Raw genomic sequence first — 56696 nt, forward strand, 5'->3', positions numbered from 1 at the left:
AAAAAAAAAACCTATTGGGAACTTTTGGATTCTAATAATCGGCCCCCCCCCACGGCGTATAGTTTCGCTCCCCACCTCTCCCCCGATCGACGGGGGAGAGGAAAGGCGCGAATTCGCCCCTTCCTCTTCTCATTCCCGAAGGGAACAGAGAAGCCTACACGTCAGCCTTGAACGTCTGCTTCTGCTGGCCGAGCCCTTCAATACCAAGCTCCACCACATCACCAGCCTTCAAAAACACCGGTGGCTTCATGCCGAGGCCAACGCCGGGCGGCGTGCCGGTCGAGATGATGTCGCCGGGGTGCAGCGACATGAACTGGCTGAGATAGGACACCAGATACTTGACGCCGTAGACCATGGTCCTGGTCGAGCCGTTCTGCATCGTCTTGCCGTTGACCGTCAGCCACATCTTCAGGTTCTGCGGGTCGGCGATCTCGTCCTTGGTCACCAGCCATGGGCCGGTGGGGCCGAAGGTGTCGCAGGACTTTCCCTTGGTCCACTGGCCCTGCCGCTCGGCCTGGAAGGCGCGTTCCGACACATCGTGAGCAACGCTATAGCCGGCAACATAGTCCAGGGCGTCGGCTTCGCTGACATATTTGGCTTTTCTGCCAATGACCACGGCCAGTTCGACTTCCCAATCGGTCTTGTCTGAGCCGCGCGGGATCAGCACGTCGTCATCCGGCCCGACAATGGCCGAGCTTGCCTTCATGAAGATGATCGGTTCCGGCGGCACGGTGGCGCCGGTTTCGGCGGCATGGTCGGAATAGTTGAGGCCGATGCAAATGAACTTGCCGGTGCCGGCGACGCAGGCGCCGAGGCGCGGGCTGCCGGAAACCGCCGGCAGCGACTTCGGATCGAGCTTTGCCAGATCAGCCAGCAATGCCGGGTCCAGCGCCTTGCCACTGATGTCGGCGACATGAGCGGAGAGATCGCGGATGATGCCATCCGTATCGAGCAGACCTGGGCGCTCGCTTCCCACCTCGCCATAGCGCAGCAGTTTCATCTAAATCCTTCTCCTGATTGCGGCCATCGGCCGATTACAATTCGCTCCGTCGCCGCGACGACGTGGTTCCAGGGCCGCCGGAACCTAGCCAGTGGATGGTGGCCGGGCAAGCGGAAGCAACCTGCTTTTCCGCTAGGGAGAGCACCCTAGATCGACCAGCCGCCGTCGATATTGTAGGCCTGTCCGGACGTATAGGTGGCGCCCGCCAGATAAACGGCGAGATCGGCGATTTCCTCCGGCGTGCCGAGCCGGCCCATCGGCTGGCGGGCGATGAAGGCGGCGCGGGCGGCATCGTAATCGCCTTGCGCGTGCATGCGGTCCTGCAGCGAGGGGCTCTCGACCGTGCCGGGGCAAATGGCGTTGCAGCGTATGCCCTTGCCGACATAGTCAGCGGCGATCGCCTTGGTCAGGCCGATGACGGCGGCCTTGGTGACACCATAGGCGAAGCGGTTGGGCACGCCTTTGCCGGCGCCGGCGACCGACGACATGTTGATGATCGATCCGTCGCCGCGCTCCAGCATGCCGGGCAGCACGGCCCGCACGGTGCGGATCATGGCGCGGACATTGAGGTTGAAGGCGAAATCGAGATCGGCATCCTTCATCTCCAGGATCGAGCCGGAATGGACGAAGCCGGCGCAATTGAAGAGGACGTCGACGATGCCGATCTCGGCAAAGGCCGCGTTGACGGCCTCGTCATTGAGCACGTCCAGCTTGCGGGTCTTGATGCCGGTGGTCTTGGCGAGCTCAGCCAGCAGCGCTTCGTTGATGTCTGTGGCGTGGACCACGGCGCCTGCCTTGGCGAACGCCAGCGCGCTCGCCTTGCCGATGCCTTGCGCCGCTGCCGTGATGACAACGACCTTGCCTGCCAGATCCGCCATGCTGTTCTCCTCGTCCGCTTGGCATCGTTAGGGTCTATCGGCAGCCGGCCGGGGCGTCATGTGCCAGTCAGCCATCATCATGCGGCCTGCGCGTCATCAACTCACAGATAAAGATGTTTTTTCTCGTTAAAGAACATGCATCCGAGCGTCAAGTCCGAATACGATCACCATCGCGGACAGCCACATGGCTCAATCCCCGTAAGGCACCCAGACATTCTTGACCTCGACGGCGCGGCGCAGGAAAGCATCGCCGGCGGCCTCGTCGGACGCCCAGTCGAGGCCGCGGCCATTGCCGCTCCAGACCCGCTTGAGGTTGCCGATGGAGTCGGCCTCCGCCTTGGCGCAGGTCTCGGCATCGGCGAACACCCAGAGCCCGTCGACGTCGTCGTGCTTGGCCAGCACGCCGGCAAGTTCCGCCGTGCGGCCGGTGACGATGTTGATGGCGCCGGCCGGAACGTCGGAATATTCGATGACCTGATAGAGGTCCGTGGCCAGCAGCGGGTATCTTTCCGAAGGCACCGCGACCACGGTGTTGCCCATGGCCAGCGCCGGTGCGACCAGCGAGATCAGGCCGAGCAGCGGCGAGGTGTCAGGCGCGACGATGCCGACGACGCCGACCGGCTCGTGCAGGGCCAGTGTCACGGCACGCGCCGGCGGCTGGTGCACGCGGCCCTCGAACTTGTCGGCAAGGCCGGCATAGAGGAACAGCCGCTCGATCGACCGGTCGACCTCCTCGCGCGCGGCCTTGGCGGTGACGCCCGTGAGCTGAACGAGGCGCGCCGAGAACTCGTCGGCACGGCCGGAAAGATTTTCAGCCAGATAATAAAGCACCTGGGACCTGTTATAGGCGGTCGCCTCAGGCCAGCCCTTGCAGGCCCGTGCCGCTGAAACGGCATCGCGTATATCCTTGCGGCTGCCGAGCCCGACCTCGCCTGCAAGCTTGCCCTTGGCGGTGGCGACCGCCAGCGAGTAATTGCCGTCCGGCCGAATTTGCTTGCCGCCGATGAACAGCTTTGCCGTGCGGTCGATGGTCGAACCGTCCGCCTGCTCGACAGGCTGCGCCGAGATCGCCGCCGGCTTGATGACCGGGCCAAGCGGCAGTTTCGCCGCGAGATACTCGAACATGCCTTCCCGCCCGCCCTCGCGGCCGAAACCGCTCTCGCGGTAGCCGCCAAAACCACAGGCGGCGTCGAACATATTGGTGCCGTTGACCCAGACGACGCCGGCCTTCAGTTGCGGCGCGACATGCAAAGCGAGGTTGACGTTCTCGCTCCATACCGAGGCGGCGAGCCCGTAGCGCGTGTTGTTGGCGAGCTCGATTGCTTCCTCGGTGTTGCGGAAGGTCATGGTGGCCAGCACCGGGCCGAACACTTCCTCTTGAGCAAGAATATTAGCCGGCGAAACACCGGTGGCGAGTGTCGGCAGGTGATAATGGCCGGAGGACGGCAGCGCCGCATCCGGCTGCCAGCAGACGGCGCCTTGTCTGGCGCCTTCGGCGACCAGACCCTTGACCCGGTCGAGCTGGGTCAAATCGACCAGCGGGCCGATATCGGTGTTCTTGTCGAGCGGGCTGCCGACGCGCAGTCGGCTCATTCGCGTCTTGACCTTGGCGATCAGGGCGTCGGCGATGCCTTCCTGGACCAGCAGGCGCGAGCCGGCGCAGCAGACCTGGCCCTGGTTGAACCAGATGCCGTCGACCAGGCCTTCGACGGCGCTGTCGAGATCGGCGTCCTCGAAGACGATGAAGGCCGACTTGCCGCCGAGTTCCAGCGACAGTTTCTTGCCCGAGCCGGCGGTTGCCTTGCGGATGATCTTGCCGACCTCGGATGAGCCGGTGAAGGCGATCTTCTGGACGCCGGGATGGTTGACGATGGCGGCGCCCGCTTCCGGGCCGCCCTGAACGATGTTGACGACGCCTTTCGGCACGCCGGCGCGCTCGCAGATCTCGGCGAACAGGATTGATGTCAGCGGCGTAAACTCGGCCGGCTTCAGCACCACCGTACAACCCGCGGCGAGCGCCGGCGCGATCTTCCAGGCCAGCATCAGCAGCGGAAAGTTCCACGGGATGATCTGGCCGACGACGCCGACACCCTTGTGACCGGGGAAATCCCTGTCCAGCGCCTGCGCCCAGCCGGCATGGTGGATGAAATGACGGATCGCCAGCGGCACGTCGATGTCGCGGCTTTCGCGGATCGGCTTGCCGTTGTCGATTGTCTCAAGCACCGCGAACAGGCGCTGATGGCGCTGCATGGCACGGCCGATGGCATAAAGCACTTTCGCCCTGACATAGCCTGAACTGGCGCTCCACTTGGGCAACGCCTTGGCGGCCGCCGCAACCGCCGCGTCGATATCGGCGGCACTGGCGTCGGAGACTTTGGCCAGCAGCTTGCCGGAGGATGGCTCGCTTGTCTCGAAAGTCTTGCCGCCGGATGCGGCCTTCCAGGTACCATCGATGAACAACGCCTTGGAAAAGTCGCGGACGGCAAGCCAGGCATCGGCCTCGTTGCGGGCTTCCGGCGCCGGGCCGTAATCCATGGCGTGATAGCGGTCGAGAATGTTCATGGATCGCTCCAGATAATTGTCTTGGAAGGCGTTCTTTCGCGCCCCCCTCTGTCCTGCCGGACATCTCCCCCACGAGGGGGGAGATCGGCCTTCCCGCCTGTCGGTTCGCCTCCTGCAACCTCGGCAATTGGCGAAATCGTCGATGACGGCCAATCTCCCCACAAGTGGGGGAGATGTCCGGTAGGACAGAGGGGGGCGCGAGGGAACTCCACGTTCAAAGCTTTAGCCCGATCCCTATGCCATTGCGTGGCGATGATTGGCCGAATAGTGACCGGTCAAGTGATGTTCGAGCTGACGCTCGATGTCGGTCAAGAGGCTGGACGCACCGAAGCGGAACAGGTCCGGTTCCAGCCACGGCCGGCCGAGCTCTTCCTTCATCAGCACCAGCCAGTCGAGCGAAGCCTTGGCGATGGAAATGCCGCCGGCCGGCTTGAAGCCGATGAGATAGCCGGTTTCCTCGAAATAGGCCCTGATGGCGCGCACCATGGCGAGGCCGACGGGCAGCGTCGCGTTGACGCTTTCCTTGCCGGTCGAGGTCTTGATGAAATCGGCGCCGGCCATCATCGCCACCATCGAGGCCAGCATGACATTGCGCAGCGTCGCGAGGTCGCCCGTGCCGAGGATGACCTTCAGATGCGCATCGCCGCAGGCGGCGCGCATCGAGACGATCTCATTGTAGAGCTCCCGCCACTTGGCACCGAACACCAGGCCGCGCGGAATGACGACATCGATCTCGTCGGCGCCGTCGCGCACCGAAGCCTCGATCTCCTGCAGACGGGTGGTGAGCGGTGCAAGGCCATGCGGAAAGGCAGTGGAAACGGCGGCGACATGGATGCCGGTGCCGCGCACGGCCTCGACGGCGGTGGCGACGAAGGGATGGTAGACGCAGACGGCGGCCGGGTGGATCTTTTCATCGGCTATGCCGAGGCCTTCGACGATGTCGCGGCGGAACGGATTGATCGCCTTGGCGCAGAGCCGGCGCACGCGCTCCTCGGTGTCGTTGGAATTCAGCGTCGTCAGATCCATGCAGGCAACCGCGCGCAGCAGCCAGGCCGCCTGGTTGTCGGCCTTGATCGAGCGCCGCTTGGTCAGGCTGGCGACGCGCCGTTCCAGCGCCGAACGGTTGACGCTGCGCACCGATTCCATGAAGCCGAGGTCGAGCTTCATGCCGGGATTGCGCGCGATGCGATGGTCCGGCGGAACGGCTGTGTTGGCGGCGGCACGCGCGGGCAACGGTGTCACCTTGGTGCCGAGATCGGCTTCGCGGATTGTGCTGCTCATCTCCTGCCCTTTCATTCAGCGGCGTGCGCTTATGCCTTGGCGCGTATCGCTTTCCCAAGACCGCTCGACTCTTTTGGACGATACGCACGAAGATAGCTCGCGAAGTTATACTTCACGAGTCCTTTGGGCCGTCATAGCTGAAAAAGGCTACCGGAGCAGCTGATTTTTGACCGCATGGTCAAAATGTAAAATTAAGATGTCGCCGGCCCAGGCCTAGCCGACGAAGGCGCGCTCGACGACGAAGGTCGCCGGATGGCTCAGCGAGCCTTCGACGAAGCCGAGGCTTTCGGCCAGTTCCTTGACATCCTTCAGCATGTGCATCGAGCCGCAGATCATGATGCGGTCGGTTTCCGGATTGAGCTTGTCGATGCCGAGATCGCTGTAGAACTTGCCGGAGCCGATCAGCGCCGTGATGCGGCCCATACACGGCGATTCTTCGCGGGTCGTGGAATTGTAGAGCGTGACGCGGCCGGCGGTCAGCTCGCCGATCAACGGGTCGCTCTCCAGTGCAGCCACCAGCTCCTGCCCATAAGTCAGTTCGGCATTGTCGCGGCAAGTGTGGGTCAGGATCAGCTGATCGAACTTCTCGTAGGTATCGGGATCGCGCAGCAGGCTGGCGAAGGGCGCGATGCCAGTGCCGGTCGAGATCATGAACAGCCGCTTGGCGGGCGTCAGCGCGTCGATCACCAGCGTGCCGGTCGACTTCGGGCGCATGATGACCGTGTCGCCGACCTGGATCTTCTGCAATTCCGAGGTCAGCGGGCCGTCCGGCACCTTGATCGAGAAGAATTCCAGCTCTTCGTCCCAGGCCGGGCTTGCCACCGAATAGGCGCGGTATACCGGTTTCTCAGCATTGGGCAGGCCGATCATGACGAACTCGCCGGAGCGGAAGCGCAGCGACTGCGGACGGGTGATGCGGAACGAGAACAGCCGGTCGGTGTAGTGCTTCACCGAGACGACGGTTTCGGCGTAGACATTGGCCGGAATCGGGAATTGCAGCGGGCGGGCGCCGGCGATGTTGAGAGCGGATGTGGTGTTCATCAAATCCAACCTTCTGGCCCAACTGTGGATGCGGGCGCCAAACCTTCTCCTGCGCGCCCGAACCATTCAGGTCCCGGCGTGCTGTTCGCACAACCAAAGCGGCAAGCTCTTGTGTCCCGAATTTATTAGTATACAAACGATATTTGCGTCAAGATGCTACCTTAAAACAGCTTTCCAAACTGACGCATATCCGTAGTCCGCGCATTTCGGGTTTCGATGATGGAAGAGAATTTTTCGGCGCAAGCGCATGAATCCCTGGGAAATGTCGTTGCCGGTATCGATGTCGGCGGAACCTTCACCGATCTGCTCCTGATCGACGGACGCGATGGTGGCAGGGTGTATCTAGCCAAGACCCCGACCACGGTCGACAACCAGGCGTTCGGCGTCGTTTCGGCGCTCGGCGCCACCGGATTTGCGATCAACGGCATCGACCTGATCGTGCACGGCACGACCACTACCACCAATGCAGTGCTCGAACGCCGGCTGGCGAAGACCGGCATGATCACGACGCGGGGCTTTCGCGACGTGATCGAGCTTGGCCGGCGGACACGGCCGCAGGCCTATGGCATGACCGGCAGCTTCGTGCCGATCATTCCGCGCAATCTGAGGCTCGAAGTCTCGGAGCGCGTCGAAGCGTCGGGCGCGATCCGCACGCCGCTCGACGAAGCCGAAATGCGCGACGCCGTGCAGACGTTGATCGCGGCCGGCTGCGAATCCCTCGTCATCCATTTTCTGCATTCCTACGCCAACCCGACGCATGAGCGCCGCGCCGCCGAAATCGCCGCCGAACTCTGGCCGAACGGCTACATCACAGCAGGCCATGCGCTGCTGTCGGAAGCGCGCGAATTCGAGCGGGGCGTCACCGCCTCGGTCAACGCCTCCGTACAGCCGATCCTCGAGCGCTACGTCGAGCGGCTGCGCAAGGAATTGGGCGCAAAAGGTTATGCCCGCGACTTCCTGATCATGAACGGCAATGGCGGCATGATCTCGGCCCGTTTCGTCACACGTGAATCAGCCAAGACGGTGATGTCCGGTCCGGCCTCGGGTGTCATCGCCGCTGCCTATACGGGCAAGCGCGCCGGCTTCGAAAACCTCGTCACCTATGACATGGGCGGCACCTCCACCGACGTGGCGCTGATTCGCAATGCCGAGCCGGCTGTGTCGAACGAGATCGAGATCGAATACGCGATGCCGATCCACGTGCCGATGGTGGCGGTGCACACGGTCGGCGCCGGCGGCGGCTCGATCGCGCGCGTCGATGCGGCCGGCCTGATCCAGATCGGCCCGGAAAGTGCCGGCGCCAATCCGGGCCCGATCTGCTATGGACGCGGCGGCTTGGAGCCGACCATCACCGACGCCAATCTGGTGCTCGGCCGATTGGCGCCGAAGAAATTGCTGGCGGTCGAAAACCCGGTCACATCAGAGCGCGTCACCGGCATATTCGAGGACAAGATAGGCAAGGCGACCGGCCTGTCCGGGGTCGAGGCGGCTGGTGCGGTGCTGCGGCTCGGCAACATGAAGATGGCCGGCGCCATCCGCATGGTCTCCGTGTCGCGCGGCCACGATCCGCGCGATTTCGCGCTGTTCGCTTTCGGCGGCGCCGGTCCACTGCATGCCTCCGCCCTGGCGCGCGAACTCGGCCTGCCCAAGGTGCTGGTGCCGGCACGGCCCGGCATCACCAACGCGCTCGGCTGCGTCGTTGCCGATCTGCGCCATGACTTCGTCAACACGATCAATCAGCCTGTCGCGGTGCTCGACGAAGTTCAGCTTCACAACCTATTGGAACGGCACCGAAACGAAGGCGAAGAGCTGATCGGCAAGGAAGCGGTGAAGCCGGAGACGATCCGCGTCACCCATTCGGCCGACATGCAGTTCGTCGGCCAGACCCATATCATCAACGTGGCGCTGCCGTCGTCATCGGTGACGCGTGCAACGCTGCAGCAGCTTTTCGAAAAGGCCTATTTTGCCCGCTTCAAGGTCGAGCTGCCGGAAATCCGCGCCAATCTCGTCAATCTCAACACCTCGGTGACCGGCGTCAGGCCGGCGATCGATCTGTCGCGGTTGATCGATCCGGCGGGGCGCGCCAAGACGCTCGACGAGGCGCGGCGCGAGATCCGGCCGGTCTGGTACGCCGGCCAATGGCACGACACACCGGTGTATGCGCGTGAAAAGCTGCCGCTTGACGCGGTCATCGAAGGCCCGGCGATCCTCGAACAGATGGACGCCACCACCGTGCTCGAACCCGGCGACCGCGCCCGCTGCGACGCCGACGGCAACATCATCATCGACATTGGCGAGGCCTGATATGGCAAAACTCGACGCCATCACCCTTTCGGTCCTCCAGGCAGCGTTGCAGCAGGTCTGCGACGAGATGGACCTGACCTTTTCGCGCGCCGCCTTCTCGCCTGTGATCGCCGAGGCCAACGACCGCTCCGATGGCATCTATTCGGCCGTCGACGGTTCGCTGATCGCGCAAGGCAGCCAGGGCCTGCCAGTGTTCGTGGGCGTCATGCAGTATTCGACCAGGACGGTGATCGAGATGATCGCCGACGGCCGCTGCTTAGCCCCGGACCCGGGCGACATCTACATCGTCAACGATCCCTATCTCGGCGGCACCCATTTGATGGACGTGCGCTTCGCCATGCCGGTCTACCGGGACGGCAAGATTTTCTGCTGGCTGTCCAACACCGGCCACTGGCCCGACATTGGCGGCTCCGTGCCGGGCGGCTTTTCCGCGTCGGCGACCGCAGTCGAGCAGGAAGGGCTGCGGCTGCCGCCGGTCAAGCTGTTCAAGAAGGGCGTGCTCGATCCGGAAATCTACGCCATTATCTGCAACAACATCCGCGTCGCCGACCAGCGCATCGGCGACATCAGGGCCCAGGCCGCGGCGCTGCTGGTCGGCCAGGACCGGCTCAACGGAATCCTGGATCGTTACGGCGACGAAACTGTTGTCGAGGCGATCGCCGAATTGCGTCGCCGCGCGGCCGAGCAGATGCGCGCCAACATAGCGGCCATCCCCGACGGCACCTACAGTTCCGAGGCGTTCGTCGATTCCGACGGGGTGGTCAACGAGCCGCTGACCATCGCGCTCGCCATCGAGAAGCAGGGCGACACGCTGACCTTCGATTTCAACGGCTCGTCGAAGCCCTGCGCCGGACCGATGAATAGCGTACTGGCGACGACCCTGTCGTCGGTCTATCTCGCCATGCGCCACATTTTCCCCGATGTGCCGATCAGCGCCGGTGCGTTTGAACCGCTGATCGTCAAGCGCCCGGAAGGCACCTTCCTCGACGCCAAATACCCGCGTCCGGTTTCGGGCTGTGCTGCCGAAGTCTCGCAGCGCATCGCCGAGGCGGTGTTCGCGGCCATGGTGCAGGCATTGCCGGACAAGGTGACGGCGGCTCCGGCCGGCTCCAGCGGCAATTTCGCGCTCGGCGGCAACGACCCGGCGCGCGGCCGCGACTACGTCATGTACCAGATCTCCGGCGGCGGCTATGGCGGCAATTCAGGCCATGACGGCTTGACCAATGGCTGCTCGACCATCGGCATCTCCAAGTCGCCGCCGGTCGAGATCATGGAACAGGCATTCCCGGTGCTCTACCGCCACTATGCCTTGCGCGAAGGCTCGGGCGGCGCCGGCAAGCATCGCGGCGGCTTTGGCCTCGCTTATGAGGTTGAGATCCTGCGCGGCGACGCGCGCGCCTCCTTCGTCATGGATCACGGCCGTTCCGGCCCGCAAGGCGCACTCGGCGGTGAGGACGGCGCGGTCAACACCGTTACCGTTTTCCGCAATGGCGAGGAACATGTACCACTGCATCTGTCCAAGGAGCAGGACATCGCGCTGAAAGCGGGAGATCGGGTCAGGGTCGGCACGCCGGGTGGTGGCGGCTATGGCGATCCGCGCGAGCGGGATGCCGATCTGGTGCTGCGCGATGTGGCGCTGGGATATTATACGCCTGCGGAAGCCAGCGAAAAATTCGGCGTCGTCCTGTCGGTGGGCGAGCTCGCGGTCGACCGGAAGGCGACGGACAAGCAGCGCGCCCGCTAACAGCGAAACGACCGAAAAGACGGATGTTCGAGATCGCCGTTGAGCGCAAGAAGTCTACGGGCTTCAAGGCGCGCGGCGAAGACGGAAACGAGATGGACATCAAAGAGCCGGATGCCGCGACGCCGCTTCGCGGCTGCTTCGCCCGTGGACGACGAAGTTGGGGAAGCCTCGGCCAATCCCAGCTACCGGCTCCGCTTACCCCCGCCGATCCAGCTTCGCCACCAGCCTGTCCCCCACCCACTGGATGCCGCAGACCAGGATGATCAGCACGATGACCACGGCGATCATGACTGACGTCTCAAAACGCTGGTAGCCGTAGCGGATGGCGAGGTCGCCGAGACCGCCGGCGCCGATGGCGCCGGCCATGGCCGAGGCGCCGATCAGGGTCACCAGCGTCACCGTGAAGCCGGCGACGATGCCGGGCAGGGCTTCGGGTACCAGCACCTCGCGGATGATCGTCCAGCGGTTGCCGCCCATGGCGCGGGCCGCTTCGATCAAACCATGATCGACCTCGCGCAGCGACACTTCTGCGATGCGCGCGTAGTAGGGCGTGGCGGCGATCGACAGCGGCACGATCGCCGCCCATGTGCCGATCGAGGTGCCCACGATCAGTCGTGTCACCGGGATCAACGCCACCAGAAGGATGATGAAGGGCACCGAGCGGAAGCCGTTGATGACGGCGCCGAGCGCGCGGTTTACCCACAGGCTTTCGGCAATGCCGCCGCGTTCGGTGGCAATCAAGGCCAGGCCGAGCGGCAGGCCGAAGACCAGCGAGATGAGGCCGGAGGCGGCCGTCATCAGCACCGTCTCCCAGATCGAACGCAGCAGAAGCTCAAACAGGATTGGCGACATGGCCAAGCACCTCCACCCGCGCCTGGCGGGCCTTCAGGAATGTGATGATGCCGGCGAGATGGCTTGCATCGCTGCCGGGAACCGAAAGGAACAGCGTGCCGACCGGCTGCTGCTGGATGTGGTCGATGCCGCCATGGACGAGGCGGAAGGCACCTGGAACAGCCGTCGCAAGGTCGGACAGCAGCGGGCCGCTTGCCGCTTCGCCTGCCACATCGACGCGCAGGATCGTCTCCGCGCCGGCCGCCGGCAGCAGCCGGGCTGCCAGTTCGGCCGGAAGCTGCGGCCGGATGGCGCCGAGCAGGCTCCGCGTGATGTCGGAGCGCGGGTCGGCAAACACCGACCAGATCGGCCCTTCCTCGACGATGCGCCCGGCCTCGATCACTGCCACCCGGTCGGCGATCGAACGGATCACCTCCATTTCGTGGGTGATCAAAAGGATGGTCAGGCCAAGCCGCCGGTTGATGTCTTTCAGCAGGGCAAGGATCGACCGTGTCGTCTCCGGGTCGAGCGCCGAAGTGGCTTCATCCGACAAAAGCAGCGCGGGCCGTGCCGCAAGCGCCCTGGCGATGCCGACGCGCTGTTTCTGGCCGCCTGACAGCGAGGCCGGATAGGCTTTGGCTTTCTCCGACAGGCCGACGAGATCGAGCAGTTCGGCCGCGCGCGCCAGCCGCTCGGCCTTCGGGCGGCCTTCGATCTTGAGCGGCAGCGCCACATTGTCCTCGACGGTCTTGGCCGACAGCAGGTTGAAATGCTGGAAGATCATGCCGATGCGCCGGCGCAGCGGCTGCAGGTCGCGCTCGCCGAGCCGGCTGATCTCGCGGCCCTCGATGAACACGCCGCCGGAATCGGGCCGCTCCAGGCCGTTCAGGCAGCGGATCAGCGTCGATTTGCCGGCGCCGCTTCGACCGATAATGCCGAGGATTTCGCCCTTGCGCACCGTCAGCGAGATGCCGTCGAGCGCTGCCGTGACACCGAAGCGGCGCTTAAGCTCGACAAGGCGCACGACGTCTTGCTGTGTTGCGCTGGTCTGCCCCGCTGTCTCGACGGTTGAGGTAAAGTGCTGGTTCATGGGCGGATCCTGAAAATACGAGTGCGGCCCGCGCGTGGCACGGACCGCCTTGCTGTCGAAGCAGACGCTTGGGCGCCCCTGTATGTCCTCAATAGGCGCTGAGGCCGGTGCCCTTGTAGACCTTGTCGAACTCGGCTTTCACCGCCTCGTTCTGGTACGAAGCCACCAGCGTTTTTACCCAGGCCTCATTCTCGTTGCCGGACTTCACCGCGATGAAGTTGCGGTACGGATTGTCGGCGATGGGCTCCTGCGCGATGCGGTTTTCCGGCGTCAGGCCGCTTTTCAGCGCCCAGTCGGTGTTGACCACGGCAGCGTCGAGATCCTCCACCGAGCGTCCGACGATGCCTGCGTCCAGTTCCTTGATTTGGACCTTCTTGGGATTTTCCGCGATGTCGGCAGTGGTGGCCAATATGCCGGTGCCGTCTTTCAGCTTGACCACGCCTTCATTCTGCAAGACGCGCAGTGCCCGGCCTTCATTGGATGGGTCGTTCGGAACACCGATGACCGCGCCCTCCGGCAACTCGGCGACCTTGGTGTACTTCTTCGAGTAGAGGCCGATCGGCCATACGCCGGTATAGCCGACCCGGACGATGTGATAGCCTTGGGTCTTGATCTGGTTGTCGAGATAGGGCTGGTGCTGGAAGGCATTGGCGTCGATCTCGCCGCGCTCCAGCGCCTCGTTGGGTTGGGTGTAGTCGTTGAACACCACGGTCTCGACGGCGAGGCCCTTTTCGGCCGCCTGGGCGACGACGACCCGCCACACATCCTCGTCCTCGCCGCTGATGATGCCGACCTTGATCGCCTTCTTGTCTTCGGCGAACGACGCGCCGGGCGCCAACAGGCTGCCGATCGCGACGGCCGATGCGAACAGCAGAGCAAGGCCACTGCGCCGGCTTAGGGGTGACCAAAGGGAAGAGGGCAAAGTGTTTTTAAAGTCGGTCATGATTGATCTCTGCGGTTGTGAAGTCATCGCGGCCAGGCGGACTGCCTAAGCCTTGGTCACATCGTCATAAATTCTATCGATTATATCAAAGAACGCATTTCGCCGTTCCCACCACAGCCAGGAATATTCTCTCAAAAATTTCAACGAAGAGAGAACAGGACGGCTTCGGCCGATCGCAGCGGTGCACACAGCATCGACGACCCGCCGCCGTTTACGATTCTTTCGCACGAGTGGGAGATGCCCGGCCGCTGGTGGCGGAAGCAGTTGCGGGGGCGGTGACCGGATGATCATGGATGCGACCCTTGCGGCTCACGTCCGGTTTCCGACCACCACCCCGGCGCACGTTCCAGTGGCCGGCCATGATCCAGCCATGGCAACTTTTCGTGAAGCTGCACGGGTTGATCCGATAGCCTGCTTGCCTAGGTAAGGAAAGCGGCGGCGGCCATGCAAATCTCACAGTCGGTATGACATTTTCCTGGATTCGAAAGCTCGCCATTCCTGTTCTCTTCGCCGGTGTCCTGTCTTCCTGCGTCGTTCCCGACGATACGTCACGCGTGGCCAAGGTTGACCCCACCGCGGCGGCGGCCCGCAAGGAGATGGTCGGTCTCAGCGAAGCCGACGTTCGAATGTGCGCCGGGTTTCCGACCGCCACCGCGGACGCTGGCCGCTCGGGCCAGATCTGGACCTACAAGCGCATCGTTCAGCGCGGCAATCTCAGCATTGTCGTTCCAACCCTGGCGGTCGGCGCGATCCCGGCGGTCGGCGGCTCCGTCAATGTCGCTCCCGGCGGTTATTGCGACACGCAAATTCGCATGGTCGACGGCCGCGTTGCCGAAGTCGCCTACGCCGGCGACAACAATCTGCCGAACAGGCGCGACGCGCTTTGCGTCAGCACGGTGGATGCCTGTGTTGCCTATGCCCGCCAACGCAGTCCGAGGCCGGCAGCCAGATAGCGGCGGCAACGAAAACCGCGACGGCAGACCGTGGTGCTCGATCTGTTGAAGGAGTTGCAGCGCGCGTGCGGCGTCGCCATTCCTGTATCTCGATCTGTGTCTGCATTGTCGGCGGAATGGCGCCAAAGTGCGCCGCTTCGGCCATGAAATGCGCAATGGCCTCTTGCCGATCATGCTCATCTTCCTAATGTTCGTCTTGCCGATGATCGATCGTGGAGGGCCGGTCGGCTTCATCGTGATGGGAGGAAGTAGACCATGAAGGCATGCTATTTCGTTTCTGCCGCCCTTCTCGCCGCTGCTGCAAGCCCCGCCCCGGCTGCCGAGATTTCCGATGGCAAGGTCAAGATCGGTATCCTCAACGACCAGTCGGGCGTCTATGCCGATTTCGGCGGCAAATGGTCGGTCGAGGCCGCCAAGATGGCGGTCGAGGATTTCGGCGGCAAGGTGCAGGGAGCGCCGGTCGAAATCATCAGCGCCGACCACCAGAACAAGCCTGACATAGCCTCCAACATTGCGCGGCAGTGGTACGACACCGAACAGGTCGATGCCATCATGGAATTGACCACCTCTTCGGTGGCGCTCGCCGTCCAGGGGATTTCCAAGGAAAAGAAGAAGATCGACATCGTTACCGGCGCGGCGACAACGGAGCTGACCGGCAAGCAGTGCTCGCCCTACGGCTTCCACTGGGCCTATGACACCCACTCGCAGGCGGTGGGAACCGGCGGTTCTCTGGTGCAGCAGGGTGGCGACAGCTGGTTCTTCGTCACCGTCGACTATGCATTCGGCTATTCGCTGAAGGAGCAGACCGCGAAGTTCGTCGAAAGCCACGGCGGCAAGGTGCTGGGCGAAGTGCGTTATCCCCTGGGGGCGACCGATTATTCGTCCTTCCTGCTGCAGGCGCAATCGTCGGGCGCCAAGGTCATCGGGCTGGCCAATGCCGGCCTCGACACTTCCAACTCCATCAAACAGGCGGCCGAATTCGGCATCGTCCAGGGCGGCCAGCGTCTCGCCGCACTTCTCTTCACTCTGGCCGAGGTGCATGGGCTGGGCCTTCAGGCGGCGCAAGGCGTCGTGCTGACCGAGGGCTTTTACTGGGATCGCGATGACAAGAGCCGCGAATTCGCGCAGCGCTTTTCCAAACGCACGAACCGCATGCCGAACATGATCCAGGCAGCGACATATTCGGCGGTGACGCAATACCTCAAGGCGATCGACAAGGCCGGCACCGATGAGACCGAAGCCGTCGCCAAGCAACTGCATTCGATGCCGGTGAACGACGTTTTTACGGCCAACGGCAAGGTGCAGGCGGACGGCAACATGATCCACGACATGTATCTTTATCAGGTCAAGTCGCCAGCCGAGAGCACCAAGGAGTGGGACTATTACAAATACCTCGCCACCATTCCCGGCAACGAGGCCTTCCTCAGCGAGAAGGAAAGTGGCTGTTCGACGGCCAGCCAGTGATCGGCGCGGCCATGGCGCCGCCTGAGGTGAACGCGAACGAGCCGCATGTGGTGCTTTCCGCCCGCGGGTTGCGGCGCGACTTTGCAGGCTTCGTCGCCGTCAAAAATGTCGATCTCGATGTCCGCCATGGCAACATCCATGCGCTGATCGGACCCAACGGCGCCGGCAAGACGACCGTCTTCAATCTGCTCACCAAGTTCCTGGCGCCGACCAGCGGCAGGATCGAACTGCTCGGCCACGACATCACCCGAACCTCGCCGGCCAGGGTCGCGCGCATGGGTCTGGTGCGCTCGTTCCAGATATCGGCGATTTTTCCGCACCTCAGCGTACTCGACAATGTGCGCGTCGCGCTGCAGCGGCCGGGCGGGCTCAGCGTCCAGTTCTGGCTCTCGCTCGCGGCGCTCGATCGGCTGACGCCGCGCGCCGAGGAACTGCTGCGGTCGGTCGGTCTCGACGACGCCAGGAACAGGCTTGCCGGCGATCTTTCCTATGGCAGGAAACGCGTGCTCGAGATCGCCACGACACTGGCGCTCGATCCGAAAGTGCTGCTGCTGGATGAGCCGATGGCCGGCATGGGACATGAGGACGTGGCCACGGTTTCCGACCTCATCCGCTCGGTGGCACGGGATCGCGCCGTGCTGATGGTCGAGCACAATCTGACTGTCGTGGCCGACCTTTGCGACTGGATAACGGTCATGCAGCGTGGCGAGGTGCTGGCGGCCGGCGACTACGCCACCGTCAGCCGCGACGAACGCGTGAAGGTCGCTTATATGGGCACCGCCGATGAATAGCGCCGCGCCCCTGCTTGCGGTCAGCGGTCTCAACGCCTGGTATGGCGAGGGTCATGCGCTGCACGGCGTCGATCTGGAGGTGTTTGCCGGCGAGACGGTCACCCTGCTTGGCCGCAACGGCGTCGGCAAGACGACGACGCTTCGCTCCATCATGGGGCTCATCCGCAAGCGAACCGGCCGGATCGCTTTCGATGGCAAGGATCTGATGCGGGTGCCGCTGCACCGTACCGCCCATCACGGCATCGGCTTCGTGCCGGAGGAACGCGGCATCTTCTCGACGCTGACAGTCGACGAGAACCTGGTCCTGCCACCGGTCGTCGCCGAGGGGGGCATGAGCGCCGAGGAAATATTCCAACTCTTCCCCAATCTGAAGGAGCGGCGCAACAGTCCCGGCACCAGGCTGTCGGGCGGCGAGCAGCAGATGCTGGCGATTGCGCGCATGTTGAGAACCGGCGTGAAAATGCTGCTTCTCGATGAGCCGACGGAGGGTCTCGCCCCCGTCATCGTGCAGCGCATCGGCGAGTTGCTGGCGACGTTGAAAAAGCGCGGCATGACGATCCTGCTGGTCGAGCAGAACTTCCGCTTCGCCAGCCGCGTTGCCGACCGTTTCTATCTGATGGAGCACGGCAAGGTCGTGGCAGGATTTCCGGTCGGCGAACTGCCGGACCGCATGACGCTGCTGCACGAAGTCCTGGGTGTATGATGGCGCCATGACGATGATCTTCGGAATCCCCGTTCAGGCCTTCCTCGGCCAGTTGCTGGTCGGGCTGATCAACGGCTCGTTCTACGCCATGCTGAGCCTCGGCCTGGCCGTCATATTCGGCCTGCTGCGCGTCATCAATTTCGCCCATGGCGCCCAGTATATGTTCGGTGCCTTCGTCGGTTATCTGCTTCTCACCCATCTCGGCATCGGCTATTGGCCCGCTTTGATCCTCGCGCCGCTGATCGTCGGCGTCTTCGGCATCGTCGTCGAGCGCCTGGCACTGTCGAGGCTGTACGATCTCGATCCGCTCTACGGCCTGCTCTTCACCTTCGCTCTCGCGCTCGTGCTCGAAGGCATATTCCGCTACTATTACGGCGTCTCGGGAAACGCCTACGCCGTGCCGCCGCTGCTTTCCGGCGGCACCAATCTCGGCTTCATGTTCCTGCCCAACTATCGCGGCTGGGTGGTGGTCGCCTCGCTGATCGTCTGCTTCGGGACCTGGGCGCTGATCGAGAAGACCAGGCTGGGGTCGTACCTGCGCGCGGCAACCGAGAACCCCCGTCTCGTCCAGGCTTTCGGCGTCAACGTGCCGTTGCTGCTGACGCTGACCTATGGCCTCGGTTCAGCGCTTGCCGGGCTTGCCGGTATTCTGGCAGCACCCGTCTACCAGGTGAGCCCGCTAATGGGATCGGATCTCATCATTGTCGTCTTCGCGGTCGTCGTGGTCGGCGGCATGGGATCGATCCTCGGCGCGATCGTCACCGGCTACATGCTCGGCCTCGCCGAAGGCCTGACCAAGGTCTTTTACCCCGAGGCTTCCAACCTGGTGGTCTTCGTCATCATGGCAATCGTGCTTTTGGTCCGGCCTGCCGGCCTGTTCGGAAGGGACGCCTGAGATGCCGGGAGAGACATCCGAGATGTCGGAAGCGAGATCCGACGTGGCTGACCTGACGCTTCGCGAAACATCGGCCAGGACCTCGGCAAGGCTTGAATGGACGCTGGTCGGGCTCGGCATCGTGGCGCTGCTGGTTGCGCCTTTCCTGATCTATCCGATCTTCCTGATGAAGATGCTGTGTTTCGCGCTGTTTGCCTGCGCGTTCAATCTTCTGCTCGGCTATACCGGGCTCCTGTCGTTCGGCCACGCCACCTTCTTTGGCGGCGCCGCCTACTTCACCGCGCATGCCGTCAAGGTCTGGGGCTGGCCGCCGGAAGCGGGCATCCTGCTTGGCATGGCAGGCGCGGCCCTGCTCGGCCTTGTCATGGGCTTTTTCGCCATTCGCCGGCAAGGCATCTATTTCGCCATGATCACGCTGGCGCTGTCGCAGATGTTCTTCTTCTTCTGCGTGCAGGCGCCCTTCACGCAAGGCGAGGATGGCATCCAAGGTGTTCCCCGCGGCATCCTGCTTGGCATCCTCGACCTGAATGTCTCGCTGAACATGTATTATTTCGTGCTTGTCGTATTCCTGGTCGGCGTCTTCGCCATCTGGCGCATCGTCAATTCGCCGTTCGGCATGATCCTGCGCTCGATCCGGGAAAACGAAAACCGCGCCATTTCGCTGGGCTATTCCGTCGCCAACTACAAGCTGGGCGCCTTCGTCATGTCGGCGGCGCTGGCCGGGCTGGCCGGCTCGCTCAAGGCGATCGTCTTCCAGTTCGCCACGCTCACCGACGTCACCTGGCAGATGTCGGGCGAAGTGATCCTGATGACGCTTCTCGGCGGCACCGGCACGATGGTCGGGCCGATGATCGGCGCCAGCCTGGTCATCGGACTGGAAAACACCCTTGCCACCTCCGGCTTTCCGGTGACCATCGCCACCGGGCTGATCTTCATGGTGTGCGTGCTGATCTTCCGGCGCGGCATCGTCGGTGAATTTTACGCGCGGGTGATCAGGCGGGCGGGGAAGGAGTGATCAGTTCCGGATAGGTTTGGATGCGGTCCAGCGGTCCTGAAGGATCTGCAGGACGCGTTGCGCCCGACCATGCTGTTCATTAGCAACGATCTGCTCTTCGCGACCTCCTCAGGAGCTCGGAAGGCCAGCCCTCGACAGCATTTCAAGGAATCTCGCGTGATGATGATCCTTCACATAGCGCGGCACAAAGCCGGGGCAGACATTACCCAGGTTGAGATGCGGAAGTTGTGACAGGCAATGATGGATGGCCCGCGAGGCCTCTTCGTTGTTTCCGGTTGCCGACGCGGCAGCAGCCCAGTAGAGGGCGCCGCGAACGAATCCCGGCTTTGTCCTAACCACCCTGCGTGCGGCTTCGAGCGCCCGCCGATCGTCTCCGCCGGCGAACAGTGCAACAGCCAGGCCATGGTGACGCCAGAAGTCGATGACGTCATGCGTTCCGAGCCGGATTGCCTCGTTGGCTTCACGCACTGCTTCACCGACCTGTCCGCGCAACGCGAAGAGCATCGAAATGTCGCCATGGCCGGTCGGATAGCTCGGGTTGAGGCTGATCGCATGTTGGCACTCGGCGATCGCCTCGTCGATGCGACCGGAACTTTCGAGAGCGAATGACAGGATGCAGCGGGCAATTTCGTCGTCAGGAACTGCCCGTACCGCTGCTTCCGCAAGCTCGACCGCACGCTCGATCTGCCCTGGCTCCCGGGGCAGCGAGCCAAACGCCACGCCCATGGAAATTACGATCGAGAGCGTTCGCTTCGCACGAGCGTTGTCGGGACCTATCGCGACAGCCTTCTCGGCAAGCTCTATCCCGACCAACAGCGAATCCCGGGTCATTTCAAAATATTTCATGAGAGCTTCGTTCACCAACCTGCGCACTTCCGGGGGACCGGGCGGGCTCTTGTCGCGGACTTTCCAGTTGGTCAGTTGAAGGTCGAGGATCACGGCCAGAACAACCGATTGTGCGATCCTGTCCTGGAATTCGAGCGCGTTCTCGGAGTGGCCGTCGAACTTCTGGGCCCAGACGTTATGGCCGCCGGCGGCATCGACAAGCTGGATGTTCACCCTCAGCCCATTGCCGGATCTCTGGACGCTACCGCTGAGCACATATTGCGCCCGAAGCATGCCCGGGATTTTGGTTTCTTCGGCAGGGCCGTTCTTCTCCACGGGTGGAAATGCGGAAAGCACGATATAGTCGGCGACCTCGGAGAGGGCCGTGGTGATGTCCTGGACGAGTCCCTTGGCGAAAAAATCGTCGCCCTGCTTTCCGGTCAGATTGATAAAGTCGGCAACGCTGATGGATGGGCGCCCGAGGCGCTGGCTGGCTGGAACAGCATTTGCCGGCTGGGCATTTGAGGCCGTATCGGCGGCAGACAGAACGGATTGCCAAAGCGCTCGTGTCTGCGGGCCGACGTCGACGCCGAATTCCTTCTTCAGCATGCTTCTGCAAGCCTCGTATGTCCTAATCGCCCTGTCGTGTTGACCACATGCGAGGAGCAATTCCATCTTGAGCCGGTAGGATTCTTCCCGCGTCGGCTCCATGGCCAGAACACGATCGACCAGGATGACCCCGGTTTCCGCGTCGACGAGGCGGGCCAATTTTTCGAAGGCCTCAAGTGCGCGGCTCAGCAGCCTGTCGCGTTCGGATGCGACCCAGTCATCGAACCCACTGCTTCCCAGATAAAGCCCGTCGAGGAACGGCCCGGTGTAGTTCGCCAGAGCCTTTTCGAGTTCCTGCACGGAACGGGCCGAGAGGCCTGCTTCGAATTCCTCCACGTCAACTCGAACCGCGTCTGGCGCGAGGCCGATTAGGTCCCCGCGGGAATGGATAAGATCCACACCTGCGCGTGACAGATCCCGACGCAGGACACTGAGCGTTTGCCGCAGGCTATTACGCGAGTGTTCGCTATCGCTGTCACCCCAAAACAGATCAGCCAGTCTCTCCCGTGTCGCCACCATGCCTGGACACCGGGCCAGATAGGCAATGATCGCAGGACCTCTTTTCCCTGTCAGCCGGAGCGGATCCGCCGATCCATTTTCGATCCGGAAACCACCGAAGAGTGAGATTATATTGGCGCCACTGCCCTCATTTTGCATTTGCTCTTCCAGCCTGACGAAATTCTAACTCAAAACTAACGCTTCGGAACTCTAGCGCCCCGCACTCAAGCGCTGTCGTGACGCAAGGTCAATTAGCCTTCGCTGAATTAGGGCCAACCGAGTCAGCAACAGGCTTTGGCTCGAGGGGGTGGCGGGTGTCCAAGACTAGAGCCAATTTGCTGCTGCTGTTTGCAGCCGCTTTGTGGGGCCTCGGCAATGTCGCGCAAAAGACGGTGCTTGCTCATCTCGACCCGCTAAGTGCCGTCGGCCTGCGCTGCCTGATCGGTGGGCTGCTTGTGCTGCCTTTCGTCTTGACCGAAAGGCGACTGCCCGCCGGGCCGGGCTATCTTTCCAGCCTGGCCATGGTGGGCGTTCTGTTTGCCATCTCCATCACGCTTCAGCAGCTTTGCTATCTCGGCGCCACGGTCACGAATGCAAGCTTCCTGGTGAGCACGGCAACGGTGATGACACCACTGGCCGCCTGGCTGCTCATCGGCGAACGTCCGACAGCGAGCCTCACCGCTGCCGCCGGGCTGACCGTGGTCGGTGCCATGCTCTTGTCCGGCGGGATCGCCGGTCTCAGCAGCGGTGATCTCACCGCCATCCTGTCGGCTGGCTGCTATGCGCTCTGGATGGTCGAGCTTGGTCGGCACATGCAGGCTCATGCGCGGCCGTTCACTGCCGCGGCGACACAGTTCCTCGGCGCCGCCGCCTTCGCCCTGCCGCTCGGGGCACTGCAAGGCAACCTGTCGCTGGCCGCAGCATTTGCAGCCGGTCCGGAACTGGCGGTCCTCGGCGTATTCTCCACCGCAATCGCTTTCGGCATGCAGATTGCCGCCCAGCGCTTCACCTCCGCCAGTCATGCCGCTGTGATCGTCAGTGCCGAAAGCGTCTTCGGCGCCCTCGGCGCGGCGATCTTCCTCGGCGAGCGGAATTCGCCCACGGGTGCACTGGGTGCTGCCATCATTCTCGGTGCGATCCTGTGCGTCGCAATGTCGAACCGAACGCCGCAGGCATGCGCGCCCTTGTTGGCCCGCCCGGTTCAACCCTTCGACGCGGCCTTTGCCATTGGCGCTACTCCAGCAGGCTGGCCGGGCGATCGTGCCGCCGCCAATTCAGGTCCAATGGAGGAATGTGATGACCCTTGCGGTTGATGCGAACGTATTCCCAACCCGACGGCCGCCCAGCACGACAGCAGCGGCCGGCTTTCGCCGGCAGGTTCGGCGATCGACCAGAGAAACGGCAAGACGGATCAATTCGTATTTGAGAGTGGCGGGGACACTTGCCGCTTCGGTGTTTTGGGGACTGCAGGCACACGCAGCCGACGTTGATGTTGCCGTTGTATTCGCTGTCGACTTCTCGTCCTCGATCGATCCAGAGATTGCCGATCTACAGCGTGAGGGTCATGCCGCGGCGCTCACTTCGCCAGAGATCATCGCGGCCATCACGCGGAACTACGTTGGCTGCATCAGTGTGGCCTACTTTGAATGGTCGAGTCCCGGGCACACACGCATTGTGCTGCCGTGGACAAGCATCTGCGGGCTGGAGGATGCCAGAGCGGCCGCGTCGGTGATCAGCAAGAAAGGCGATACCGGCTTTACCCGTAGAGGGCGAAGAGGAACATCCGTTTCCTCCGCTATTGACGTCGGTAGTCTTCTGCTCGACCAGTTTCCGGGAAAGGCGGCCAAGAAAGTAATCGACATCTCCTCCAACGGCGAGAACAACGATGGGCTTCCTGTTCAACCGAGCAGGCTGAACGCCATTGCCAAGGGGTATACGATCAACGCGATCGCCATTCCAACGCAAGATGAGAATCCCGATCAACCGTTGGCATCTTACTTTGCCAAATCGGTCATTGGCGGTTCGCAAGCCTTCGTCATAACGCCGAAGGGGCCAAACGACTACGCGATTGCCCTTCGCCGCAAGCTGGTCACCGAAGTAAGCATGGACGTCGGCCGACAGTTCCCGCCACCGGCCGATGATCGCACTTCAAGCCAGTGATCCCGGAACCTTGAGGAGAGTTGAGCCTAAGCCGGCCTGTCCCGAGCTGGGCGGTATTGGTCGACGATCGCAACGGCTCCGTAAGTAAAGTGGTCGTTAGCCGTTGCAGCGGATGCCGCCATCAACCAGAGCGCGCCCCTGCACATCATTGGGACAGAGCAGCGGCTTCAAGGCCTAGACGCTCCGCGCCCCTCAGCCATAACACCCGCGCTCCACCGCCAGCCGCCGCACCAGCGCCAGCACGGCGTCGATGGTCGGCGTCGGTCTGTCCGTCAGCCGGCCGAGTTCCTGGACGGCCGTCACCAGCGCGTCGATTTCCATCGGCCGCCCGCGCTCGAGATCCTGCAGCATCGAGGTCTTGTGCCCGCCGACATCGCCGGCGCCCTTGATGCGCCGGTCGACCGCTATGGGAAAACGCACGCCGAGGCTTTCGCCGATCGCTTGCGCCTCCAGCATCATTGTGCGGGCGAGCGTGCGGGTGCCCTCATCGGCGACGATCGCCGCCAGCGTGCTGCCGGTCAGCGCCGAGATCGGATTGAAGGAGAGATTGCCCCACAGCTTCACCCAGATCTCGCTGCGGATGTCGTCGCGCACCGGCGCCTGCAAGCCGGCCTTGACCATTTCGTCGGCCAGAAGCGTGACCCGTTCGCTGCGCTCGTCGGAGGGTTCGCCGAGCGAGAAGCGCTTGCCCTCGACATGGCGGATGAGGCCGGGGTCGTCGACTTCGACGGCGGGATAGACGACCGAGCCGATGACGCGCTGCGGTCCGATCCGTTGCCAGATCGCGCCGCCGGGATCGACTGCGCTCAGCCTAGTGCCTTCGAGCGGCCCGCCAACGCCATGGAAATACCACCACGGCACGCCGTTCTGCATGGTGACGACTGATGTGTGGTCCCCAAGCAGCGGCGCGATCTGGTCGAGGGCTGACGTGAGGGAGTGAGCCTTCAGCGCCAGCACGACATAGTCCTGGGCGCCAAGTTCCCCTGCCTTGGCGGCGGCCCGGACGGGGACCGAAATTTCCCGGCCATCCTCGATCAGGCGCAGGCCATTTGCCTTGATCGCTTCCAGATGGGCGCCGCGCGCGACGATCGAAAGATCGGTCCGCCCAGTGATGGCAAGCTTGGCCGCGAGATAGCCGCCGATCGCGCCAGCGCCGAAGATGGTGATCTTCATCGTCAAAGCCCGAGTTTGGCGGCGAGGCCGATGCGTTGCAATTTGCCGGTCGCGCCCTTGGGGATCTCTGCCAGGATCAGGATCTTGCGCGGCACCTTGAAGTCGGCAAGCCGCGTCGCGGCATAGAGGCGGATGTCGCCCTCGGTGGCAATGGTACCGTCGCGCAGCACCACCGCCGCCGCCACCTCCTCGCCAAGCTTGTCATGCGGCATGGCGAAGGTGACGACCTGCGCCACCGCCGGATGATCCATCAGCACATCGTCGACCTCGAGCGGCGAGATCTTTTCGCCACCGCGATTGATGATCTCCTTGAGCCGCCCGGTGACGCGCAAATATCCGTCCTCGTCCAGCACGCCCTGGTCGCCGGTGTGGAACCAGCCATGCGCGAAAGCCGTGGCGTTGGCATCCGGGTTCTTCTCGTAGCCGGCGGTCACATTGGGCCCGCGAATGACGATCTCGCCGGTCTCGCCGGCCTCGAGCAGCCGCCCGTCGGGCGCCATGACTGCCACGTCCGGACCGGCGGAGGCACCGACGCTGCCCGGTTTGCGCTGGCCCGGCGGCAGCCGATTCGACGCCATCTGGTGCGCCGCCTCGGTCATCCCGTAGGATTCGATCACGGGACAGCCGAAGGTCGCCTCGAGTTCGGCCATCACTTGCGCCGGCAAAGACGCCGAGGACGAACGGATGAAGCGCAGGCGCGCTGCCGCCAGCACCTCGGCATTGCGCGCCGCCCGTGGCAGGATCGCCTGGTGCATGGTCGGCACCGCCGTGTACCAGCTCGGTTGGGCCTCGCTCAGCCACTGGTAGAAGCGCAGCGCATTGAAGCCTGGCGTGCAGAAGATGCTGCCGCCTGACGCCAGCGACGACAGCACGGCCGCGATCAGGCCGTGAATGTGGAACAGCGGCATGATGTTGAGACAACGGTCATCGGCCGTCAGGCCAAGCGTCGCGCCGATGTGGGCGGCGGAGGCCGCGATGTTGGCATGGCTGAGCGGCACCAGTTTTGGACGCGATGTCGTGCCGGAGGTGTGCAGCAGCAGCGCGATGTCGCCCTCCTGCGCCATGTCAGGGGCTGCCGGCGGTGCGACCGCCGCGCCTTCGATCGTGAAGCTGCCGGCGGGCGCGTCAGGCTGCGCGACAAGCCGCAGCACGCCGATGCCGAGGCGTTCGGCCACCGTCACCGCCGGTCCGGTCTCGCCCTCCGCGACCAGGATCGCCTTGGCGCCGATGTCGGTCAGGTAGAAATCAAGCTCGTCGGCCCGGTAGGCGGGATTGAGTGGCGCCGTCGAGGCGGCGGCCGCCACCGCGACGAAGGCGGTGGCCATCTCGGGTCCGTTCGGCAACACGATGGCCACCCTGTCGCCTCGGCCGATGCCGCGCGCATTCAGCTGTTTCGCCGTGTCGGCGATCAGGTTGCGCAAACCGCCATGGGTGAGCGTCGCCCTGTCGGGCGCCGAAATCGCCGGCGCATCATCGGCGCCGGCGGCGAGACGACGGGAGAGGTCTTTGGGATTTGCAATACTGGTCATGATCACCGGTTGGATTTCGAACGACTATTGGCGGGAGCCTCGCTAACGGGCTTGGCTCGATATGGGATACGCCATTGGACAACGGATCGCCTCAGTAGCCAAGCGCCAAACCATCCTTGCGCGGATCGGAGGCGCCGGTCAGCGTCCCTTTCTCCCAATCGATCAAAACCGCCTGTCCGCCGCCAAGCGGATGATGCGGCTCGGTGACGCGGTGGCCGCGCCGGCGCAGGCCCTCGATCGCATCGCCGGGAATGCCACGCTCGGCCTCCACCGCATCATCATTGTAGAACACCCGCGGGGCATCCAGTGCCTGCTGCGGGTCCATGCCGAAGTCGAGCATGTTGGTGAGCAGGTGGACATGCCCGAACGGCTGATAGCCGCCGCCCATGACGCCGAACGGCATCACGACCCGGCCGTTCTTCGTCGCCATGCCGGGCATGATCGTGTGCATCGGCCGCTTGCCGGGCGCGATTGCGTTCGGGTGCGCCGGATCGAGGCGGAAGCTCGAGCCGCGGTTCTGCAGCACGATGCCGGTCTTCGGGCTGACCACGCCGCTGCCAAACGAATAGTAGGTCGAGTTGATGAAGGAGACGGCGTTGCGGTCGCGGTCAACGATGGAGATGTAGACCGTGTCGCTGCCTGGCAATTCCACGCGCGGCAGATGCGTCATGGCGCGGTCGCGGTCGATCTCGGCGCGCAGCCGGTCGGCATAGGCGCCGGACAGGAGCTGCTTGACCGGCACCGGGACATGATCCTGGTCGCCGACGTAGCGGTCGCGGTCGCGATAGGCCAGCCGCCCGGCCTCGATCTCCAGATGCAGGCGCTCGGCGCCATTGGGGTCGAGCCCGCCGAGCTTGAACCCCGACAGCACATTCAGCATCAAGAGCGCCGTCAGCCCCTGATTGTTCGGCGGCATCTGGTGGATGTCATGGCCGCCATAGGAGGCGCTGACCGGCGCCACATAGTCGCCTCTGGTCGCGGCGAAATCCTCGGCCGAATGCAGCCCGCCCAATTCGTTGAGCCGGCTCACCATATCGTCGGCGACGGCACCCTCGTAGAATCCGGCGCGGCCCTGCCGGGCGATGATGCGCAAGGTGGCCGCCAGTTCCGGTTGGCGGTGGACATCGCCGGCCTGCGGCGCCTTGCCGCCGGGCAGGAAGATGCGCGCGGCATGCTCGTCGACCGAAAGGTCGGTCTCGGGTTCGGCCCAGTCGAAGGCGACGCGGTCGTGCACGACATAGCCGTTTTCGGCATAGTGGATGGCAGGCGCCAGCGCTTCGGCCAGGCCCTTGCGGCCATGATCCTCCAGCAGGCGGCTCCAGGCATCGACGGCGCCCGGCACGGTGACCGCATGCGGGCCCTGCAGTGGGATGCGGTCGAAGCCTTTTTCCAGATACCAGTCGACTGTCGCCTTGGCTGGCGCCCGGCCGGAGCCATTGAAGGCCAGCACATTGCCTTGTCCCGCCGGGCAGTAAAGCACGAAACAGTCGCCGCCGATGCCGGTCGACTGCGGCTCGACCACCGCCTGCACCGCGGCGGCGCAGACCGCGGCATCCATGGCGTTGCCGCCCGAGCGCAGCATGTCGATCGCGGCAAGGGTGGCAAGCGGATGCGAGGTCGCTGCCATCGCCTCCGTCGCACGAACCGGCGAGCGGCCGGGAAACTGGAAATCACGCATTCTGTCTGGATATCCCTTGGTCACATCTGCGAATTGGTCACTTCTGCGAATTGGTCGTCTGAATTCAATGCCGCCGCCCGAATATCTGCGCAACCGACAACAGCGCGACCGAGAGCACGATCAGGCAGGTCGAGATGGCGGCGATCGTCGGGTCGATCTGGTCGCGCAGCGCATTGAACATGCGGCGCGTCAACGTCGTCGTCTCGCCGCCGGATATGAACAGCGAAACCACAACTTCGTCGAAGGAGGTGATGAAGGCAAACAGCGCGCCGGAGACGACCGAGAAGCGGATCTGCGGCATGGTCACCTGCCAGAAGGCGGCGACACGTCCGGCGCCGAGGCTGCGCGCCACCCGCTCCTGGTTCATGTCGTAGGAACGCAGGCCCGACAGCACCGTCAGCACCACCAGCGGCAAGGCCTGCACCGTATGCGCGATGACCAGCCCGGTCAGCGTGTTGTTGAGCCCGATCCGCGCATAGAGGAAGAAGGTGCCGATGCCGATCAGGATCACCGGGACGATCAGCGACGCCGTCAGCAGCGCGTTGATGGTGCCGTTGAAGCGCAGCGTACCCCTGTTGATCGCGTAGGCTGCGGCGGTGCCGAGCGGTGTCGCGACGAGCACTGTCATGACAGCCACCTTGACTGAGACGATCGTGGCATCGCGCCATTCCACCGACTGGAAATAGGTCTGGTACCAGCGCAGCGACCATTGCTGCGGCGGGAACTGCAGCAGCGTCGAGTCCGAGAACGACATGATGACGATGATGATCGATGGCGCGATCAGGAAGAGAAGCACGAGGCCGCCGAGCCCATGGAGCCACAGCCGTTGCCGGTGCGAGATCGGCAGGCCGACATCCCCACTCATCGTGAACTCCACACACCTGTGGCGCGCGCGCCGAGCAGCCACTGGAACAGGCCGAGAAGCGCCAGCGTGACCACCAGCAGCACCACGCCAAGCGCGGCGCCCGCTCCCCAGTTGGAATAGAGGCTGGTGGTCTGTTCCATGCGCATCGCCCACATGATCACCTTGCCGCCGCCCATCAGCGCCGGCGTGACGAAGAAGCCCAGGCACAACACGAAGACGATGACCACGCCCGAGGCGAGGCCGGGCAGCGACAGCGGAAAGAAAATCTGCCGGAAGGTGGCGGCCGGGCCGGCGCCAAGGTTCATTCCGGCGCGCAGGCAGTCGGTATCGATGGTTTTCATCGAGGCGTAAAGCGGCAGCACCAGGAACGGCAGCAATATATGCGTCATGCCGATGACGACGCCCGACAGATTGTTGGCGAGCGACAGCGGCTGGCTGATGACGCCGAGGTCGATCAGCCAGCTGTTGATCAGCCCCTTGCGCTGCAGGATCACAAGCCAGGCATAGGTGCGTACCAGCACCGATGTCCAGAATGGCAGGATGACGAAGATCAGGCAGACCGATGCCGCCCGGCGCGGCAGTTGCGACAGCATATAGGCCAGGGGATAGCCGAGCAGCACGCAAGCGCCGGTGACGATGAAGGCCACCTTGAATGTGGTGACGAACGTCTTGATGTAGGAGGCCTGCTCGAAGAAGCGCGCATAGTTGGCGGCACTAAAGGCGCCGGCCTCGTCGAACAGCGACAGCCAGAACAGCCAGCCGATCGGCACGATGATGATGGCGGAGACGAGCAACAGGCTTGGCGACAGCAGCGCCAGCAGCCGCAACGACTCGCGCCGCGCATCGGTTCGCAGCGCCTGTGTGTTCAGGACCTTATCCGCGCGGCCAGTCTCTTCCATGAGGGCGGGCTGCGCGCTCATCAATCCGTTGCCACCAGGACGGTGTCCCGCGCATCGAGGCCGAGGCTTATCCGCTGGCCGGGAGCAGGCATTCTGGCCAGCACATCGCTGCGGCAATAGTCACGCAACGTTAGCTGGCGGCCATCGCGCAGCATTGCATAGCAGACGAAGCTGTCGCCCTGATAGATGATGTCGCTGAGCGTCGCATCGAGCACATTGACGCCGCTTGCCGGTTCGTCACTTGTCACCAACCGCAGCTTCTCCGGCCGCACCACAATCAGGTGCTGGCCCGATACAGGCGCCGGCGCTGCGGTGTGGATTCGCCTGTCCTCGTACCAGGCGGAGCCGTTGCGGCACTCGACGGGAATGAAGTTCGACTCGCCGATGAAGCCGGCTACAAACCGCGTCCGCGGCATGGCGTAGAGGATTTCCGGCCGGTCGAGCTGCTCGATGCGGCCGGCATTCATGACGGCAATGCGGTCCGACATGGTGATGGCTTCGCGCTGGTCGTGCGTGACATAGACCGTGGTCATGCCGAGCCGCCGGTGCAGGCTGCGCAGCTCGATCTGCATATGCTCGCGCAGGCCCTTGTCGAGCGCCGACAGGGGTTCGTCCATCAGCACGATGCGCGGCTCGAAGACGATGGCGCGCGCCAGCGCCACGCGCTGGCGCTGCCCGCCAGAGAGCTGGTCGACCCGGCGCTCGCCCAGGCCCTGCAGCTTCACCAGATCGAGCGCCTTCTCGACACGCTCGGCCGCCTCGGCGGCGGCGACGCCGCGCTGCTTCAGCGGAAAGGCGATGTTGTGAAAGACGTTCATATGCGGAAACAGCGCATAGTTCTGGAACACCATGCCGATGTTGCGCTTGTGTGGCGGCGTGGTGATGATCTCGTCGGTGCCGACCTTGATCGAGCCGGCATTGGCCCGCACGAAGCCGGCCAGGATCATCAGCAGCGTCGTCTTTCCGGAACCGGAAGGGCCGAGCAGCGTCAGGAATTCGCCGGCTTCGACATCGAGGTTCAGGTCGCGCAGCACCGGCACGCTGCCAAATCGTTTCTCGATCCGGCGCATGCCGATCGGCAGCGCGGATGGCGCAATGGACAAAATCATCGTCTCCTGAAGGCTGAGGCGGCAGAAGCAGGGCGAAGCACCGCCCTGCCGCGGTTTGGGTTGTGGCCGCGGCCTATTGCTGGACCAGATTGTTGAACTTTTCCGTCGCCTCGACCAGATTGTCGCGCCAGAACTCGGCGTCCTGCAGCGCCTGCTTCTTGACGTTTTCGGGCGCCGAATTGATGTCCTTGATCCTCTCCTGCGGGATCTTGCCGGTCTCGAAAGCCTTTTCGTTGACCGGCCCATTATCGACATAGAGCGGCAGATTGGCCTGCAATTGCGGGCTGACGAACATCGCCAGCGCCTTCATGGCCGCTTCCTTGTTCTTTGCACCCTTGGGAATGACCATGCAGTCGGCGGTCAGCACGCCCTGGTCGAAGGAGAAGCTGACCGGCGCACCCTGCTTCTTCAAGGTGCCGGCGCGGCCGTTCCAGATGCTCGCCATGTCGACTTCACCATCCTTGACCAGCTGCATAGCCTGGGCGCCGGAGGTCCACCAGGCATCGATATGGCCGCGGATCTTGTCGACGGATTTCAAGGCACCGTCGATATCGACCGGATAGACCTTGTCGATCGGAATGCCTTCGGCAAGTGCCGCGACGCTCAGCGTTTCCGTCGCCTGGCTGCCGCTCAGCGCGCGACGTCCCGGAAATTTCTCCACGTTCCAGAAATCGGCCCATGTCTTCGGCCCTTTGTCGCCGAAGACATCGGTCCGGTAGATGAGCACGACCGATGTGTAGGAAATGCCGACCCAGTCGTCATGGACCAGCTTCGGATTGATGCCGCTCTTGTCGATGATGCCGTAGTCGAGCTTCTCGAACAGCCCTTCCTTCGAGCCGCGCGCGCATTCGTCGGCGCCGAGCTCCGTGATGTCCCACTTCACCGCATTGCCGGTCACCTGCAGCCGCACATCGTCGAGGCCGTTGGTGGTGTCTTCCTTGATGGTGATGCCGAGCGCATCGGCGGTCGGCTTGAAGAACGCCTTGGTCTGCGCCTCCTGATAGGTGCCGCCCCACGAGGCAACGGTGATGGTGTCGCCCGCCATTGCGGGGGCAGCGAGCGAGGCAATGAGGCCGGCAACCGCAACAACGCTAACGCTTCTTGTCCTGTTCATTTTCGGCTCTCCAACCGGTGTTCCCATTTGTTTTTGATTTCGCATGCTATCTTGTATACAATTTTGAGTGTAGCTTGGGGATAGGCGATGTCAACACCGTCCTGCACGATCGGATTGTCCGCGCTTCGTGCCGGACAGATGGCGAGAGATGGCCTCGTCGGAGACGTGGCAAATTACGCCGACTGCGACTACAGCTATGCGTGTTCCGGCTGAAAGACCGGAGAGAACTGGGAATGGAAGCTTGGCCAAGGAAACCAAAAATACGTTGCGCGACTCGGCCTATTCCTCGCTCAAGGCGATGATCGTAACCGGCCAGATTCCGCCGGGCTCGCGCGTAACCGAAAACGACATCGCCGCGAAGCTCAATGTCAGCCGCACCCCGGTGCGCGAGGCCTTCAACCGCCTCGAGCGCGACGGCCTGGTCACCGGCCGGCCGCGTCAGGGCTATGTCGTCACCGAGTTCGACATCAACATGTTCCGCGAGGCCTTCGAGATCCGCGAACTGCTCGATGGCCATGCGACGGAACTGGCCGCGACCGCAGCCTCCGAACAGGACAAGGCGCGGCTGCGCGCCATGCTGGTCGAATGCGAGCGGCTGGCCGCCATTCCGGACCGCACCAACAGGGAAAAGTTCCAGGAACTGGAAGTCGGCATCGACCTGCACCGCGTCATCGCCGAAATCAGCGGCAATGTCATGCTGCACGGCATGCTCTGCGGCATCCTCGACAAGTGCCAGCATTATGTCTGGACAGAACTCCTGTGGCTGGACGAATGGAAGATCGCCCGCGACGAGCACGCCGAAATTGTCGAGGCGATCTGCGCCGGCGACGCCGCCCGCGCCGGCACCCTGGCCCGCGCCCATGTGCGCGCATCGCGCGACAATGTCTTGCGCCTGCTGCAGGCCAAGTCGGACTATCGGAATTTCCTCGCCAAGGCGTCTTGAGGAACCACCTGGACGCTACTGATGCGCCGCGGGCCTGAGCCGTTCCCTCAGCCGGGAGATTCCAAGGGCATCATAGTCATGGGATGATCAGTGTGTGGTGGGATCAATCTGGCGGAGGCGCGAGCGCGCTTCAGCCACATTTTTTTGCTCGGATCTGATCCGGCAGCACAGGGCAAGGCTGATGCCAACGCCACGCTCCTCGTCCAGCATCTCGTTCGCTCGCTTGAGAAAGACTTCCGCCCGCTTGACGCGCTGCCTGGCTCTCGCCAGTTCCAGTTCCAGATGGTCGTGCATTATTCCGCACCCTTGAGGTTTGCGGTCCCTTCATGGGAAAACCGCTGCTGAGCGGTTTGGTTCCCGCCGATTGGCGGATGTGCCGATCGACGTTCAGCCCTTGCGCTCCTGCAGGCTGTTGCCGCTGTCGACCACCAGCAGGGCGCCGTTGACATAGCTGGCGCGTTCCGAGGCCAGGAACATCACCGCTGCGGCCACTTCGTCGGGTCGCCCGGCTCGCGCCGGCGGCGTATGCAGGGCAGCTTGCCGCTCCATCTCGCTCGACGAACCCGTTTCGATCCAGCCGGGGGCCACGGCGTTGGCCGTAATGCCGCTTTTCGCCACTTCCAGCGCCAGCGCGCGCGTCAGGCCGACCATGCCGGCCTTGGCGGCGGAATAGGCTGATGTGCCTTCGAAAGACACCAGCGGCCCGGTGACCGATGTCACATTGACGATGCGCCCGTAGCCCGCTTCGACCATCGCCGGCAGGAACGCACGGGTGACCAGAAACGCGGTCTTCAAGCTGACGTCGATCCCCTGATCCCAGTCGGCCTCGGTCATGGCTAGAAACGCCTTGTCGACCGATGGCGATGCCAGCGAGCCCATGCCGGCATTGTTGACCAGTATATCGACCGTGCCGACATCCGCCCGCAGCCGCGCGACATCGGCGGCTTTGGTGAGATCGGCAATTGCGGCGTTCGCATCGATGCCTTCGGCACTAAGCTCGGCGGCGCGATCGAGCACACGCGCACTGGCGCCGGTGAGGAAAACCGCGTGGCCGGCACGGCCGAGTTGCCGGGCAATGGCAAAGCCGATGCCGTCGGCCGCACCGGCCCCGGTGATTAAGGCGCGCTTGATATGGGTAGGAGGATGGGTCAAATCAGGCTCCACTGGTTTCCGCCTGTTCCCCTACTGTCGCAATCAACGAACCATAGTCCATGGATGAATTCGGCGCGCCGTCGCAGGTGATGATGAGAACTATGTCTACGCTATAGCCCTCCAAAGTGACACTCGGAAGCAGACCGGAACTTGCTGAAATCACGGCGAGTTTCCGGCCGCCTCCTCCCACGCCGTCAAAAGGCTGGAAGAAAATCTGTTGGACGTCTTCGCTGCCATGGCCCCATCCTCTTGAGAGCCAAGCTTGGCGCGGCTCATCCCAGATTCGACAGTCTCATGCGACGGTTCTCATCCACGCCAGGAAGGACTCTATCACCGCGGATCTCGGACTGTGGGGCATCCATACGATATAAAAGCTGTAGCCTGGCAAGGATAATTGATGCGCTTTGACGAGCGAGCCGTTTTCCAGTTCACGGCCAACCACGACGTCACTACAGATCGCAATGCCTTGCCCGGCGACAACCGCATCGATCGCATGCAGTTCCTCGCGGAAGCTCAAATCCCAAGCTTTGTGCGGGATTAGGTCTGGATCGATTGAACGCGCCGTCGCTAGCCACCGGGGCCAGGTGGGAGCGTCCGGATCCCGGTTCATCCAGTCGAAATGGATCAACGGATAACGCAGGAGATCAGCAGCACGCTCAATCGTTCGCCCGTCGCTTGCCAATAATCGGGGACTGCATATGGGAAAGAAGGAATCACGGCATATCTCCTGCGCGGCAAAGCCCAAAGGCGAGCGACGTGTGTAGCGGATCGCTACATCTGCGGCGCCGGCGCGTAAATCGAGTACTGCGTCCGTCCCGATGATATCCAGCGGTACGGCCGGGTTGGCCTCTCGCCATTTAGGCAATCGAGGCACCAGCCATCGACTCGCGAAAGCGTTTGGGCTTGTCACCCGCAATGGCGCTTGAAAATCCGGCTCGGTGACTGCGGCAAGGGAGCCGGAGAGAAGATCAAAGCCGTTGCGGAGTATAGGAAACAGTCGCGTTCCCGCACCCGTCAACACGAGCGGGCGCGGTCGGCGCTGGAACAGCTTGCGACCGCATATCTCTTCCAACAAGCGGACTTGGTGACTGATCGCTGTCGGCGTCACGCCGAGTTCCGCCGCTGCGGCTTTGAAGCTGCCGTGCCGAGCGACGGCCTCGAAGGCGTGCAAGGCGCGGAGAGGCGGGCAGTTTCTCATGCCGGCAGTGTAGATGAGTTCCTCTCATCTAGCAGCTAAGAATTTCGCTTTTGCAGAAGGTTGCGTTTCTGTGAGACCATGGTCCTGCCAGAACCGAGGGCGATACCGATGGAGATTCCGCGACAGACCGAGGCGCTATTGGGCCGATCCCACTCTCCGAGTGCGGCGATTGAACAGCTCCGGCAAGGCTTGCGGGGCGAACTGGTGTTGCCGACGGACGCTACCTACGACCAGGCGCGCGGAGTCTGGAACGGGGCGATAGACAAACACCCTGCTGCAATTGTCTTTTGCGCCGATCCCGCTGACGTCGTCCATGCCGTGACCTATGCCAGGTCACAAGGCTGTCTCGTGGCGGTTCGCAGCGGCGGCCACAACGTCGCCGGTCTGTGCGTCTGCGACGATGGGATGGTGATTGATCTATCACGCATGAAGAAGATCGCAGTCGATCCTGGGCGTCTCATTGCCAGGGCCGAAGCTGGTCTGACCCTCGGCGAGTTCGACGCAGCCACGTTGGCCCACGGCCTTGCGACGACCATGGGCGTCAACAGCGACACTGGTATTGCCGGCCTCACGCTGGGTGGAGGCTTCGGCAAGCTCGGACGAAAGCACGGCCTGAGTTGCGATAATTTGATCGCGGCTGAAATTGTCACGGCCGACGGACGGCTGTTGCGAACAAGCGCCAGCGAGTATCCCGAACTGTTCTGGGCCTTGCGAGGGGGCGGGGGCAATTTCGGCATCGTGACGACGTTCGAATACCGGCTGCACCCGCTTAGCCCGAACCTTCTCGTGGGCTCGGTGCTTCACGATTACGATCATGCGCGCGAGGCCATGCGGTTTTACGATGGATTCTCCCGCGACGCACCGGACGAGGTGAGCGTCGATGCCGCGCTCGTCACGCTGCCCTCGGGCGAGCGTGCCTTCAGCATCTCGGCTTGCTATGTCGGGTCGCCCGAAGCGGGCGAACCAGTCATCGCACCGCTGATGAAATTCGGATCCCCCATCGACAGTCGCCTTCAAGCCATTCCTTATCTTCAGATCCAATCGGCCGCCGACAGCCTCTTTCCACGCGGGCGACGCTATTACTGGAAAGCGCAGTTCATGCGGGAGATCAGCGATGGCGCGATCGAGGCCCTGCTCGACGCTTACGCGCGGGCTCCCAATCGCTCCTCTCTGTTGGTTTTCCAGCAGGTGGGCGGCGCGATCGCTCGCGTGCCCGCATCGCACTCGCCCTACGCCAATCGCGATGCGGCCTTTGACTGCTTCCCGATCGCGATCTGGGACGATCTGGCCGATGACGAGGCAAATACCCGCTGGGCGCGCGACCTGTGGAATGCGGTCAGACCATTCTCGACCGGTGGCGTCTATGCCAACAATCTCGGTGATGAAGGTGACGAGCGCGTGCGTGATGCCTACGGCGCCAATTATGCGCGCCTCGCTTCTATCAAGAAGCAATACGACCCGACCAATTTCTTTCGATTGAATCAGAACATCAGGCCTGAATAGTTCGGAACAAACATAACGGGGAACCGTGCGCCGTCGCTGGACGATCCTTGCTGTCCTGTTTGTCGCCCGCGCCGCAATGGCGTTTCAGTTTCAGAGCGTCGGTGCCGTCGCGCCTCTTATCAGCGATAGCGTCGGAGCGAGCCTGGCCGACATCGGCATTCTAATCGGCCTCTATCTTGCACCGGGAGTCGCATTGGCCCTGCCTGGCGCGACCATCGGCCAGCGCTATGGCGATAAGGCGACCGTTCTTGCCGGGCTCCTGATGATGCTGGCGGGTGAAATGCTGATGGCGGCATCGCCGTTCTGGAGCCTGCAGGTCGGCGGTCGATTGATAAGCGGCACTGGCGGCGTTCTCCTGAACGTCCTGATGACCAAGATGGTCGCCGACTGGTTTGCCGGCCGGGAAATCGCAACCGCCATGGCCATCTACATCAACTCGTGGCCAGCAGGCATCGCTATCGCTCTCATGCTGCTGCCGGCAATCGCAACGACATTCGGAGTGACCGCCGTGGCCATTGCCGTTTCGGTCCTGGTCATCGTCGGCATCGGCCTGATGACCTTCATCTACCGCACCCCGGAGGTACTGCCCGCTGGTGGCGTCGAACGCTCTGGCATTTCGCGGGCGACAACCTATGCCCTTATTGCCGCCGGCCTGATCTGGTGCCTCTACAATGTCGGCTTCGCAATGGTCTTCAGCTTCGGGCCGTCAATGCTCGTCGAGCGCGGGTGGTCCAACTCTGCGGCGGGATCGACGATCAGCGTCGTGCTTTGGCTGGCCACGCTTTCGGTCCCCCTGGGTGGCTTCCTGACCGATCGCACCAAGCGTGGCGGCGTGGTTCTCGCCACGGGCTGTGTAGGCTTTGCATTTCTGATGCTCCTTCTGTCGAGAAGCGGACCAGTGTTTGCCCTCATCATCGCCATGGGGATCGCAGGCGGGTTGCCCGGCGGCGCGATCATGAGCTTGCCGACGCGCGTGCTCAACCAGAAGACGCGCTCGATCGGGATGGGGGTGTTCTACACCGTCTACTATGCCGGCATGCTGGCTGGGCCGACGATCGGCGGCAAACTTGCAACCTGGGCCGGCACCTCGGCCGCCGCGCTCGATTTCGGCGCTGCCGTGCTCCTCCTTTGCCCTCTCCTCCTTTGGTCATTCCACCGGATCAGCCGCCTCCCACAGACGATGGTAGTTACATCCAGGCAAGGCGGCTAGCCGTGCTGGGACCGCCGTATGCTCGATGATGGGAAACGGCGGTCTCTGGCGTTCGCAAATCAGGACTATTTAGAGTCAAATGGCGCGCCCGAAGAGATTCGAACTCCTGACCCCCAGATTCGTAGTCTGGTGCTCTATCCAGCTGAGCTACGGGCGCGCATCAGGCCATGCTTTCCATGGCCCCGCGATCCGATCGTGAAAGACCGGCCGCGACGAGACGTGTTCCCTAGCGACTGAATTTCGGAAAAGCAAGCCGATCCGGCAAAAGTTTTGTCGCAGGCGTGTCATCCGGCAATGATGGCCCGTTTCCCAGCGCCTCAAAACCACCAAAGCGCATCGTGTCCGGGCGGCCTCAAGCGATGCGCTTCCGATGCATGACGTGCCCATGGCCGGAAACGCCGCCTTCGGGTGACATGTTTCTGCAAGGAAATGGAGGAAAGGTCAGTGGCCGGGGCAAAACAGCGCCGATCCGTCATGCCGGACGGCGCAGGCCGTTGCTGCGGGCCTGGTCGAGCCGTGCCGGCTGGTCGGGAATGGTGACCGCGAATGTGGTGCGCCCGCCAATGCTCTCGACCAGCTCCACCGTGCCGCCATGCGCCCGGATGAGTTCGTGCGCAATCGCCAGTCCAAGGCCGGTGCCGCCGCTGCGGGCCGAGCCGCGGAACGCCGCGAACAGGTTCTCCCGCGCCTTGGGCGGCAGGCCCGGTCCGGTGTCGCTGACGGCGATGCGGCTGACACTGCCGAGGCGCACGGCCGACACCGCCAGGCGGCGCACCAGGGCGCTTTCACTGTCTGCTGCCATCGCCTGCACGGAATTCCGGCACAGATTGGTGAGCACGCGGAACAGCTGATCGGAATCGGCGTCCACCTCGAAGGTCGGCTCGACGGAATTGACGAACTCGATGCCCTGCCCGATGTCGAGCAGGCCGTGCACGTCCTCGACCAGCTGGCGCAGCCTCAAGCGTCGGCGCGCCGGTGGCGGCTCCTGCGTGCGGCCATAGGCGAGCACGCCTTCGGAATAGGAGACGGCTCGGTCGAGCGCGCGCAGCAGTTTCGGCGCGAAGGCCTGCACGGTCGGGTCCTTGACCAGGCGGAGGCGGTCCGACATCAGCTGCGCCGAGGCCAGGATGTTGCGCATGTCATGGTTGATCTTGGAGACGGCAAGGCCGAGGTCGGCAAGGTGCTTCTGCTCGGAGAGCATCTTTTGCAGCCGTTCCTGCATCTGCGACAGTTCGCGCTCGGCAACGCCGATCTCGTCGGCGCGGGCGGCCGGGTGGATGATGCGCCCGGGATCGTCGGGCGCTTCCGAAAAGGACAGCATCGAGCGCGTCATCGTCCGGATCGGGCCGATCATGATCAGGTCGATCGCGGCATAGACCAGCATTGCGGTGAACAGCGAGATCAGCAGCGAGACGAAGGCGACGTTGCGCGAGTATCGCAGCATCGCATTGCGCAGACTGTTGTCCGGCATGATCAGCTCGAACTCCTTATCGGAGTCGCCGACAGGCCCGAAAACGCGCAGCATTCGGTCACCGCCGAAAAACAGCGTGTCGAGCGCGCCGGTCATGCCCTTGATCATGCCGATGCCGGCGATATCGATGTGTTCGTCGACCTTCGGCGGCATTTCGGCCACCACCAGCAGCCGCGAGACGCCACCGTCGCGCACCGCGATCGCCTTGGCGCCGATCGCCATCAGCACGTCGTTCTGGGCCGTGCGTGACAGCGAGGTGGGCTCGCCCTGCACCAGCACGATCGACACCGCCGCAGCCGTGCTCAGCCGCTCCTTCAGCCAGTTCAGCCGGTAGCTGGCGATCCAGGGCAGGAAGATCAGCACTTCGGCCAAAAGCACGAAAACGATGGTGAGCAGCAGCAGCTTGGTCGACAGGCCGCGCGACAGCGGCACCGTGCGCACGGCAATTGGCGCCGCCGTGCCGGTCCCTTCCTGCGCCTGTATGGTTTCGCTCATGCGGTCCATGTCTTCACAATCACTTGATCAACGCAGATTAGGCGATTACGGCTTTTTTGCCAATTTCATCCTTGTCGGAAACATAAACCGGCCTGAACGACGACAGGCTTCCACCCGACGACGCCGGATTGACTTCCAAAAGCCTTCTTTCTATAAGCCCGCACACGCTCGGGCCATTCGTCCCGGCGCGGTTTCGATCGCGCCGAAAACGGCCCGGCAAAGCTCCTGTTACACAGTGACAGAATCAAGAAGGGCCGCACCCCGCGGTATTAAAACAAATGAAGCGTACCTACCAACCGTCCAAACTCGTCCGCAAACGTCGGCACGGCTTTCGTGCCCGCATGGCCACCAAGGGTGGTCGCGGCGTCGTCGCAGCTCGCCGCAATCGCGGCCGCAAGCGGCTCAGCGCCTGAACGGAAGACGAGATCGTTGCCCGCAACCGGCAAGCCAGTGGGACCAAATCCCCAGCGGCTTCTGAAGCGCGCGGAATTCCTGGCCGTCCGTCGTGGTGAAAAGCGACGTGGGCGGCTTTTTCTCGTTGAAGTTCTCGACCGCGGCGACGGCCTGTCGCCGCGCGTCGGTTACACCGTCACCAAGAAGGTCGGCAATGCGGTTATCCGCAACCGCGTCCGGCGGCGGCTGCGAGAAGCCGTCCGTACACACGCTGCATGTGACATGGCGCCTGGCAATGACTATGTCATCGTCGGGCGCGAAGACGTGCTTACCATTCCGTTCGGCCAGTTGAAGGCCGAACTCTCCCGCCGATTGCGCGGAACACGATAGGCCAAGGGCTTTCGATGGAAAACAACCGGAATTTCTTCATCACCATCGCATTGTCGGTGCTGATCCTGGCCGTATGGCAATATTTTTACGTGTTGCCGCGCAGCGAGCAGCAGCGCGAGGCGGCCCGCGTCGAACAGCAGCGCATCGAGGAGCAGAAGAAGGCCGCCGGCACAAATCCCGGCACCGATACCGGAACGCCCGCTGCTCCTGGCGCCATTCCGAACGCACCCGGCACCGATGCCGTGACGCCGGCCGGCCGCGAACAGGCGCTGGCCACGACGACCCGCGCCAAGATCGATACGCCGAGCCTCGAGGGTTCGATCAACCTGACCGGCGCCCGTCTCGACGACCTCAAGCTCAAGCACTACACCGAGACGGTCGACAAGAACTCGCCCGAGATCAGCCTGCTCAACCCGGCGGCACTTCCCAACGGCTATTATGCCGAGATCGGCTTCGTCGGCAACGACAAGACCGGCGCGGTGCCTGGTCCGGAGACGGTTTGGACCGTCGACGGCAATGCGACGCTGACGCCGTCGACGCCGGTCACCCTGACCTATTCGAACGACAAGGGCCTGACCTTCAAGCGCACCTTTTCCGTTGACACCAACTACATGTTCACGGTTTCCGACACGGTGCAGAATGCGGGCACGGCTGCCGTCTCGCTGTCCAATTACGGCCGCGTAACCCGGTTCGACAAGCCGCTCGTTGCCAGCACCTATGTGCTGCATGAGGGCTTGATCGGCTTCACCGGCACCGAAGGCCTGCAGGAACACAAATACGCGTCCATCGAAAAGGACAAGCAGGCCACGCCGGGCAAGTCGACCGACGGCTGGCTTGGCATCACCGACAAATACTGGGCGGTGACGCTGGTGCCGACGGAGAAGCAGCCGTTCCAGCCGCGCTACGCCTATTTCGAGGACGGCCGCCATCGCTACCAGTCTGACTTCCTGACCGATCCGATCACAGTCGCCGCCGGCCAGTCGGCGACGGTGGAGAGCGAAATCTTCGCCGGCGCCAAGGAAGTTGCCAAGATCAACGCCTATGCGGAAGACCGTCACATCAAGCGGTTCGACCTGTTGATCGACTGGGGCTGGTTCCACTTCATCACCAAGCCGATGTTCTGGCTGATCGACACGCTCTACAAATTCTTCGGCAATTTCGGCCTGGCGATCCTCGCCACCACCGTCATCGTCAAAGCCATCTTCTTCCCGCTCGCCAACAAGTCCTATGCGTCGATGGCGAACATGAAAAAGGTGCAGCCGAAAATGCTCGAAATCCGCGAGAAATACGCGGACGACAAGATGAAGCAGCAGCAGGCGATGATGGAGCTGTACAAGACCGAGAAGATCAATCCGCTCGCCGGCTGCTGGCCGGTGGCGCTGCAGATCCCGGTCTTCTTCTCGCTCTACAAGGTGCTCTACATCACCATCGAGATGCGGCACGCGCCGTTCTTCGGCTGGATCCAGGATCTGGCGGCACCCGATCCGACCTCGATCTTCAACCTGTTCGGCCTCGTTCCGCTCACGCTGCCGCACATGCTGATGATCGGTGTCTGGCCGCTGATCATGGGCGTCACCATGTTCCTGCAGATGCGCATGAACCCGACGCCGCCGGATCCGACGCAGGCCGCGATCTTCACCTGGATGCCGGTCATCTTCACCTTCATGATGGCGGGTTTCCCGGCCGGCCTCGTCATCTACTGGGCCTGGAACAACACGCTGTCGATCCTCCAGCAGGGCGTGATCATGAAGCGCCAGGGCGCCAAGATCGAGCTGTGGGACAATCTGGTTGCGCTGTTCCGAAAGAAACCGTCGCCGGCAGAATAGCAGGCGTTGCCTACGCGAAATCAAAAGCCCCGGTCAGTTCATTGCCCGGGGCTTTTTTGTCGGCGAGGCATCCCATTCCGACCGATTTCCAATCTGCGGCGAAACTTTGGCCTGACGCACCTCGTAACTGCGCTTTGCCATTCCCTGCGGCATGCGCTTCGGCACGCCTTTGCACAGGCCATGGATTGCGGCCACCGTGTTTTCGCGACGGCGGCAAGATACCCTTGCCAAGACGGCTTCCGGCGCAAAGGCGCCGGTGTTTGGGAGGCCGTAGCGGCAGACCGGGGTCCTGTCGGCCTCCACGGGGCCCCGGTTCTTTTGCTTGGACTCGAAGATCTGTAGGGTTTGGCTTGTCGACGCCGACTGCTCCAGGAGATCGCTTCTTGGCGGCGCTGTCATGGACCTTGGCCTATGGCGACGGCAAATGAGCAAAGCCGCCATCGAAAGCTCGCTCGTCAGCCGATTGGTGCTATAGGGCGGATCACGCTATTTTGGACAGGCGCATGCGGATTTCGGATGCGTCTGGCGGCCATTTTTTTGACGGATCTCGACATGGACGGACCCAACCCCAACATCAAGCACCCGATCCCGATGCACACGCGTGTCGGGTTCCTTAAGGGGCTGGTGAGCGCGCCGAACATCGAGATCGGCGATTACACCTATTATGACGATCCCGATGGGCCGGACAAATTCGCCGAGAAATGCGTGCTGCATCATTATCCGTTCATCGGCGACAAACTCATCATCGGCAGGTTCTGCGCCATCGCCGAAGGCGCGCGCTTCATCATGAACGGCGCCAACCACGCCATGTCCGGTTTTTCGACCTACCCGTTCAACATTTTCGGCCATGGCTGGGAAAAGGGTTTTGACCCGGCGACTTGGTCCAAGGAAGTGCGCGGCGACACAATCGTCGGCAACGACGTTTGGATCGGCATGGAGGCGGTGATCCTGCCCGGCGTTACGATCGGCCATGGCGCCATCATTGCCGCGAAGTCGGTGGTCACGCACGACGTGCCATCTTATGCGATCGTCGCAGGCAATGCGGCCAAGGTGGTGAAGATGCGTTTCGACGACCGCACGATCAGGCGGCTGCTGGCAGTGGCGTGGTGGGACTGGCCGGTGGACAAGATCAGCCGCAACCTCGATGCTATCCGGGGTGCCAATATTTCTCTTCTGGAGGCAGCAGCTTGAACGCTCTGAACAGCAGCACGATCGGCACCGAACTGTTTACGCGGGGATGGGTATTCATCCGCGGCGTGCCGGCAATGAAATTCCTGCCGCCGGAAGGGCCGCCGGAAATCGCCTTTGCCGGCCGCTCGAATGTCGGCAAGTCGTCGCTGATCAACGCGCTGGTCAACCAGAAGGGGTTGGCCCGCACCTCCAACACGCCGGGACGCACGCAGGAACTCAACTATTTCGTGCCGGACGGTTTTTCGGGCGAGGGCGCCGACCTGCCGCCCTTGGCGCTTGTCGACATGCCGGGTTACGGCTACGCCACGGCACCGAAGGAGAAGGTAGACGAGTGGACCAAGCTGGTCTTCGACTATCTAAAGGGCCGCGTCACGCTGAAGCGGGTCTATGTGCTGATCGACGCCCGACACGGCATCAAGGCCAAGGACGATGAAGTGCTGTCGCTGCTCGACAAGGCGGCCGTGTCCTATCAGATCGTGCTGACCAAGACCGACAAGATCAAGGCTGCCGGCGTGCCGCGGCTGATCGAGGAGACGCTGGCAAAGATCAAGAAGCGGCCGGCAGCGTTTCCGTTCGTTCTGGCGACATCTTCGGAAAAGGCCGAGGGCCTGCAGGAATTGCAGGCCGCGATAGTGCTTGCGGCCAATGGCGGATAGAACAATTCCCAAAGCGCATAGCGCCTTCCCTTAGGAATTGCGCGGAAACAAAAATGCTAAGGCTTGGCCTCGATGGCAATCGTCTGATGGCTTTCTTCCGCCACGAGCCTTTCGGTGCCGTAAGCCTTCAGGAACATGCTGACGCCTGACGTGACGATGTGGTCGATCTCGTCCTGCGACGGGGCCTTGGTTCGGTAGGCGAAGATGCACTGGCGGAACAGACTGGCCAAGCACAGTTCAGTGAACTGATAGGCGGCGAGATCGACATCATCGATCCGCAACAGGCCGCGCTCGATGGCAGCATTGAGAAAGGCCACGACCTTGTCGTGACCGCGCTTGGGTCCACGTTCGTAAAAACGCGCGCCCATGTCGGGAATCCGGTCGGATGCGCCGATCACCGTACGCTGTGCCTGGATGACCTTGGCTGATGTGATCTTGAGCGCCAGCACCTTGCCGAACTTCACCAGTGTCTGGCGAAGGTCGTCGGATTTCTCCAGCATGTCGTACATGTTCTTGAAGATGCTGCCGCGCTCTTCCTCGATCAGCGCTTCGAACAGCTCTTCCTTGTTGGCGAAGTAGACATAGATCGTGCCCTTGGAGACACCGGCCTCGCGGGTGATGTCGTTCATCGACGCAGCTTCGAAGCCCTTGTCTATGAAGACACGCCGGGCCCCATCGATGATCTGGCTACGCTTGACCGGGTCCTGCCCTGCCGCCGGGCGACCACGGCGCAAGCTGTCCAGCAAATCGCCACACTGGTCGGTTTCGACGTTGGGCAGAGTCTCGGCCATAAAGGTCACACCTCGAAAATAATTCGAACCATCCGGTTCGATTGCACTTGATATGGTCCTCTTTACGCGCTATGTCAACGTCCTGATCGAACCGAACGGTTCAGTACTATTACATTAGAGAGATGTCATGTCCTCGAACGCGCCAACATCAGCCGAAGTCCGTCCCTTCCCCAACGCCAAGGTCGCGCCAGCGACGGAAGCACCTGAAATACCAGTCCAGCCCGCGGTATCGCCGCCGCCGACAGAGGCTCCGGCCAAGAAGAAGCGCTCGGTGCGCTCCTTTCTACTGCCCGTCATCGGCGTTGCCTTGCTGGGTGCCGGCGCCTGGTACGGTTACGACTACTTGACCACGGGCCGCTTCATGATCTCGACGGACGATGCCTATGTACAGGCCGATATGGCGTTCATATCGCCCAAGATTTCCGGCTATGTCGATCAGGTCAAGGTCGGCGAGAACCAGCTGGTCAAGGCCGGCGACCCACTGCTCGTCGTTGATGATGGCGACTATAAAATAGCTGTCGCCCAGGCCGAGGCGCAGATGGCCACGTTGAGCAAGACGCTCGACCGTATCGACGCCCAGACCGAGGCGGCGCGCGCCTCGTTGCAGCAGGCCCAGGCGCAGAAGGTCGCCGACCGTGCCTCTGCCGACAATGCGGCCAAAGTCGCGGCGCGCGCCTCGCAGCTGCTCAAGACGCATGTCGGCACGCAGGCGCAACTGGACGACGCCCAGACGGCAGTCCAGCAGGCCGACGCAGCCCTTGTCGGCGCCGACGCGCAGATCGCCGCGGCGCAGGCCAATATCGGCGTGCTGCAGGCGCAGCGCGCCGAATCGGCAAGCACGCTCGCATCCTTGCAGCTCAGCCACGACAAGGCCCTGCGGGATCTTTCCTTCACCGTGCTCAAGGCGCCTTATGACGGTGTCGTCGGCAACCGTTCCGTGGAGCAGGGCGATCTCGTCAGCCCCGGCCAGAAGCTTGCCGTCATCGTGCCGATGGACAAGCTCTACATCGTCGCCAACTTCAAGGAGACGCAGCTTGCCCGGCTGGTGCCCGGCGAGAAGGTCAAGATCTCGGTCGATGCGACCGACGGCCAGGACTTCGAGGGAACCGTCTCGTCGCTCGCGCCGGCTTCCGGTGCCGTGTTCTCGCTGCTGCCGCCCGAAAACGCCACCGGCAACTTCACCAAGGTCGTGCAGCGCGTTCCGGTCCGCATCGACGTACCCGCCGACGCGCTGAAGAGCGGCAAGCTGCGCGCCGGCCTCAGCGTCGTCGTCGCCGTCGACAGCCGCACCGCCCCCGCCGCGTCGGCGTCGGCCGCCGCGTCGAACTGAGCGGCCGCCGGGGAGCAATGCCATGGCAACCGCAACCCTGACAGCAGGAGCGCCGCCGGCAAGGCCGGCTGTGCCCGACACCATCTCGACACGGCGCGTCATCGCTTTCCTGGCGATGGTGTTCGGCATGTTCATGGCCATCCTGGATATCCAGATCGTCTCCGCCTCGCTGGCCGAGATCCAGGCCGGCCTGAGCGCCAGTTCCGATGAAATCCCGTGGGTGCAGACCGCCTATCTGATCGCCGAGGTGGTGATGATCCCGCTGTCGGGCTTCCTCAGCCGGATGCTGTCGACGCGCGTGCTGTTCACGATTTCGGCGGCGGGCTTTACCGCTGCCAGCGCCCTTGCCGCGACCGCCACCAACATCGACCAGATGATCGTCTACCGCGCCGTCCAGGGCTTCATCGGCGGCGGCATGATCCCGAGCGTCTTCGCTGCCGCCTTCACCATCTTCCCGCCGTCGCGCCGCGCCGTGGTGTCGCCGATGATCGGCCTGGTGGCAACGTTGGCGCCGACCATCGGCCCGACGGTCGGCGGCTATATCAGCCATGCAATGTCCTGGCATTGGCTGTTCCTGGTCAATGTCGTGCCCGGCATCCTGGTGACGACGGCGGCCTGGACGCTGATCGACTTCGACAAGCCCAATCTCAAGCTGTTCAGCAAGTTCGACTGGTGGGGTCTCGCCGGCATGGCGGCCTTCCTGGGCTGCATGGAATATGTGCTTGAGGAAGGACCCAACAACGACTGGCTGCAGGACCAGGGCGTCTTCATCTGCGCCATTGTCATGACCATTGGCGGGGTGCTGTTCTTCTGGCGCGTGTTCACGGCCGAAGAGCCGATCGTCGACCTGAAGGCCTTCACCAATATCAATTTCGCCTTCGGCTCGCTGTTTTCCTTCGTCATCGGCATCGGCCTCTACGGCCTGACCTATCTCTACCCGGTGTTTCTCGGGCGCATCCGCGGCTATGATTCGATGATGATCGGCGAGGCGCTGTTCGTCAGCGGACTGGCGATGTTCTTCACCGCACCGATCTCGGGCATCCTGTCGAACAAGATCGACCCGCGGCTAATGATGATGATCGGCTTTTTCGGCTTCGCCACCGGCACTTGGTGGATGACGCATCTGACCGCCGATTGGGATTTCTACGAGCTGCTCATCCCGCAGATCCTGCGGGGCTGTTCGATGATGCTGTGCATGGTGCCGATCAACAACATAGCGCTCGGCACGCTGCCGCCGGAGCGGTTGAAGAATGCGTCCGGCCTGTTCAATCTCACCCGCAACCTTGGTGGCGCCGTCGGCCTCGCCCTGATCAACACGGTGCTGATCGACCGCAATGCCTTCCACTTCGCAAGGCTTTCCGAGCATGTGCAATGGGGCAGTGAAGCCGCGCAGTCCAAGCTGCAGAACATGACGCTCAATTTCGAGCAGACCCCCGGCCTGAACGCGACAAATGCCGCGATCTCCAAGCTGTCGGGCATGGTCCATCAGCAGGCGTCGCTGCTGTCCTTCATGGACGTGTTCTTCATGCTGACGGTGCTGTTTGCGACGCTCGGGCTGTTCACCATGCTGATCCGCAAGCCGGTCCCCGCCGGCGGCGGCGGTGGCGGGCACTGATTCCGGAGCAAGTCCAGGAATAGTAAAAGGCGGTTTTCCGTCAGGAATTGCGACAAAGATACGTGGGCAGCGTTTCGGGAAGCTCCTCCAGTCCACGCCCGAAAAGCTGTGACCGCGCAAAAAACTCCGGGCTGCCAAGCCCGGAGTTTTTCGTTTCCAGTTTGGAACTTGTCAGGCGGTCGCGGGCTTGAAGCTCAGCGCTACGCCGTTGATGCAGTGGCGCAGGCCGGTCGGCGCCGGGCCATCGTCGAAGACGTGGCCAAGATGGCCGCCGCAACGGCGGCAATGCACCTCGGTGCGGGTCATGCCGAGCGACCTGTCCACGGTTTTGCCGATGCCATTGGGGATCTCTTGCCAGAAGCTCGGCCAGCCGGTGCCGGAATCAAACTTCGTCTCCGACGGGTAGACCGGCAGGTCGCAGCCGGCGCAGGCAAAGATGCCCTTGCGGTGTTCGTTGAGCAGCGGGCTCGTACCGGGATACTCCGTGCCTCCCTTGCGCAGCACGTCGAAGGCAGCCGGCGACAGGATGGCTTTCCATTCGGCGTCGGTCTTGGTGACTTCGAACTTCTCGGCGGCCTGCGCCGCCTGCGGGCTGCTCATGCGCAGCACTGTCGCCGCGCCCCCGGCGACGCCAATGGCGGCGGCACCGCTCCAAAGAAAGTCGCGACGGTTCATGACCAGTTCCTCCTATTGTCTCTTTGCCAAACTATACCGCCGCGCGGAAATCAAAAGCCGGTGACGGTGGCCCTCGACCGAACACCCCGCGCCGTTCCACATCTGGATGTGGACGCCGCGGAGTGCGCGGGTCGATTGCGGATCTCGGGAGCGGGATCATGCAATCGACGGAGGGCTCTTGCAGCCAGTTCGCCGGCAGCAAGCCCCCTGTTACATCTTCGACAAAAGAAGTTACATCTTGGGCAAAAGAACCTTGTCGATGACGTGAATGACGCCGTTGGACTGTTCGACATCGGCGATCGTCACATGGGCGACATTGCCGTTCTCGTCGGTGACGGTGACCTTGCCGCCTTCGGCCTTGAGCGACAGCTCGCAGCCGCCAACAGTCTTGACCTTGTGGGTGCCGCCATCGGCCTTGGCCATCGAGGCAACGTCCGCCCGCATCGCCTTGGCACCGACGACATGGCAGGTCAGAATTTTGGTGAGCTTGTCCTTGTTCTCGGGCTTGAGCAGCGTCTCGACCGTGCCGGCCGGCAGTGCCGCAAAGGCTTTGTTGGTCGGCGCGAACACCGTGAACGGACCGGCGCCCTGCAGCGTCTCGACCAGGCCGGCGGCCTTCACGGCGGCGACCAGCGTCGTGTGGTCCTTCGAGTTGACGGCGTTTTCGATGATGTTCTTGTTGGCATACATTGGGGCGCCGCCGACCGTCGGGTTTTTGGCATAGGCGGAGGTGGCAAGGGCGGAGACGGCGATGGTACCGGCGAGCAAAAGGGTGGCGAATCTGCGCATGATATAATACTCCTTGGATTTTCCACTTCCCATCTTTGGGACGAGAGGAGATACGGGACAAAAATGCGCTAGTTTCAGGAATATTGTGATTTTTTAAATTATCTACCAGGTCAGATACATTTTCGAATGCCGCCGGGTGTGCCCACGAACATGCTCACTGAGGCGTGTGCAGCGAATGATAGACTTCAGGTAATCTATTTTGAGTTTGCAGACGCAAGAGCCGGTCAGATGCTCTTCAGATCGCCCGCGGCGACCACCGGTCCGGTTGGCTGGCCGGTCGGCGAACCGCCTGACGGCTCGAGGCTGACGGCCAGCACCGCGCCCTGGGCGAGCTTCTGCCGGGCCGCCGGCGAGACGATGATGCGCGCCGTAGCACCTGCCGGAATGACGCCCATCGACACCGGCGGGTTCTTGCCTTCGATCATCCACAGCTCGAAGTCCTTGCCGGCGGCGCGCTCACCGGAGACGTGCGACAGGCCGACCTCGTGATGCGCGGCGTCGTAGACGGCGAGATATTTGACGTCGCTGCCTTCGGCGGCCAGCGAGGCGACGAGGCGCGCCTGCGGTTGCTCGACCGGCGGGTTAAGGATGGGCACGGCGATGTAGATCACCAGTGCGGCGACCGCTGCCGCGGCGAGGCCGCGCCAGAAGGCCAGGCTGGACCACAATCCGCGCGGTTGAGCGGGTGCGGTAACGGCCCCGGCGGACGCAAACAGCCTGCGGTCGATCGCCGGCTTGACCGAAGTCGGCGGCTCGATGTCCTGATAGGCGGCAGCCAGCGGCGAAAAATTGACCTCCCAGCCGTCGACAAGGCGGGCGAAGTCGGTCTCGGCTTCGATGCGGCGAGACGCGATCCGGCGTTCGTCGGCAGCCAGCACGCCGAGAACGTATTCGGCGGCGAGCAGGTCGTCGCCTCCACGTTCCGGTCCTGTGTCTTCTGCCAGCGTCATCTTTCCAGACATTCTCTGAGTTTCAGCAGGCTGCGGCGCAGCCAGGTACGCATCGTGTTCAGCGGCACGCCGTGGCGCTCCGCCAGTTCGGCATAGCTTTCGCCCTTGAGATAAGCACCCCGGACGGCCGCCGCCCGGTCCTTCTCCAATTCATCGAGGCAATGGTGGATGCGTTCGGATTCGTCGCCCGCCACCACCATCGCTTCAGGCCCCGGCGCCGGATCGGCCACGTCGAGTGCGGCATCGATGTCGGCAGCAGGCTTGCGCCGCGCCCTGATGCGATCGATCGCATGATTGCGCGCGATCGCCACCAACCAGGAGATCGGGCTCAGGTCGGAGACGGCAAAACGGTCCGCCTTCGTCCATATCTTGACGAAGACTTCCTGTAGAGCTTCTTCCGCATCTCCCCGATCGTTCAATACACGAAGACAAACGCCGAAAAGTTTCGCGCTGGTCTGCCGGTAGAGCAGATCGAACGCGGCCCGATCCTTCATCGAAGTCCGGACGATCAGCTTGGTGATGTCCTGCGGCGTCATCGCAGGCAAATTAGGCGATTGCGATATATTTGCAACGGCGGAAAACCTTGTGCACGCCCTAGCTTTGCGTGTCGCCAGCCCGGCTCCGCCCGTCGATTGCCAATGTAGCCGCCACTGGCTAGCTTGCTATAGGGACGGGGAGCGCGCATGTCGGTTGAACAGATACTATGGTCGCAAGACGCAACCGGCCTCGCCGATCTGATTCGCAAGGGGGAGGTCTCGCCCATCGAGCTGACCGAGGCCGCGATTGCCCGCGCCGAGGCCACCCGTCGCGACATCAACGCCACGGCCGTGTCGCTCTATGATGCCGCCCGCGCCCGCGCCAGGATCGTCGACCGCTCGCTGCCGCTGGCCGGCGTCCCGTTCGCCATCAAGGATCTCGGCATAGCCATCAAGGGCGTGTCGACGCATGGCGGCAGCCGCATTCCGGCATGGCTGGCCGACGTCGATTCGGCGCTCACCGACCGCTATCTTGCCGCCGGGCTCATTCCGATCGTCACCTCGACGTCGCCGGAACACGGGCTGCGGCTGATGACCGAGTCCAAAGCCTTTGGCATCACCTGCAATCCGTGGAACACCGGCCATACCAGCGGTGGCTCGTCGGGTGGTGCGGCGGCACTGGTCGCCGCAGGTGTCGTGCCGGTGGCGCACGCCTCGGATGGCGGCGGCTCGATCCGCGTGCCCGCCGCCTGCACCGGGCTTGTCGGCCTGAAGACGTCGCGCGGCCGCACACCGCTGACGCCCCTGGTGAGCGAAAGCTGGTACGGCATGGTGGTCGACCATGCACTCACCCGTTCGGTGCGCGATTGCGCGTTGCTGCTTGATCTCACCCACGGTCCCGACCTTTTGTCGCCCTATGCCGCGCCGCCGCCGAAAGGCACGTTCACGGCGGCCGCCGCACGCGATCCCGGCAAGCTCAGGCTGGCCGTGTACCGCAAATCGCCGCTTGGCCTGCCGATCTCGGATGAGACGCTCAAGGCGCTCGACACGGCGGTGGCGCTTGCCCGCGAGGGCGGACACACCGTCGAGGAGATCGACCTGCCATTCATAGGGCGCGATTTCCTCGCTGGCTTCTGCAGGACGGTTGCCTCGGCCGTCGCCGGCACGATGCGGGCGGAGGCGCTGCGTGTAGGCCGTTCCGTTATGGGCGATGTCGAGCGGGCCACCCGGGTGCTCGGCAGGTTGGGCGAGATGCTGTCGGCCGGCGAGACCTATGCCGACCTGCAGCGGCTGCATGCCGCCTCGCGGCAGCTGATCGCCGAGACTGCTCGGTATGACGCTGTGCTGATGCCGATCATTGCCCATCCGCCGCTCGCCTGCGGCGCCATGGATCCGAAAGGCACAGACGAGTTCATTGAGAACCTGCTCGACAAGCTTCACCTGACGCCCTTGCTGAAGCTGAAACCGTTCTTCGGCCAGCTGATGGACAAGAGCCTCTGGTTCACCCATTGGCCGGCGATCCAGAATGTCAGCGGCCAGCCGTCCATCGCACTGCCGGTCCATGTCACCGATGCCGGCCTGCCGCTCGGCATCCAGGCGGCGGGCCGCCCGGGCGACGAGGAGACGCTGCTGTCGCTCGCCGCGCAGATGGAAAAGATCTCGGGCTGGCTGGGCCGCAGGGCACCGCTAAAGGTGCCGTCATGATGACGAGGTCGTGAGGCGCTGGAATATGACAGCAAAGCCATTTGCGGGTGGAGCCAATTCCCGCTAAGACGCCGCCGTCCTTACCGATCTCCAGGGAACCAAGCCGATGACGGAAATAACCGCCACCGCCGAAATGCAGGCGGCCCTGCTTTCACGGGCGCTGCCCTACATGCAGCGCTACGAGAACAAGACCGTTGTGGTGAAATATGGCGGCCATGCCATGGGCGATACCGAGCTCGGCAAGGCGTTCGCGCGCGATATCGCCTTGTTGAAGCAATCCGGCGTCAACCCGATTGTCGTCCATGGCGGCGGCCCGCAGATCGGCGCCATGCTGGCCAAGATGGGCATCGAATCGAAGTTCGAAGGCGGCCTGCGCGTCACCGACCAGAAGACGGTCGAGATCGTCGAAATGGTGCTGGCCGGTTCGATCAACAAGGAGATCGTCGCGCTGATCAACGCCGAGGGCGAATGGGCAATCGGCCTGTGCGGCAAGGACGGCAACATGGTGTTCGCCGAAAAGGCGCGCAAGACGATGATCGACCCGGACTCCAACATCGAGCGCGTGCTCGATCTCGGCTTTGTCGGCGAGCCGGTCGAGGTCGACCGCACCTTGCTCGACCTTTTGGCGCGCTCCGAAATGATCCCGGTGCTGGCGCCGGTGGCGCCCGGCCGCGACGGCCACACCTACAACATCAATGCCGATACCTTCGCCGGCGCCATTGCCGGAGCCTGCCAGGCAACGCGGCTGCTGTTCCTCACCGATGTGCCTGGTGTGCTCGACAAGAACAAGAAGCTGATCGACGAGCTGACCGTGGCCGAGGCCAAGGCGCTGATCAAGGACGGCACCGTCTCGGGCGGCATGATCCCCAAGGTCGAAACCTGCATCGAAGCGATCGAGCGCGGCGTCGAAGGCGTCGTCATCCTCAACGGCAAAACGCCGCATTCGGTGCTGCTCGAGCTGTTCACCGAACACGGCGCCGGCACGCTGATCGTGCCCTGAGCGGCGGCCGATCTGTTGATCGGTCTGCCGCCGATCGATCAAGCGGCCTGAGGAAGGCGTGCAATGACCTTTATCTCGAAGTCGAAGCCCGCCAGCCAGTTCACGCCCACTGCGGTCCAGTTCGTGTAAGGGGGTTCGCCGAATACCTTCTTTCGAACCGCGTCGATCGCCTCCCACTGCGCGGCCGGATCGGTGTGGAATGTGGTGACGTCGACAATGTCGTCGAACGTGCCACCGGCGGCTTTCAGCACGGCTGCGAGATTATCGAAGGCAAGCTGGACCTGCTTTTCGAAGACCGGCTCGGGCGACCCGTCTTCGCGGCTGCCGACCTGGCCGGAGACGAACAGAAGGTCGCCCGAACGGATCGCCGCCGAATAACGGTTTATCTCGTAGAGAGCCTGCCGGCCGGCCGGAAAGATCGCGTCGCGTTTCGTCATAGTTTCACTCCATCTAGATAAGGCAGCTCCGACCTCCTGATGATCGCGACGTGGCTTCGCCGGGAAGGCGAGAGCTATCCGCAGGGCTTCAGGGTTTTGGATCGCTGCACTCCAACATCCGGGACGGCTGTTGACATACGCCCCGTATGCCGGATGTGGGTACATACGGCGCGTATGTCAAATGTGAATACGCGCGCATGTTTTTATGAGATTGCCAAGAGCTGTCACGCGCGGGGTGAAATCGCAATCTCGGGCGATGTCAGTTTGCGCTTGAGGCGTTGGACGACCATCGATTCCTCTTCCGTGTCCTGCGGCGCGCCCCAGAATTCGGCAAGCGTCGGACCGTCCTTCACCCTGATGTCGCGGACCAGAAAACCCCAGACCTCGCGGAACCAGACGCGCCGGCCCATCTGGGTATACCAGCGCATCGAGTGCCGCTGCTCGGGATCCCTATGGAACAGGATCCGCGCCAGCGCCTTCGGCCGCGACTGCACCGCCAGCTCGATCAGCTTGACGCTGAAGAACAGCATCCACGGCTTCAGCCGCGTCATCTGCAGCACCTGGTGCTTGTAGTCCCACAGCCGGGCATCCTTCTGGATCACCTTGCGGCCCCGGGCGATCCTGAAGAACGGCGTCCAGCGATGCGGCGTCACATAAAGCGCCTGGATCTGGTCCGGGTCGTAGGCGATCAACTGGCGAAAGCCGCGCCACAGGTCGCGAAATCCCTCATCCTCGAAGCCGGCTACCCAGGTCGCCATCGACAGTATGCCGTTGCGGCGCAGCAGCCTTATCGCCTCGCGGTCGGATGAGGTGCTGCCGCCCTTGCGGATCAATTGAAGCGTCTGCTCGTCGGTATTTTCCATGCCGAGCAGCCAGCGGATGACACCTGCCTTGCGATAGAGGTGCAGGATGTCGGCGTCGCGCACGATGTCGTCGGCGCGGGTCGAGCCGACGATCAGCACCGGCACATTCTCGATAATCAGGGCATCGAGAAAGGCGCGCCAGGCCTTCTTCGATACCGTCGGGTTCTCGTCGGCGAGATTGATCAGTTCAACGCCGTGCTCGCGGTGCAACCATGCTATTTCTTGCGCGAATTTAACCGGGTCGCGATGCCGCCAGCGGGTCCAGAAGCCGCGCTGGCCGCAATAGTTGCACAGATGCGGGCAGCCGCGCGAAAACTGCATGACCACGGCACGCTTGCCGCCCCAATAGCTGTAGCGCCCGTGATCGATCAGCTCCCAGCCGACACGGTAGGCGTCGAGTTCTGCGATGGTCATGGCCGGCTGCGTGGCAAAGGGACGGCGCAGATCGTCGCGATAGGCGATGCCGGCCACGCTCCCCGGCGGCTGGTGCATTTCAAGCGCCTCGACCAGCGCCACCACGGTCGCCTCGCCCTCGCCGCGCACGACGAAGTCGAAGACGTCCGTTTCAGCCAGTATGTCACGCCAGTGATAGGTTGGAAAAACACCGCCATAGATGATGATGGTCGCCGGCTCGCGCTGCTTGATCATCTTGGCGAGGAGCAGGGCGGTCGGGTGCGCCGAGGTCGAGCCGGAATGGCCGATCAGGACGAAGTCTGGATGGTCTTCCAGTGCATTGCGCACAACGCTGTCGAGCGGCATCGGCCCGAATTCGGCGTCGACGAGGCGCACCGCATGACCGGCATCGATAAGCGGTCCGCCGAGCGCCAGCAGGCCGAGGGGCGGCAGGTGGTCGTCGGGCACGCGACTGCCGATGGCGGTGTGCGGCGGATTGATCAGGACGATGTTCATGGCGGACCTCCGGCTGTTGGTCCGCGCAAGCTGGCCGGCGATGTGGACACGGGCTTGGCCCGCTTCAGCAGTTTGCGTGCAGCTTTCCCGCAGGAATACTGAAGGCAGGCATTGTCACCGCCTCAGGTGGGCGAGCGGCACGTGGCCAGGCCCCTTGATGTTCTGCAGCACGAGCTGGGTATGAACGTCGCGCACGCCGTCGAGCCGCATCAGCCGGTGCATGACGAAGGCGTTGAGCTCGTCGACCGACGGCACCATGACATGCAGCAGGAAATCGTGGTCGCCGGTCATTGTCCAGCACGCGGACACCTCGTCCATGCGCTGGACCGCGGCGATGAAGCTTTCGGGCGAGCCGTCGCTGTGGCTGACAAGGCGCACCTGGATGAACACCTCGACCATTAGCCCGACCGCGCGGCGGCTGATCACCGCGGCAAAACCCTTGATGATACCGGTCTCCTGCAGCGCCTCGAAGCGCCGTGCGCAAGGCGTCGTCGACAGGCCGATCTCTTGTGCCAGCTCGGAGACAGGCTTACGCCCGTCGCGCTGCAGGACATCGAGCATCCTGATCTCGAAATCATCGAATTGAGGCATCTTCACTCCTCCAAAAGGGCTTCTGAGTAAATCTTACCTCGATTCCTCTCGTTGAGCCATCATCAAAACCGATTTGCCTCGGCAAATCCGGCTATCCTTTCAACACGTCAGCCATCCATGATCTGCGAGGAGAAAGTCATGACGACGATGACAGTTGCGGAATACGCCCGCGATTGCGCGGCGC

Annotated in this window: 52 protein-coding genes and 1 tRNA gene (1 of these 53 running past the window's edge); 23 read left to right on the plus strand and 30 right to left on the minus strand. The window is 63.1% G+C overall.

Annotation, left to right across the window (positions count from 1 at the left end; all coding sequences use genetic code 11):
• Positions 1–154: 154 nt before the first annotated feature.
• The 5 genes from NKI20_RS09730 to NKI20_RS09750 all read right to left on the minus strand — a co-directional run bounded on the left by NKI20_RS09730 (position 155) and on the right by NKI20_RS09750 (position 6762).
• A complete protein-coding gene (locus tag NKI20_RS09730) occupies positions 155–1000 on the minus strand; it encodes a fumarylacetoacetate hydrolase family protein (RefSeq protein WP_352728228.1) in 846 nt (281 codons plus the stop codon).
• Between the two features lie 146 nt (positions 1001–1146).
• Entirely contained in the window at positions 1147–1878 is a 732-nt protein-coding gene (locus tag NKI20_RS09735) for an SDR family oxidoreductase (RefSeq protein ID WP_352601838.1), read from the minus strand.
• A 189-nt stretch (positions 1879–2067) separates the two neighbouring features.
• On the minus strand, positions 2068–4440 hold the full coding sequence (locus NKI20_RS09740; RefSeq protein ID WP_352830113.1) for an aldehyde dehydrogenase family protein: 2373 nt from the start codon (positions 4438–4440) through the stop codon (positions 2068–2070).
• Positions 4441–4674: 234 nt separating this feature from the next.
• Positions 4675–5721 carry a deoxyribose-phosphate aldolase gene (deoC, locus tag NKI20_RS09745; protein WP_352830115.1) on the minus strand — a complete coding sequence of 349 codons (1047 nt, stop codon included), beginning with the start codon at positions 5719–5721 and terminating at the stop codon, positions 4675–4677.
• Positions 5722–5934: 213 nt separating this feature from the next.
• On the minus strand, positions 5935–6762 hold the full coding sequence (locus NKI20_RS09750; protein WP_352830117.1) for a ferredoxin--NADP reductase: 828 nt from the start codon (positions 6760–6762) through the stop codon (positions 5935–5937).
• A gap of 219 nt (positions 6763–6981) precedes the next feature.
• Here NKI20_RS09750 and NKI20_RS09755 point away from each other — a divergent pair, with 219 nt between their 5' ends.
• The gene (locus NKI20_RS09755) at positions 6982–9066 is read left to right on the plus strand and encodes a hydantoinase/oxoprolinase family protein (RefSeq protein WP_352830282.1); all 2085 of its coding nucleotides are present in this window, start codon (positions 6982–6984) and stop codon (positions 9064–9066) included.
• 1 nt (position 9067) lies between these two features.
• Positions 9068–10810, plus strand: a complete 1743-nt coding sequence (locus NKI20_RS09760; protein WP_352830118.1) for a hydantoinase B/oxoprolinase family protein — start codon at positions 9068–9070, stop codon at positions 10808–10810.
• A gap of 195 nt (positions 10811–11005) precedes the next feature.
• On the opposite strand, the gene NKI20_RS09765 is transcribed toward NKI20_RS09760, so the two are convergent.
• The 3 genes from NKI20_RS09765 to NKI20_RS09775 form a co-directional block, all read right to left on the minus strand.
• Complete coding sequence (locus NKI20_RS09765) at positions 11006–11662, minus strand: methionine ABC transporter permease (protein ID WP_352830120.1); 657 nt, start codon at positions 11660–11662, stop codon at positions 11006–11008.
• Positions 11643–12731 carry a methionine ABC transporter ATP-binding protein gene (locus tag NKI20_RS09770; protein WP_352830122.1) on the minus strand — a complete coding sequence of 363 codons (1089 nt, stop codon included), beginning with the start codon at positions 12729–12731 and terminating at the stop codon, positions 11643–11645. Before NKI20_RS09770 ends, NKI20_RS09765 begins: the two co-directional genes overlap by 20 nt.
• An 88-nt stretch (positions 12732–12819) precedes the next feature.
• Positions 12820–13674 (minus strand): MetQ/NlpA family lipoprotein, encoded by an 855-nt coding sequence (locus NKI20_RS09775; protein WP_352830124.1) that lies wholly within the window; start codon positions 13672–13674, stop codon positions 12820–12822.
• Positions 13675–14138: 464 nt separating this feature from the next.
• On the opposite strand from NKI20_RS09775, the gene NKI20_RS09780 reads away from it, so the two are divergent.
• From NKI20_RS09780 to NKI20_RS09805, 6 genes are all read left to right on the plus strand, one after another.
• A complete protein-coding gene (locus NKI20_RS09780) occupies positions 14139–14627 on the plus strand; it encodes a hypothetical protein (RefSeq protein ID WP_352830126.1) in 489 nt (162 codons plus the stop codon).
• Positions 14628–14882: 255 nt separating this feature from the next.
• Complete coding sequence (locus NKI20_RS09785) at positions 14883–16091, plus strand: ABC transporter substrate-binding protein (RefSeq protein ID WP_352830127.1); 1209 nt, start codon at positions 14883–14885, stop codon at positions 16089–16091.
• A gap of 11 nt (positions 16092–16102) precedes the next feature.
• Positions 16103–16882 carry an ABC transporter ATP-binding protein gene (locus NKI20_RS09790; RefSeq protein ID WP_352830129.1) on the plus strand — a complete coding sequence of 260 codons (780 nt, stop codon included), beginning with the start codon at positions 16103–16105 and terminating at the stop codon, positions 16880–16882.
• Positions 16875–17585 (plus strand): ABC transporter ATP-binding protein, encoded by a 711-nt coding sequence (locus NKI20_RS09795; protein WP_352830130.1) that lies wholly within the window; start codon positions 16875–16877, stop codon positions 17583–17585. Before NKI20_RS09790 ends, NKI20_RS09795 begins: the two co-directional genes overlap by 8 nt.
• A gap of 7 nt (positions 17586–17592) precedes the next feature.
• Positions 17593–18480, plus strand: a complete 888-nt coding sequence (locus NKI20_RS09800; RefSeq protein WP_352830132.1) for a branched-chain amino acid ABC transporter permease — start codon at positions 17593–17595, stop codon at positions 18478–18480.
• A gap of 22 nt (positions 18481–18502) precedes the next feature.
• On the plus strand, positions 18503–19495 hold the full coding sequence (locus tag NKI20_RS09805) for a branched-chain amino acid ABC transporter permease (RefSeq protein WP_352830134.1): 993 nt from the start codon (positions 18503–18505) through the stop codon (positions 19493–19495).
• 108 nt (positions 19496–19603) lie between these two features.
• On the opposite strand, the gene NKI20_RS09810 is transcribed toward NKI20_RS09805, so the two are convergent.
• Positions 19604–21586 (minus strand): BTAD domain-containing putative transcriptional regulator, encoded by a 1983-nt coding sequence (locus NKI20_RS09810; protein ID WP_352830136.1) that lies wholly within the window; start codon positions 21584–21586, stop codon positions 19604–19606.
• 155 nt (positions 21587–21741) lie between these two features.
• Between NKI20_RS09810 and NKI20_RS09815 the strand changes: the two genes are divergently transcribed.
• Positions 21742–22740 carry a DMT family transporter gene (locus NKI20_RS09815; protein ID WP_352728253.1) on the plus strand — a complete coding sequence of 333 codons (999 nt, stop codon included), beginning with the start codon at positions 21742–21744 and terminating at the stop codon, positions 22738–22740.
• Positions 22724–23587 carry a DUF1194 domain-containing protein gene (locus NKI20_RS09820; protein WP_352830138.1) on the plus strand — a complete coding sequence of 288 codons (864 nt, stop codon included), beginning with the start codon at positions 22724–22726 and terminating at the stop codon, positions 23585–23587. The genes NKI20_RS09815 and NKI20_RS09820 overlap by 17 nt, the downstream gene beginning before the upstream one ends.
• Positions 23588–23779: 192 nt before the next feature.
• Here the strand turns inward: NKI20_RS09820 and NKI20_RS09825 are convergent, their stop codons facing one another.
• From NKI20_RS09825 to NKI20_RS09855, 7 genes are all read right to left on the minus strand, one after another.
• Positions 23780–24760 carry a 2-dehydropantoate 2-reductase gene (locus NKI20_RS09825; RefSeq protein ID WP_352830140.1) on the minus strand — a complete coding sequence of 327 codons (981 nt, stop codon included), beginning with the start codon at positions 24758–24760 and terminating at the stop codon, positions 23780–23782.
• Positions 24761–24762: 2 nt separating this feature from the next.
• Entirely contained in the window at positions 24763–26289 is a 1527-nt protein-coding gene (locus NKI20_RS09830) for an acyl--CoA ligase (protein WP_352830142.1), read from the minus strand.
• Between the two features lie 91 nt (positions 26290–26380).
• The gene (ggt, locus tag NKI20_RS09835) at positions 26381–27967 is read right to left on the minus strand and encodes a gamma-glutamyltransferase (protein WP_352830144.1); all 1587 of its coding nucleotides are present in this window, start codon (positions 27965–27967) and stop codon (positions 26381–26383) included.
• A gap of 64 nt (positions 27968–28031) precedes the next feature.
• Positions 28032–28832, minus strand: coding sequence for an ABC transporter permease (locus NKI20_RS09840; RefSeq protein WP_352830146.1), 801 nt, complete (start codon positions 28830–28832; stop codon positions 28032–28034).
• Positions 28829–29752 (minus strand): ABC transporter permease, encoded by a 924-nt coding sequence (locus tag NKI20_RS09845; protein ID WP_352830148.1) that lies wholly within the window; start codon positions 29750–29752, stop codon positions 28829–28831. The genes NKI20_RS09840 and NKI20_RS09845 overlap by 4 nt, the downstream gene beginning before the upstream one ends.
• Positions 29752–30834 carry an ABC transporter ATP-binding protein gene (locus tag NKI20_RS09850; RefSeq protein WP_352830285.1) on the minus strand — a complete coding sequence of 361 codons (1083 nt, stop codon included), beginning with the start codon at positions 30832–30834 and terminating at the stop codon, positions 29752–29754. The genes NKI20_RS09845 and NKI20_RS09850 overlap by 1 nt, the downstream gene beginning before the upstream one ends.
• A gap of 79 nt (positions 30835–30913) precedes the next feature.
• Positions 30914–31954: an ABC transporter substrate-binding protein gene (locus NKI20_RS09855; RefSeq protein WP_352830150.1), complete on the minus strand. Its 1041-nt coding sequence runs from the start codon at positions 31952–31954 to the stop codon at positions 30914–30916.
• 241 nt (positions 31955–32195) lie between these two features.
• On the opposite strand from NKI20_RS09855, the gene NKI20_RS09860 reads away from it, so the two are divergent.
• Positions 32196–32897, plus strand: a complete 702-nt coding sequence (locus tag NKI20_RS09860; RefSeq protein ID WP_352830152.1) for a GntR family transcriptional regulator — start codon at positions 32196–32198, stop codon at positions 32895–32897.
• A gap of 87 nt (positions 32898–32984) precedes the next feature.
• Here the strand turns inward: NKI20_RS09860 and NKI20_RS09865 are convergent, their stop codons facing one another.
• The 3 genes from NKI20_RS09865 to NKI20_RS09875 form a co-directional block, all read right to left on the minus strand.
• Positions 32985–33191, minus strand: coding sequence for a hypothetical protein (locus NKI20_RS09865; RefSeq protein WP_023761350.1), 207 nt, complete (start codon positions 33189–33191; stop codon positions 32985–32987).
• 93 nt (positions 33192–33284) lie between these two features.
• Positions 33285–34049, minus strand: a complete 765-nt coding sequence (locus NKI20_RS09870) for an SDR family NAD(P)-dependent oxidoreductase (RefSeq protein ID WP_352830154.1) — start codon at positions 34047–34049, stop codon at positions 33285–33287.
• A 292-nt stretch (positions 34050–34341) separates the two neighbouring features.
• Positions 34342–35220 carry a LysR substrate-binding domain-containing protein gene (locus tag NKI20_RS09875; RefSeq protein WP_352830156.1) on the minus strand — a complete coding sequence of 293 codons (879 nt, stop codon included), beginning with the start codon at positions 35218–35220 and terminating at the stop codon, positions 34342–34344.
• A gap of 135 nt (positions 35221–35355) precedes the next feature.
• On the opposite strand from NKI20_RS09875, the gene NKI20_RS09880 reads away from it, so the two are divergent.
• Positions 35356–36750 carry an FAD-binding oxidoreductase gene (locus tag NKI20_RS09880; RefSeq protein WP_352728272.1) on the plus strand — a complete coding sequence of 465 codons (1395 nt, stop codon included), beginning with the start codon at positions 35356–35358 and terminating at the stop codon, positions 36748–36750.
• Positions 36751–36775: 25 nt separating this feature from the next.
• Positions 36776–37960 (plus strand): MFS transporter, encoded by a 1185-nt coding sequence (locus NKI20_RS09885; protein WP_352830159.1) that lies wholly within the window; start codon positions 36776–36778, stop codon positions 37958–37960.
• Positions 37961–38040: 80 nt separating this feature from the next.
• Here the strand turns inward: NKI20_RS09885 and NKI20_RS09890 are convergent.
• A tRNA-Arg gene (locus NKI20_RS09890) sits at positions 38041–38117 on the minus strand.
• Between the two features lie 315 nt (positions 38118–38432).
• Complete coding sequence (locus tag NKI20_RS09895; RefSeq protein WP_352830161.1) at positions 38433–39926, minus strand: ATP-binding protein; 1494 nt, start codon at positions 39924–39926, stop codon at positions 38433–38435.
• 278 nt (positions 39927–40204) lie between these two features.
• Here NKI20_RS09895 and rpmH point away from each other — a divergent pair, with 278 nt between their 5' ends.
• From rpmH to yidC, 3 genes are read left to right on the plus strand one after another with little or no spacing between them, the layout of a single operon-like run.
• Positions 40205–40339, plus strand: a complete 135-nt coding sequence (gene rpmH, locus NKI20_RS09900) for a 50S ribosomal protein L34 (RefSeq protein WP_008833937.1) — start codon at positions 40205–40207, stop codon at positions 40337–40339.
• A 16-nt stretch (positions 40340–40355) separates the two neighbouring features.
• On the plus strand, positions 40356–40709 hold the full coding sequence (rnpA, locus tag NKI20_RS09905; protein ID WP_023761357.1) for a ribonuclease P protein component: 354 nt from the start codon (positions 40356–40358) through the stop codon (positions 40707–40709).
• 14 nt (positions 40710–40723) lie between these two features.
• Positions 40724–42535 (plus strand): membrane protein insertase YidC, encoded by a 1812-nt coding sequence (gene yidC, locus NKI20_RS09910; RefSeq protein ID WP_352830164.1) that lies wholly within the window; start codon positions 40724–40726, stop codon positions 42533–42535.
• A 33-nt stretch (positions 42536–42568) separates the two neighbouring features.
• On the opposite strand, the gene NKI20_RS09915 is transcribed toward yidC, so the two are convergent.
• Complete coding sequence (locus NKI20_RS09915) at positions 42569–42934, minus strand: hypothetical protein (protein WP_352830165.1); 366 nt, start codon at positions 42932–42934, stop codon at positions 42569–42571.
• Between the two features lie 153 nt (positions 42935–43087).
• On the opposite strand from NKI20_RS09915, the gene NKI20_RS09920 reads away from it, so the two are divergent.
• Both NKI20_RS09920 and yihA read left to right on the plus strand, forming a co-directional pair.
• Entirely contained in the window at positions 43088–43726 is a 639-nt protein-coding gene (locus tag NKI20_RS09920) for a CatB-related O-acetyltransferase (protein WP_352634753.1), read from the plus strand.
• Positions 43723–44382, plus strand: coding sequence for a ribosome biogenesis GTP-binding protein YihA/YsxC (yihA, locus tag NKI20_RS09925; protein ID WP_352601785.1), 660 nt, complete (start codon positions 43723–43725; stop codon positions 44380–44382). Before NKI20_RS09920 ends, yihA begins: the two co-directional genes overlap by 4 nt.
• Positions 44383–44438: 56 nt before the next feature.
• On the opposite strand, the gene NKI20_RS09930 is transcribed toward yihA, so the two are convergent.
• On the minus strand, positions 44439–45173 hold the full coding sequence (locus tag NKI20_RS09930; RefSeq protein WP_352601783.1) for a TetR/AcrR family transcriptional regulator: 735 nt from the start codon (positions 45171–45173) through the stop codon (positions 44439–44441).
• A 127-nt stretch (positions 45174–45300) separates the two neighbouring features.
• Here NKI20_RS09930 and NKI20_RS09935 point away from each other — a divergent pair, with 127 nt between their 5' ends.
• Positions 45301–46503, plus strand: a complete 1203-nt coding sequence (locus tag NKI20_RS09935) for an HlyD family secretion protein (RefSeq protein WP_352830167.1) — start codon at positions 45301–45303, stop codon at positions 46501–46503.
• Positions 46504–46525: 22 nt separating this feature from the next.
• Complete coding sequence (locus tag NKI20_RS09940) at positions 46526–48118, plus strand: DHA2 family efflux MFS transporter permease subunit (RefSeq protein WP_352601779.1); 1593 nt, start codon at positions 46526–46528, stop codon at positions 48116–48118.
• 171 nt (positions 48119–48289) lie between these two features.
• Here NKI20_RS09940 and msrB read toward each other — a convergent pair whose 3' ends face one another.
• The 4 genes from msrB to NKI20_RS09960 form a co-directional block, all read right to left on the minus strand.
• Positions 48290–48793: a peptide-methionine (R)-S-oxide reductase MsrB gene (gene msrB / locus NKI20_RS09945; RefSeq protein ID WP_352601777.1), complete on the minus strand. Its 504-nt coding sequence runs from the start codon at positions 48791–48793 to the stop codon at positions 48290–48292.
• Positions 48794–49024: 231 nt separating this feature from the next.
• On the minus strand, positions 49025–49582 hold the full coding sequence (locus NKI20_RS09950; protein WP_352601775.1) for a fasciclin domain-containing protein: 558 nt from the start codon (positions 49580–49582) through the stop codon (positions 49025–49027).
• Between the two features lie 224 nt (positions 49583–49806).
• Positions 49807–50532 carry an anti-sigma factor gene (locus NKI20_RS09955; RefSeq protein WP_352601857.1) on the minus strand — a complete coding sequence of 242 codons (726 nt, stop codon included), beginning with the start codon at positions 50530–50532 and terminating at the stop codon, positions 49807–49809.
• Positions 50529–51068: a sigma-70 family RNA polymerase sigma factor gene (locus NKI20_RS09960; protein ID WP_023761368.1), complete on the minus strand. Its 540-nt coding sequence runs from the start codon at positions 51066–51068 to the stop codon at positions 50529–50531. Before NKI20_RS09960 ends, NKI20_RS09955 begins: the two co-directional genes overlap by 4 nt.
• A gap of 147 nt (positions 51069–51215) precedes the next feature.
• On the opposite strand from NKI20_RS09960, the gene NKI20_RS09965 reads away from it, so the two are divergent.
• Complete coding sequence (locus NKI20_RS09965; protein WP_352601773.1) at positions 51216–52712, plus strand: amidase; 1497 nt, start codon at positions 51216–51218, stop codon at positions 52710–52712.
• Positions 52713–52818: 106 nt separating this feature from the next.
• The gene (gene argB, locus NKI20_RS09970) at positions 52819–53712 is read left to right on the plus strand and encodes an acetylglutamate kinase (protein WP_352635618.1); all 894 of its coding nucleotides are present in this window, start codon (positions 52819–52821) and stop codon (positions 53710–53712) included.
• A gap of 38 nt (positions 53713–53750) precedes the next feature.
• On the opposite strand, the gene NKI20_RS09975 is transcribed toward argB, so the two are convergent.
• The 3 genes from NKI20_RS09975 to NKI20_RS09985 all read right to left on the minus strand — a co-directional run bounded on the left by NKI20_RS09975 (position 53751) and on the right by NKI20_RS09985 (position 56512).
• The gene (locus NKI20_RS09975) at positions 53751–54149 is read right to left on the minus strand and encodes a RidA family protein (RefSeq protein ID WP_023761371.1); all 399 of its coding nucleotides are present in this window, start codon (positions 54147–54149) and stop codon (positions 53751–53753) included.
• Positions 54150–54373: 224 nt separating this feature from the next.
• Positions 54374–55921 carry a magnesium-protoporphyrin IX monomethyl ester anaerobic oxidative cyclase gene (gene bchE / locus NKI20_RS09980; protein WP_352830171.1) on the minus strand — a complete coding sequence of 516 codons (1548 nt, stop codon included), beginning with the start codon at positions 55919–55921 and terminating at the stop codon, positions 54374–54376.
• Positions 55922–56035: 114 nt separating this feature from the next.
• Complete coding sequence (locus NKI20_RS09985) at positions 56036–56512, minus strand: Lrp/AsnC family transcriptional regulator (RefSeq protein WP_352486123.1); 477 nt, start codon at positions 56510–56512, stop codon at positions 56036–56038.
• Positions 56513–56650: 138 nt separating this feature from the next.
• Between NKI20_RS09985 and phhA the strand changes: the two genes are divergently transcribed.
• Positions 56651–56696: the 5' end (the start) of a phenylalanine 4-monooxygenase gene (gene phhA, locus NKI20_RS09990; RefSeq protein WP_352830172.1), read on the plus strand. It continues 791 nt past the right edge of the window; 46 of the gene's 837 nt are visible here — the first part of the coding sequence; its start codon is at positions 56651–56653; the stop codon falls past the right edge of the window.

The organism is Mesorhizobium sp. M0830 (assembly GCF_040319965.1).
Taxonomy (GTDB): Bacteria; Pseudomonadota; Alphaproteobacteria; order Rhizobiales; family Rhizobiaceae; genus Mesorhizobium.

Excerpts from the sequence above, each read along its gene's own strand:
- NKI20_RS09820 (WP_352830138.1), top strand. The coding sequence starts at position 22,724 with ATGACCCTTGCGGTTGATGCGAACGTATTCCCAACCCGACGGCCGCCC.
- NKI20_RS09760 (WP_352830118.1), top strand. The coding sequence starts at position 9,068 with ATGGCAAAACTCGACGCCATCACCCTTTCGGTCCTCCAGGCAGCGTTG.
- NKI20_RS09785 (WP_352830127.1), top strand. The coding sequence starts at position 14,883 with ATGAAGGCATGCTATTTCGTTTCTGCCGCCCTTCTCGCCGCTGCTGCA.
- yidC (WP_352830164.1), top strand. The coding sequence starts at position 40,724 with ATGGAAAACAACCGGAATTTCTTCATCACCATCGCATTGTCGGTGCTG.
- NKI20_RS09830 (WP_352830142.1), bottom strand. The coding sequence starts at position 26,289 with ATGACCAGTATTGCAAATCCCAAAGACCTCTCCCGTCGTCTCGCCGCC.
- NKI20_RS09775 (WP_352830124.1), bottom strand. The coding sequence starts at position 13,674 with ATGACCGACTTTAAAAACACTTTGCCCTCTTCCCTTTGGTCACCCCTA.
- rpmH (WP_008833937.1), top strand. The coding sequence starts at position 40,205 with ATGAAGCGTACCTACCAACCGTCCAAACTCGTCCGCAAACGTCGGCAC.
- deoC (WP_352830115.1), bottom strand. The coding sequence starts at position 5,721 with ATGAGCAGCACAATCCGCGAAGCCGATCTCGGCACCAAGGTGACACCG.
- NKI20_RS09755 (WP_352830282.1), top strand. The coding sequence starts at position 6,982 with ATGGAAGAGAATTTTTCGGCGCAAGCGCATGAATCCCTGGGAAATGTC.
- NKI20_RS09865 (WP_023761350.1), bottom strand. The coding sequence starts at position 33,191 with ATGCACGACCATCTGGAACTGGAACTGGCGAGAGCCAGGCAGCGCGTC.
- NKI20_RS09930 (WP_352601783.1), bottom strand. The coding sequence starts at position 45,173 with ATGGCCGAGACTCTGCCCAACGTCGAAACCGACCAGTGTGGCGATTTG.
- NKI20_RS09770 (WP_352830122.1), bottom strand. The coding sequence starts at position 12,731 with ATGAACCAGCACTTTACCTCAACCGTCGAGACAGCGGGGCAGACCAGC.
- NKI20_RS09955 (WP_352601857.1), bottom strand. The coding sequence starts at position 50,532 with ATGACGCTGGCAGAAGACACAGGACCGGAACGTGGAGGCGACGACCTG.
- argB (WP_352635618.1), top strand. The coding sequence starts at position 52,819 with ATGACGGAAATAACCGCCACCGCCGAAATGCAGGCGGCCCTGCTTTCA.
- NKI20_RS09895 (WP_352830161.1), bottom strand. The coding sequence starts at position 39,926 with ATGAGCGAAACCATACAGGCGCAGGAAGGGACCGGCACGGCGGCGCCA.
- NKI20_RS09965 (WP_352601773.1), top strand. The coding sequence starts at position 51,216 with ATGTCGGTTGAACAGATACTATGGTCGCAAGACGCAACCGGCCTCGCC.
- NKI20_RS09740 (WP_352830113.1), bottom strand. The coding sequence starts at position 4,440 with ATGAACATTCTCGACCGCTATCACGCCATGGATTACGGCCCGGCGCCG.
- NKI20_RS09735 (WP_352601838.1), bottom strand. The coding sequence starts at position 1,878 with ATGGCGGATCTGGCAGGCAAGGTCGTTGTCATCACGGCAGCGGCGCAA.
- NKI20_RS09805 (WP_352830134.1), top strand. The coding sequence starts at position 18,503 with ATGTCGGAAGCGAGATCCGACGTGGCTGACCTGACGCTTCGCGAAACA.
- NKI20_RS09795 (WP_352830130.1), top strand. The coding sequence starts at position 16,875 with ATGAATAGCGCCGCGCCCCTGCTTGCGGTCAGCGGTCTCAACGCCTGG.
- NKI20_RS09985 (WP_352486123.1), bottom strand. The coding sequence starts at position 56,512 with ATGCCTCAATTCGATGATTTCGAGATCAGGATGCTCGATGTCCTGCAG.
- bchE (WP_352830171.1), bottom strand. The coding sequence starts at position 55,921 with ATGAACATCGTCCTGATCAATCCGCCGCACACCGCCATCGGCAGTCGC.
- NKI20_RS09845 (WP_352830148.1), bottom strand. The coding sequence starts at position 29,752 with ATGAGCGCGCAGCCCGCCCTCATGGAAGAGACTGGCCGCGCGGATAAG.
- NKI20_RS09780 (WP_352830126.1), top strand. The coding sequence starts at position 14,139 with ATGACATTTTCCTGGATTCGAAAGCTCGCCATTCCTGTTCTCTTCGCC.
- NKI20_RS09880 (WP_352728272.1), top strand. The coding sequence starts at position 35,356 with ATGGAGATTCCGCGACAGACCGAGGCGCTATTGGGCCGATCCCACTCT.
- NKI20_RS09915 (WP_352830165.1), bottom strand. The coding sequence starts at position 42,934 with ATGACAGCGCCGCCAAGAAGCGATCTCCTGGAGCAGTCGGCGTCGACA.
- NKI20_RS09825 (WP_352830140.1), bottom strand. The coding sequence starts at position 24,760 with ATGAAGATCACCATCTTCGGCGCTGGCGCGATCGGCGGCTATCTCGCG.
- NKI20_RS09810 (WP_352830136.1), bottom strand. The coding sequence starts at position 21,586 with ATGCAAAATGAGGGCAGTGGCGCCAATATAATCTCACTCTTCGGTGGT.
- NKI20_RS09920 (WP_352634753.1), top strand. The coding sequence starts at position 43,088 with ATGGACGGACCCAACCCCAACATCAAGCACCCGATCCCGATGCACACG.
- NKI20_RS09960 (WP_023761368.1), bottom strand. The coding sequence starts at position 51,068 with ATGACGCCGCAGGACATCACCAAGCTGATCGTCCGGACTTCGATGAAG.
- msrB (WP_352601777.1), bottom strand. The coding sequence starts at position 48,793 with ATGAACCGTCGCGACTTTCTTTGGAGCGGTGCCGCCGCCATTGGCGTC.
- ggt (WP_352830144.1), bottom strand. The coding sequence starts at position 27,967 with ATGCGTGATTTCCAGTTTCCCGGCCGCTCGCCGGTTCGTGCGACGGAG.
- NKI20_RS09800 (WP_352830132.1), top strand. The coding sequence starts at position 17,593 with ATGACGATGATCTTCGGAATCCCCGTTCAGGCCTTCCTCGGCCAGTTG.
- NKI20_RS09790 (WP_352830129.1), top strand. The coding sequence starts at position 16,103 with ATGGCGCCGCCTGAGGTGAACGCGAACGAGCCGCATGTGGTGCTTTCC.
- NKI20_RS09935 (WP_352830167.1), top strand. The coding sequence starts at position 45,301 with ATGTCCTCGAACGCGCCAACATCAGCCGAAGTCCGTCCCTTCCCCAAC.
- NKI20_RS09750 (WP_352830117.1), bottom strand. The coding sequence starts at position 6,762 with ATGAACACCACATCCGCTCTCAACATCGCCGGCGCCCGCCCGCTGCAA.
- NKI20_RS09940 (WP_352601779.1), top strand. The coding sequence starts at position 46,526 with ATGGCAACCGCAACCCTGACAGCAGGAGCGCCGCCGGCAAGGCCGGCT.
- NKI20_RS09855 (WP_352830150.1), bottom strand. The coding sequence starts at position 31,954 with ATGAACAGGACAAGAAGCGTTAGCGTTGTTGCGGTTGCCGGCCTCATT.
- NKI20_RS09950 (WP_352601775.1), bottom strand. The coding sequence starts at position 49,582 with ATGCGCAGATTCGCCACCCTTTTGCTCGCCGGTACCATCGCCGTCTCC.
- NKI20_RS09840 (WP_352830146.1), bottom strand. The coding sequence starts at position 28,832 with ATGAGTGGGGATGTCGGCCTGCCGATCTCGCACCGGCAACGGCTGTGG.
- NKI20_RS09765 (WP_352830120.1), bottom strand. The coding sequence starts at position 11,662 with ATGTCGCCAATCCTGTTTGAGCTTCTGCTGCGTTCGATCTGGGAGACG.
- NKI20_RS09975 (WP_023761371.1), bottom strand. The coding sequence starts at position 54,149 with ATGACGAAACGCGACGCGATCTTTCCGGCCGGCCGGCAGGCTCTCTAC.
- NKI20_RS09730 (WP_352728228.1), bottom strand. The coding sequence starts at position 1,000 with ATGAAACTGCTGCGCTATGGCGAGGTGGGAAGCGAGCGCCCAGGTCTG.